Here is a 45,234-nt window from a genome sequence, read left to right on the forward strand (position 1 = left end):
GTCGGGCACGCTGAGCGTGGCGTCGTCGTGCGCATTGACGACCAGGTCGTCGCACAGCAGCGGGCAGAACGGACAGGTCCAGTCGCGCGTGGTCGACAAGGCGGGCACGTTGGCCGCGCCCGAGGGGCTCGTATTCGACGGATCGGTCGGTGGAAGGTGCATGGCTTCGTTTTAGCAAGCTCCATGCCGATGGCCGCGATAGTGCAACGACGCTCGCGCGGACCGAATCGCGCACCGCTAATGTGGCCGTGTGCTTAAAAGGATCGGACGGTCGTGGCACTCGCATTGCATGCGGCTTGCGTGCGTTGGCCGCTGTGGCATCGACAGCGCCGAAACCTCGGTGCGCCGCACAGGTTGTGTGCCGATCTGGAGCAGAGTGTCACACGCGGCCGCATTGCTTTCTGTTTCTTTCTGTTTGTTTACCGCCGTGCGTTGTCCCGCGATTGGCATGGATTTTGTATAGCCTGCTACGTGGATTCGAAGAGCGGGAGGCCGATCTGGCGATCATGCAGTGCGGACGCCACCAGCCATGCGGTGGCGCCAGTCCGCGCCGCCGCGCTCAGATCGGCTCGATCGCGAATGCCGCCCGCGCCGATCACGGCGGTGCCCGCGGGCGCATTCGAGCGGATGCGCTCGACGCTGCGCAAGTCGGGACCGTCGTAGCTGCCGACCTGGTCGAGCGTCATGGCGATCACCCGGCCGGGCCACCATGACGATGTGGGTTCGAACGCAGGGTCGGCAAGCAACTGGCCGGCGCGATGATCGAGCGAAAGAATGGGCGAGAGGCCGGCAGCCTCGGCCGCTTGCAGCGCGTGAAGGTCGCGCAGCGACTCGGTGCCGAACACGGGCACGAGGGGCGCGAGATCGTGAGTCGTGCGGTCGTTGGGGGCGTTGCGCTCGCCGGTGTGCGAGTGGGCCGGGCCGCTCTGCTCGATGTGCTGAATGTGATTGAGGCGCTCGATGCTGTCGAATAGCGCGCGCATCGACGCAAAGTCGGCATAGCCCGCATCGAGCCAGATGTCGATGCCGGGGAGGGCGGCACGCAGCATGGCGAGCGTCGCGACGTGGGCGCCGCGTTGAAGGATGGCGCCGAGGTCGGCGATATAGAGCGTGCGCGCGCCGCTTGCGGCAATGAGCGCACGGGCGATGTGAAGCGGCTCGCTGGTGGCGGCAAGCGGCGACTGGATCGGCAGATAAGCGGTCCGCTCGCCGCGCACCGCGCGCACCACGTGGCCGTCGAGCAGATCGAGAACCGGTATCACCTGCATTGGGGGCGTGCTCCTTTGACCAAGATCTTTGTCTATGAGTATCTCACTGGCGGCGGCATCGACCCGGCGCTGGCCGGCGCGGGCAGTCTCGCCGATCTGAGCGCGTTGATCGTCGAGGGGCGGGTGATGCGCGACGCGCTGGTCGCGGATCTGCGCGAACTCGACGGCGTGCAGGTGACGTTCGCCAGTTCGCGCTTCGAAACCGTCGACCCGGCGCTGGCCCATTGTAGGGCCGCGCCGGGTGAATCGATGACGGCCTTCGTCGCAAGGGTGGCGCGCGAACACGATTACGCGTGGATCATCGCGCCCGAATGCGACGGCTTGCTGCTGCATCTTTACGATGCGGTCGGCACGGCGCGCTGGCTCGGTTGCGCGAAGGAAGCGATTCGCGCGGCATCGAGCAAGAGCGTGACCGCCGCGTGTCTCGCGGCGCATGGCATCGCGACGACGCCCGCGCTCGAACCGGGGCAGGCCGATGCGCGTTCGGAGCGTCATCCGTCCGCCGGCCGCTGGGTCGTGAAACCGGACGACGGCGCGGGCGGTCTCGACACGTTCGTGTTCTACCGTTTCGCCGATGCCTGCGCGGAATACGATGCGCGTGCCGCCGCCGGACGCAATCCGGTGCTTCAGGAATGGGTCGACGGCGAGCCGCTCAGTCTCTCGCTGATCTGTCACGAGGACCGTGCCGAGCTCATCAGCATCAACCGGCAGCAGATCGGTTTGAGCGGAGGCGATGCAAGCGGACCGCAACCGCGGATCGTCGAATTCGACGGCGTGATGGTGAACCAGATCGATCGTCTCGGCGACCAGGGCCGTGTGCTCGGCGACCTAGCGCAGCGCGTGTATGCGGCGCTGCCCGGCTTGCGCGGCTTTGCCGGCATCGACGTGGTGTGGCATCCCGAGCGCGGCCCGGTGGTGATCGAGGTCAATCCGCGGTTGACCGTCGCGTATGCGGGGCTGTCCGCGTCGCTCGGCGGCAATCTCGCGCGCGCGTTGCTGGCGGCGCATGGGGCGCGCATCGACAGAAGCGCGGCGGCGCGCCCGCACGGCTCCGAGACGGCCTGTGGAGCGCGGCCGTGAGCGCGGCGCAGGCAGCGCATGCGAGCCACGCGGGCGTCGATGGCGCGATTTTCGGCTGGGATGTGGGCGGCGCGCACGTGAAGGTGTCGATGGCCGATGCCGGCGGCGCGGTGCTCGACGTCGCGCAATGGGCGTGTCCGCTGTGGCAGGGACTCGAACATCTGGAGCGGACGATCGACCTCGTGTTCGAGCGCTGGCCGGCCGCGAACACGGCCGCCGCGCGGCACGCCGTGACGATGACGGGCGAAATGGTCGACCTGTTCCCCGATCGCGCCGCAGGCGTGCGGGCGATTGCCGGCACGCTCGCGCAGCGGCTCGCGACGCGCTCGCATGCGCCGTTGCAGTCGCAAACGCACGCGCGGTTGGGCTCGCGATCAGATGCACGAGCAGGCGCACAGGCAGGCGCACAGGCAGGCCCACAAGCAGGCTCACAAGCGGGCGCACAGTTGCGTTTTTATGCAGGCGAAACCGGCTGGCTCGCGCCGCAAGACTGCGCCGCCAACTGGCGTGACGTTGCCTCCGCGAACTGGCTCGCCACCGCGCACTGGGTCGCCACGCGCGCAGCCGACGCGGTGCTCATCGACATCGGCAGCACGACCACCGACATCATTCCGATCGCTGGCGGGCGCGTCGTCGCGCGCGCCGCGACCGATGCCGGGCGGCTCGCGACCGGCGAACTGGTCTACCAGGGTGTCGTGCGCACGCCGTTGTGCGGGATCGCGCACCGCATCGAATTCGCGGGCGCGGCCGTCAACGTGATGAACGAATGGTTCGCGACGAGCGCGGATGTCTATCGGCTGACCGGCGAACTGGAGCCGCACTACGACCTCTATCCGAGCGCCGACCAGGGACCGAAGACGGAAGCCGCGAGCCGTGCGCGGATCGCGCGGATGATCGGCCGCGACGCCTACGAAACGGAGCCCGCCGAATGGCGCCGGTTCGCGCTGCGCTGGCGCGAACTGCAATTGCGCGAGATCGGCGTGAACCTCGCGCGCGTGACGGCGGCGCATCCCGAGCTGGCCGCCGCGCCGCTGGTGGGCGCGGGCTGCGGACGCTTCCTCGTGGCGGCGCTGGCGCGTGAGGAGGCGCGCGGCTATGTCGATTTCGGCGCGCTGGCGGGCGTGCCCGACGCATGCTCGGAGTGGGCCGCGACTTGCGCGCCGAGCGTGGCGGTGGCGCTGCTCGCGGCCGCGCACGACCGGCATGCGGGCCGCGACGGCGAGGGCGCGGTATCGCGGGCGGCATGAGCCGAAGCGTAATGAGCCGCGCGATGGACGGCACGCGGAACGGCGCGGCGTGAGCTTTTGGGGTGTGACAGGTAGGGCGCGGTATCGCGGGCGGCATGAGCCGAAGCGCGATGAGCCGCGCGTCGGACGGCACACGGAACGGCACGACGCGAGCTTTGGTCAGACAGTGCTCGAACGCGCGAGCCAATCAGCAGGTGAATGCACCCGCAACGAACATGCAGCGAACACACCAACGCAGTTAATCGGAAACGAGGACAACGGTCATGTGGGTGGTCAAGATCGGGGGCAGCCTGAGTCACGAGCCGACGCTGCGCAACTGGCTCGACGAGCTATGCGAGGTGGGGGGCGGGCGCGTCGTGATCGTGCCGGGCGGCGGCGATTTCGCCGACAAGGTGCGGCAATATCAGAGCGAGTGGCGTTTCGACGATCTCGTCGCGCACAACATGTGTCTGCTCGCGATGACGCAGTACGCGATCATGATGCAAGGCGTGCGGCCCGAACTCGTGCTTGCGTCGAGCGAGGCCAAGATTCGCCGCGCGTTGCGCGACGGCCATGTCGCCGTATGGGTGCCGACCGCTCTGATGCGCGACACGCCCGACGCGATGAGCAACTGGGACACGACCTCCGACAGCCTCGCCGCCTGGCTCTCGACGATGCTCAACGCCGAGCGGCTGATCGTGGTGAAGTCATGTCCGATCTTCGAGGACGAACGGCTTGAAACGCTGGCGGCAACGGGCGTGGTGGACCGCCGTTTCGTCGATTATGTGAACGACGCGAATTACGTGGTGGAATTGCTCAACAAGGACAACGTGGCGTTGATGCGCGACCGGCTGCTGAATATGCCGGTAACGTAGTCGGCAAGCTGACATCCGTGGATGAGCAGCATGGGCGGCACGAGCGCCGCACCATGCGCCGGGAGAAGAATCCTACAAACGGGCCGCGTCCGAAGAAACGCCCGAGCCCGAAGTCGCGCCCGCAAGACCCCTATCACCGCTTGCACTGTGCAGCGCGCCGGCCAGGTCGGCGACCCGTTGCGGATCGAGCCGCGAGCGGCGCCCATCCACGCACAAGGCCGTGCGAAAGCCCGCGAAATCCGGCGCCAGCGCCCTGATCTGCGCGAGCTGCGCCCAGCCGAGCGAACCGGCGATGCCGCTCATCGCGCCTTGCTCGCGGATCAGCCGCAGCCATTGCCCCAGCGATTCGCTGTCCACGTGATCGAACAGCGTGTTGCCGTCCTTGCCCTCGGTGTCGAACATCACGCCCACGAATCCGAGCGTGGCCGCGTAGGCGACCAGTTCGCCGTCCATGCCGCCGTCGCACAGCAGCACCGGCACGACGGTCGCCGGCAGATTCGCGAGGTGTTCGAGGCAACGCCGCGCGGCCGGTCCTCGCGCCACGCCCACTTTCACATAATCGACGCCCGCCTCGCTGACCTCGATGACGCGCGCGGCGATCTCGTCGAGCGCTTCGGCCGGCACGTCGCCGATCGTCGCGCTGATCGGCTTGACCGGGTAACGGGCGCGTAGATGACGCGCGATATTCGTGATGTCGCCGATCGACAGGCCGCCGAGCGCGCCCGCGTTCGGCTCCTTCAGGTCGATCAGCTCGGCGCCGGCCTGGGCAGCGTCGAACGCCTCCTCGTGCGAGCGGACGCTCGCGAGCAATGCGGTCATCGGGTTCTCCGAAAGACTAGTGGGACACGAGTTCGGCGGACGAACCGCCGGCGGAATCGAGGCTCGCGCGGTGTCGCGCGATCGCGGAGGTGAGCCAGCCCCAGGCGGTGCGCTCGGCATCGCCCGCGGTTTTGTCGATGGCGATCTGCAGGTAGGCCATTTCGCGGTCGACCTTGTCGGCCGGCAGCATGAAGAGCCGGCTCACCAGCACCGCGCCTTCGATCACCGCCGCCTGAGCGCGGTTGAAACCGGCGAACGGCGCGTGATTCTCGCGGTGCACGCACTTCATGCGCAGCACCGGGCGCTGGTTGTCGTCGCGCAGTTCATCGAGTTCGAGTTCGGCATGCGCGAGCGACTCCGCCAGCCGGATGCTCGCGACGCGAGTGGCGGCGACAGTGGGCCAATCGGTCGCGCAGTGCGTGACGCAGCCGGCGAAAACGCGGACGTCGGTGGTGAAATTCAGAACCGCCGCGCGCGACGCGACGATGTTGTCGAGTGTGGCCGACGGGCGAAACGGGGAAAGAATGACGAACTCGCCCTCGTAACGCGCCCCCATCGGCGCTATGTGAGGACGGCCATCGCACGCTGCCGTGGTGACGATCGTTTCGTGGATCATGATGGAACGTGAGTCGTGACAGCGCCGAAAGGCCGGCCGATTCAGCTAAAGAGAAAAGTGATCCGCGAAAGGGCCGCGCATGCGGCCCGTGCGGGCTTAACGCGTCGCGATATACATCGTGATTTCAAAACCAAAGCGCATATCGGTGTAGCTAGGTGTCGTCCATTGCATATGTGTTCCTCCATGTGGTTGACACATCGTTGCGCCGTGAACCGAGCGTGATGCCGGGCTGCATCGGCGTTGCTGACTACGCAAACTCCATGCCGGGCGCTGTACTGCAACGCGCGGGCGGCAGGCGGTTCGCGCGAAATACAGCATACGCCGAATTGCATCGGCATGCCGCTCGTGCGGGTTCGCAAATCGCCGGCCGCGCAGTGTCCCGATCCCGAAGCAAAGTGTTCCATTACGATTCGAAGGTTTCTGTCCTCCTGTCACGCCATTTGAAATCGTCGCGTGGAATATCGGCGTGGGTTGAAAACGCATTTCATGAAAACGTGTTTCGTGATGCGCAGTTGATAATGGATCGGTTAACTCTGCCAAATTAAATCGTGAATTCCCAATGATGACGCCCTTGTCTACAGTGCAACTCAAGCGCTTCGTTCTCCCGGCAGCGCGCTTGCCACAATCGAGGATACGTCATGAACGATTTCAGTCAACCGGTGATCGAGACAGCACTTGATTCGCAAAAACCGGGCAATCCTGGCAGTTCGGGCAAGCCGCGCGAACGCTACGCCGCGGGTGTCATGAAATACCGCGAAATGGGTTACTGGCAGCCGGATTACATACCGAAAGACACCGACGTGATCGCGCTCTTTCGCATTACGCCGCAACCCGGCGTCGAGCCGGAGGAAGCGGCGGCCGCCGTGGCCGGCGAATCGTCCACGGCAACGTGGACCGTGGTGTGGACCGACCGCCTCACCGCTTGCGACATGTATCGCGCCAAGGCTTACCGCGTCGATCCGGTGCCGTCGTCGTCCTCCGGCGAACCGCAGTACTTCGCGTACATCGCCTATGAACTCGATCTGTTCGAGGAGGGCTCGGTCGCCAACCTCACGGCGTCGATCATCGGCAACGTGTTCGGTTTCAAGCCGCTCAAGGCGCTGCGTCTCGAGGACATGCGCATACCGGTGGCGTATCTGAAGACCTTTCAGGGGCCGCCGACCGGCATCGTCGTCGAACGCGAACGGCTCGACAAATACGGTCGGCCGCTGCTCGGCGCGACGGTCAAGCCGAAGCTCGGCTTGTCGGGCAAGAACTATGGCCGCGTGGTGTACGAGGGGCTCAGAGGCGGACTCGATTTCCTGAAAGACGACGAGAACATCAACTCGCAGGCCTTCATGCACTGGCGCGACCGCTTTCTGTTTTCGATGGAAGCGGTGAACCGCGCGCAAGCGGAAACGGGGGAGGTGAAGGGCCATTATCTGAACGTCACGGCCGGCACGATGGAGGACATGTACGAGCGCGCCGAATTCGCGAAGGAGCTCGGCTCGTGCATCGTGATGATCGACCTCGTGATCGGTTGGACCGCGATTCAATCGATGTCGCGTTGGGCGCGCAAGAACGACATGATCCTGCATCTGCATCGCGCCGGGCACAGCACGTACACACGGCAACGCAATCACGGCATTTCATTCCGCGTGATCGCCAAATGGCTGCGCATGGCGGGCGTCGATCATGCGCATGCGGGCACGGCGGTCGGCAAGCTCGAAGGTGATCCATTGTCGGTACAGGGGTATTACAACGTGTGCCGCGACGCGCACAACGAAGTGGACCTGTCGCGCGGTATTTTCTTCGATCAGCCGTGGGCCGGCTTGCGCAAGATCATGCCGGTCGCCTCGGGCGGGATTCACGCGGGACAGATGCATCAACTGCTCGATCTGTTCGGCGACGACGCGATCCTGCAATTCGGCGGCGGCACGATCGGGCATCCGGCCGGCATTCAGGCGGGCGCCGTGGCGAACCGCGTCGCGCTCGAATCAATGGTGAAGGCGCGCAACGAGGGCCGCGACATCGTGAACGAGGGGCCCGAGATTCTCGAAGCCGCCGCGCGCTGGTGCACGCCGCTCAAGCAGGCGCTCGATACATGGCGGGACGTGAGCTTCAACTACGCATCGACCGACACGCCCGACTTCGCCGCCACGCCGAGCGTCGCGTAAAACGCCGCATTCACGGCAATCGTTATCGCGGGAACGACAGCAGTGCCGCCGCACTGCGTTGGAAAACTGTTGACCCGATTCAGGCCGTCACATCAATCAACGAGGTTCGCCATGCGCATTACACAAGGCACATTTTCCTTCTTGCCGGAATTGACCGACGAGGAGATCGGCTTGCAGATCGACTATGCGTTGAGCCAGGGCTGGGCCTGCTCGGTGGAATACACCGACGACCCGCATCCGCGCAATACGTACTGGGAAATGTGGGGCTTGCCCATGTTCGATCTGCGCGATGCGGCCGGCGTGTTGCAGGAGGTGAGGGCATGCCGCGCGGCGTGGCCGCAGCACTACATCAAGGTCAATGCGTTCGATTCGGAGCGCACCTTCGAGACGATGCGCCTGTCGTTCATCGTCAACCGGCCGGACGACGAGCCGGGTTTCCGTCTCACGCGGCAGGATGGCGCGGGGCGCGTGCAGCGCTATGGACTGTCGAGCTATGCGGGCGACCGGCCCGCGGGTGAGCGCTACGGCCCGGCACGGTAATTGGATGCGGTGCGGTGCATGAGTCGCTGTATCGATCACCGCATCGCTTACCGCGTCGATCACCGCGCGAATGGTATGAACAAGGAGATGCAATGACCGAAGCTGCCGTAGTGGACACGCATGCGCCGTCCGTTGCACGAGCCGGCGCGCAGGATTCGCGTCAGGAGCCGCCGCATATCGATCTCGCGGCGCTGTATCGCGACTCCGGCATCGGCGACGTGCTCGCCGAACTCGACCGCGACCTGGTCGGACTCGTGCCGGTCAAGACCCGCATCCGCGAGGTCGCCGCTCATCTGCTGGTGGAGCGCGCCCGCGATTCGCTCGGCCTCGCGAGCGGCGCGCCGACCCTGCACATGTGTTTCTCCGGCAATCCCGGCACGGGCAAGACCACGGTCGCGCTGCGCATGGCCGAAGTGCTGCACCGGCTCGGCTACATTCGCCGCAATCATCTGGTTTCGGTGACGCGCGACGACCTCGTCGGTCAATACATCGGCCATACCGCGCCGAAAACGCGCGATGTGCTAAAGCGCGCGATGGGCGGCGTGCTGTTCATCGACGAAGCGTATTACCTGTATCGCCCCGAGAACGAGCGCGACTACGGCCAGGAAGCGATCGAAATCCTGCTGCAGACAATGGAAAACCAGCGCGACGATCTGGTGGTGATTCTCGCGGGCTACGCGTCGCGTATGGAGATCTTCTTCGAAAGCAATCCGGGTTTCCGTTCCCGGATCGCGCATCACATCACGTTCCCCGATTACGAGGAAGCGGAACTGCTCGACATCGCCGAGCGCATGCTCGCGACGATGCACTACCGCTTCGACGCCGACTCGCGGCGCGCTTTCGCCGAGTACCTCGCGCTGCGCATCCGTCAGCCGAATTTCGCCAACGCCCGTTCGGTGCGCAATGCGCTCGACCGCGCGCGGCTGCGCCAGGCGAACCGCCTGTTCGCCAACGCGATGAAGGGCGGCGCGCCGATCGACGCCGCCGCGCTCACGTTGATCGGCGCCGCCGACGTGCGCGCGAGCCGCGTATTCGACGAGCCGTCCGCCGAGGCCGGGAGCGACGCCGCTTGTGCGTCCGCGTCCGCATCCCCGCCAGCGCCGCGCGCCTTTCAGGCGCCGCCAGGCTGAACGACAACAATCCTTCAGGAGATCGCCATGCAAGACGGACGTACGACCCTTTCGAAGTTCCTGATCGACACGCTCGACCGCCAGCCCTCTCCTGCGGGGACGACGGAGACGGCGGGGCTCTCGGCGCTGCTCATCGACGTGGCCGCGGCGATCAAGTCGATCTCGGCGATGCTCACCAAGGGCGCGCTCGGCGGCAATTACGGTTCGGCGCAAAGCATCAACACGCATGGCGAGGAGCAGAAGAAGCTCGACGTCGCGACCAACGAGATTTTCGTGCAGCAATGCGAGTGGGACGGTTTGCTCGCCGCGATGGCGTCGGAGGAAATGGAGACCGTCTACGCGATTCCGCCGGGCTATCCGCGCGGCGACTATCTGCTCGCCTTCGATCCGCTCGACGGCTCCTCGAACATCGACATCAACGGCGTGGTGGGCTCGATTTTCTCGGTGCTGCGCAATCACGGCGACAAGGACGCGCCGGTCGGCGAGGCCGCGTTCCTGCGGCCCGGTTGCGAGCAGGTCGCGGCGGGCTACGCCGTCTATGGTCCGTCGACCATGCTCGTGCTGTCGGTCGGCAACGGCACGCATGGCTTCACGCTGGAGCGCGACATCGGCAATTTCGTGCTCACGCATTCGAACATCCGCATTCCCGAGGACACCGTGGAGTTCGCGATCAACGCGTCGAACGAGCGCTTCTGGGAGCCGCCCGTGCGCCGCTACGTGCAGGAGTGCAAGGACGGCCGCAGCGGCTGCCGCGCGAGCGACTTCAACATGCGCTGGATCGCGTCGATGGTCGCGGAAGTGCATCGGATCCTGATGCGCGGCGGCGTGTTCATGTACCCGCGCGACTCCAAGACGCCGGCGATGGAAGGACGCCTGCGCCTGCTCTACGAAGCGAACCCGATGAGTTTTCTGATCGAGCAGGCGGGCGGCCTGTCGATCACCGGACGCGAACGGATACTCGATGTCGTGCCGGCCACGCTGCATGGGCGCGTGCCCGTGATCCTCGGTTCGAAGAACGAGGTGGAGCGCATCGGCCGGTATCACGGCGAATACGACCGTGGCGAGGACAAGCCGTTCTCGTCGCCGCTCTTCAACCGGCGCTCGCTGTTTTTGCCCGACTTCACGGCGTGACACGCGTGACTCGCATGACCCCGGCAACCCGCGTGCGCGCGTAATCCGCGCGGCAGCGGCGCAGCCAGCAGCCGAAAAGAACATCACCTTCCGGAGACAAGCGTATGTCACTCAAACACCCGATCATCGCGGTAACCGGTTCGAGCGGCGCCGGCACCACGACCGTCATGAAAAGCTTCACCCACATCTTTCGGCGCGAGAAGATCAACGCGCAGATCGTCGAGGGCGACGCCTTTCACCGTTACGACCGCAACGGCATGCGCGAGGCGATGAAGGAGCACGAGCGCGACGGCGCGCCGAACTTCAGCCATTTCGGACCCGAGGCGAATCTGCTCGAAGAACTGGAGACGCTGTTCGCCAGTTACGGCGAAAGCGGCTCGGGCAAGTTGCGCCACTACGTGCACGACGAAGGCGAATCGCGGCTCTACAAGCAGGACGCCGGCACCTTCACGCCGTGGGAGGACGTGACGCCCGGCACCGATCTGATGTTCTACGAGGGGCTGCACGGCGCGGCGGTGACCGACAAAATCGACGTCGCGCGGCATGCGGATCTGCTGATCGGCGTGGTGCCGATCATCAACCTCGAATGGATTCAGAAGCTGCACCGCGATCAGAACATGCGCGGTTACTCGCACGAAGCGGTGGTCGATACGATCCTGCGGCGCATGCCCGATTACGTGAACTACATCTGTCCGCAATTCTCCCGCACGCATGTCAACTTTCAGCGCGTGCCGACCGTGGATACCTCGAATCCCTTCACCGCCCGCGAAATTCCGGCGCCGGACGAGAGCTTCGTCGTGATCCGTTTCGCGCGGCCGAAGGGCATCGACTTCCAGTACCTGCTGACGATGCTGCACGACTCGTTCATGTCGCGCCCCAATGTGATCGTCGTTCCGGGCGGCAAGATGGGCCTCGCGATGCAACTGATTTTCACGCCGATGATTCTGCAACTGATCGACCGGCAGGCGCGCGCCTGAGCGCGGGGCGATCGGCAAGCCACGGCGGGACCCGTTTTTCTATTTCGTGCAAGGAGACACTTTCATGAGTGCCGTTGCAGAATCTGTTGGTGCGCCCGCGACCCGGCTCATGGCCGACGCGCTGCGCATGCTCGCGATCGATGCGGTGGAAGCGGCGAAGTCCGGCCATCCGGGCATGCCGCTCGGCATGGCGGAGATTGCCGTCGCGTTGTGGGACCGGCATCTGAAGCACAATCCGCGCGATCCGGCGTGGCCCGACCGCGATCGCTTCGTGTTGTCGAACGGACACGGCTCGATGCTGTTGTACGGCTTGCTGCATCTGAGCGGCTATGACTTGCCGATCGACGAGTTGAAGCGCTTTCGTCAGTTGCACAGCAAGACGCCGGGGCATCCCGAAGTGGGCGTGACGCCCGGCGTCGAAACCACCACGGGTCCGCTCGGGCAAGGTCTCGCGAACGCGGTCGGCATGGCGCTCGCCGAGGCGCTGCTCGCGCGCGAGTTCAACCGGCCCGGCCATGCGATCGTCGATCACCGCACCTACGTGTTCACCGGCGACGGCTGTCTGATGGAAGGCATCTCGCACGAGGCCGCGTCGCTCGCGGGCACGCTGAAGCTCGACAAGCTCACGGTGCTGTACGACGACAACGGCATTTCGATCGACGGCCACGTTCAGCAGTGGTTCGCCGACGACACGCCGGCGCGCTTCGCCGCGTATGGCTGGCACGTGGTGCGCGCGGTGGACGGCCATGACGTCGACGCGGTCGATCGCGCCTTGCAGGACGCGCGCGCGGCGGGCAAGCCGACGCTGATCTGCTGCAAGACGGTGATCGGCAAGGGTTCGCCGTCGAAAGCTGGCACCCACGACGTGCACGGCGCGCCGCTCGGCGCGGACGAGATCGGCGCGACCCGGCGCGCGCTCGGCTGGCCGCATCCGCCCTTCGTGATGCCGGGCGAGGTCCGCACGCTATGGGACGCAAGCGAGCGCGGCGCCGCCGCGCAAGCGGAGTGGACGCAGCGCTTCGACGCCTATCGCAGGCATTACCCCGCCGAGGCGGCCGAATTCGAACGCCGGACCCAGGGCACGCTGCCCGCGCAATGGCGCGACGCGGTCCGCGCGATGGTGCGCGACGTCGACTGCGCGGCGGAATCGATTGCGACGCGCAAGGCCTCGCAGCAGACCATCGCCGTGCTCGCGCGCGTCCTCCCCGAGTTTCTGGGCGGCTCGGCCGACCTGACCGGCTCCAATCTCACCAACTGGAAAAGCGCCGTCGACGTGCATGCCGACGACGGCGGCCTGCAAGGCGGCAACTATCTGCACTACGGCGTGCGCGAATTCGGCATGAGCGCGCTGATGAACGGCATTGCGCTGCATCGCGGGCATGTTCCGTTCGGCGGCACGTTCCTCACGTTTTCCGACTACTCGCGCAACGCTTTGCGCATGGCCTCGCTGATGAAAACGCGCGCGATCTTCGTGTTCACGCACGATTCGATCGGTCTCGGCGAGGACGGGCCGACACACCAGGCGGTGGAACATGCGGCGAGCCTCAGACTGATTCCGGGGCTCGACATCTGGCGTCCGTGCGACACGGTCGAAACGGCGCAGGCCTGGGCGCAAGCGGTCGAACGCGACGGGCCGTCGTGCCTGCTGCTGAGCCGGCAGAACCTGCCGTTCGCGGCGCGTAGCGGCGAACAGATCGACGCCGTCGAGCAAGGCGGTTATGTGCTGCGCGACTGGCCGGACGAGTCCGCGTCGCAGCCGCGCGTCGTGCTGATCGCGACCGGTTCGGAAGTCGCGCTCGCGCTCGACGCCGTCGCGCCGCTTGCCGAAGCCGGCATCGCCGCGCGGGTCGTCTCGATGCCGTCCACCAGCGTGTTCGACCGGCAGCCGCGCGCATGGCGCGATGCGGTGTTGCCGCCGGGTGTGCCGCGGGTCGCGGTGGAAGCGGGCGTGACCGCGTTCTGGCGGCAATACGTCGGGCTGGAGGGCGGCGTGGTCGGCATCGATTCGTTCGGCGAATCGGCGCCCGCCGCCGCGCTGTTCACGCACTTCAATCTGACGGCGCAGGCGGTGGTGGACGAAGCCCGCCGCGTCGCGCATGGCGCGCCATGATCCGTTTCATTCGATAAGAGCTCAAGGAGTTTGCGATGGCCTTCATAGCACTGCGGCAACTACTGGACCACGCGGCCGAGCACGGCTACGGCGTGCCGGCGTTCAACGTCAACAACATGGAGCAGATTCACGCGATCATGCAGGCCGCCGAGGCCACCGCGAGCCCGGTGATCCTGCAGGCGTCGGCGGGGGCGCGCAAATATGCGGGCGAACCGTATTTGCGGCATCTCGTCCTGGCTGCGCTGGAGGCGCACCCCGATATTCCGCTCGTGCTGCATCAGGATCATGGCGCGAGCCCGGCGTTGTGCCAGCAGGCGATCCGTTCGGGCTTCACGTCGGTGATGATGGACGGCTCGCTGCTGCCCGACCAGAAAACGCCGGCCGGCTACGACTACAACGTCGACGTGAGCCGCCGCGTGGTGGAGTCCGCGCATGCGGTGGGCGTTTCCGTGGAGGGCGAGCTGGGTTGTCTCGGTTCGCTCGAAACCGGCGAGGCGGGCGAGGAGGACGGCGTCGGCGCGCAAGGCAAACTCTCGCGCGACGATCTGCTCACCGATCCGCACGAGGCGCAGATTTTCGTCGAAGCCACCGGCGTCGATGCGTTGGCGATTGCGATTGGCACCTCGCACGGCGCGTACAAGTTCAGCCGCCAGCCGACCGGCGACATTCTGGCGATCGACCGCATCGTCGAGATTCATGAGCGGATTCCGAACACGCATCTGGTGATGCACGGCTCGTCGTCGGTGCCGCAGGAATGGCTCGCGATCATCCGCGAATACGGCGGCGAGATTCCGGTGACTTACGGCGTGCCGGTCGAGGAGATCCGGCGCGGCATCGCGCATGGCGTGCGCAAGGTGAACATCGACACGGACATCCGCCTCGCAATGAGCGGCGCGATGCGCAAGTCGATGGCGAATGCGCGTTCCGAGTTCGATCCGCGCGCCGCGTTGAAGGCCGCGACCGCGGCGGCGAGCGCCGTGTGCGTCGAGCGCTTCGAGGCGTTCGGCTGCGCGGGGCAGGCGCCGCGCATCAAGCCGCTGCCGCTCGAGGCGATGGCGCGCCGCTACCACTGAACCCACATCGAGAGGAAACGGCCATGCGCGACTTCCTGATTGCCCCGTCGCTGCTGTCGGCGGATTTCGCCCGTCTCGCCGACGAGATCCGCGACGTGAGCGCGGCCGGCGCGGACTGGATCCATCTGGACGTGATGGACAACCACTACGTGCCGAACCTCACGGTCGGGCCGCTCGTGTGCGCGGCGATCCGCCCGCATACGCCGGTGCCGATCGACGTGCATCTGATGACGATGCCCGTCGATCCGCTCGTGCTCGCGTTCGCGGAGGCGGGCGCGAACACGATCAGCTTTCATCCCGAAGCGTCGCTACACGTGCACCGCACCATCGAACTGATCAAGGCCAACGGCGCGCGCGCGGGACTGGCGCTCAATCCGGCCACGCCGCTCGCGGTGCTCGATCATGTGATGGAAATGCTTGACGTGGTGGTGGTGATGTCGGTGAATCCGGGGTTCGGCGGGCAGGCCTTCATTCCCGAAACGCTGGAGAAGCTGCGCAGCCTGCGCAAGTCGGTCGACGCGACGATGCAGCGCACCGGACGGCCGTTGCTGATCGAAGTGGATGGCGGCGTGAAGGCGTCGAACATCGCGGCGATCGCGGCCGCGGGCGCGGATGTGTTCGTTGCGGGTTCGGCTGTGTTCGGCGCGGATAACTATGCGCAGGCGATCGGCGGGATGCGCGCCGAACTGGCGCTTGGCAATGTCAACCTGGGTGTTGATCTGAACGATGCGGCGGGCCTCGCCGTGACGCACTGAAGCGGGTAGTCGAGGCTGGCACTTGGAGCGGCCACTTCACGCGGCCACTTCAAGCGAGTGCCCGAAGCGAGTACCTGCAACTCGCAGGCGCTAGCGTTTCTTCATCGTCTCTCCGGGTGCGCACCATGCGGCGAGATCCTGTTCGGGCCGGTCGACCGCGCAGCCCCAGTCGAGCGGCTGGTCCTGGTCGAAGCGCTTGCCGAGGCGCCAGGCGATTTCCGCGCGGGCGAGTTGCACGCCCATGTAGAACGCGTGGCCGCCGTCGCTCTCCAGATTCAGTTGCGGATAGAGCGCGAAGGGGTCGTCCGCCACGCGATGGCCGTCGCGGTTGTAGACGTGGATGCCGTCGTCGCTCACCTGTACGCGGAAATTCGGATCGCGCACCTCGCGGGCGAAGTCGTCGATTTCCGCGGCGCTGTAGGGAAACGGGCGTTTCGCGTGAACCGTGGCGAGATCGCCGTTGATGCCTTTCGGCAGCACTTGCGCTTCGCGTGCGGCATGCATCACGCGGCGCGCGACGTCGGCCTCGCGCACGGCGCGCCGCGCATGCAGGCTCACGGCGGTCGTGAGCACCGCGCTCACGCGAAGCTCCGCGGCCATGCCGAGCAGCACCGCGTTGATGCCGCTCGTATCGGCTTCGGTCAACTCGGTTACGTTGCCGATGCCCATCATGATCGCGATGTCGGGATAGCGCTCGCGCAGCCCGACATAACGCGCTATCGACGCGGCGAGCCCGAACGGGATCGGATCGAGAATCGGGTCGGCGAGAAACGCGCGTCCGCGCGCGGACAGCAGGTCGATCGCGGCGTCGAGCGAGGCCGGCTCGCGCTGATCGCGCGCGACCAGAATCGGCGTCGACGGGACTTCGTCGGCGATCCACAGCGTGTCGAGGTTCAGGCTCATCAGATAGTCGGCGCCCGCGCGGCCGCCGCGCAGCAGTTCCTCGCTGCGCATCGAATCGACGCTCACGCGATAGCCTTCGGCCTTCAGCAGACGAACCGCGTCTTCGAGATGAGGAAACGGTGTTTCGGGCAGGCAGCCGATGTCGATCACGTCGGCGCCCTGGGCGGCATAATCGCGTGCGCGCTTCGCGATGCCTTCCAGATCGAGGCGCGGCGCATCGACGATCTCCGCGAAAATCTCGGTCTCGTAGTGCGTCAGATCCATCGGCTTGGCCTCGCGGCCGAAGAACTGCGGCAGATCCTTGACCTCTTCGGGACCGCGCTCCACCGGCACGCCGTAGTGCGCGCTCAACGCGTCGAGATCGCCGCGGCAGCGTCCCGGCACGATCACCCGCTGCGCCGCGAGCGGCGCGGCCACGCGGCGGCGAATCATGTCCGCCGTCATCAACGCGGCCACCTGTAGCCCGATTTCGCGGATCTCCCAACTGAACGGCGTCGGCGCCATGCTGTCGAGCACGCGTGCGAGGCTCTTCTCGGCGAGCCGGCCAGTCAGGAAGACGATGTGGTCCATGTCGGTCAGGTCAGTACGCGCCGGGCCGCCCCAAGCGTGCTGACGCCCCTTCGGGGGGCAGCGACCGCAGGGAGCATGGGGGTCGTTTCAAGTACGCGCCGGGCAGCGACCGCAGGGAGCGTGGGGTTCGTCTCATACCAGATCGAGCGTCGACAAGCGTTCACCGAGCGCCGCTTTCAGCTCATCCAGCGAGCGAACGAGGGTCGTATATTCGAAGCGCGACAGGCGCTCGACGTTGTCGAGTTCGATCGCCCGCGGACGCAGTTCCACCCATTCGTTCGGGCTTTGCGTGATCACGGTCGGTTCGGTGTCGCATGCAAACACAATGCCCGGAATGCATTGCTTGCCCGCCTGCGCGAACATGTTGGTGGGCAGCGTATCGGAGATGCCGAACGCGCATTTGGCGACGGTGTTGCTGGTGGCGGGCGCGATCACCACCGTGTGATAGACGCCGTGATACAGCATGCCGACCGGCACGCCGCTCGCGCTGTTGTCGCGCAGCACGCGGAAATGCTTGCGCAGCTTCGGCAGCGGCCAACCGTAAAGCGGTAGCACTTCCTCGCCGGCCGCGGACAGAAAGAGGTCCACGCGCGGCAGTTCGAGCGCGAGCGCGATGGACTCCTCGATCATATGGCCGGAGCCGGTCACGCACCACGCAAAACGCGCATCGGGCTTGAACTCGTTGAGGTGACGCGCGGGTGCCTGGGTCATGCGGCAGCGGCGGGCGACGATCCGTTGTACGGCATGCCATCGGACGGATCGTCGGGCGACCCGTCGGGCGGCGCGCCATCGAGCGGCGTGCCGTCGTGCGACAGCCGGATATGCAGCCGGCGCATCTTCCGGTACAGGGTGTTGCGGCTGATGCCGAGCGCCTTCGCGACGTTGCTGACGTTCCAGCGGTGCTCGTCGAGCAGCGACAGCACGGTTTCGCGCTCGTTCAACTGGATCGCGTTGAGCGCGGAGAGGTCCGCGTCGTCGGTCAGGTGCGCTTCGAACTCCGCGGCGGCAACGTTCGGCGCCGACGGCATGCCGACGCTCGGCGCGCGCTGCGTGATTTCGACGGGCAGGTCCTCGCAGCGGATCGGTTGTCCGTCACTGAGCGCGATCGCCATTTGCAACACGTGCCGCAACTGGCGAATGTTGCCGGGCCACGCATAGGTCAGGAGCGCGTGTTCGGCCTCGGCGGTCAACTCGGGCGGTTCGTCGTCGCCGGATTCGTTTTCGAGCAGATGGTGGATCAGCGCAAGTTTGTCGAGCCGCTCGCAAAGCGGCGGCAGGTTCAGTTCGACGCCCTTGAGCCGGTAATACAGATCCTCGCGGAACTGCCCGCCATGCACGAGTTCGAGCAGATTGCGGTGACTCGCGCTGATGAGCTGAAAATTGACCTTGACGGTCGTTTCCGCGCCGAGCGGCGTCACCTCGTGTTCCTCGATCACGCGCAAGAGCCGCGCTTGCAACGCGAGCGGCATGTCGCCGATTTCATCGAGAAACAGCGTGCCGGTATTCGCCTGCACGATCTTGCCGCGACGCCCTTCGCGTTGCGCGCCGGTAAACGCGCCGGCGCGATAGCCGAACAACTCGCTTTCGATCAGATTCTCCGGCAACGATGCGCAATTCACCGGCACGAACGGGCCGGCCGAGTGCGGGCTGATGCTGTGCAATGCCTGGGCGAACACTTCCTTGCCGGTGCCCGTTTGGCCTCTGATCACGATCGGGATCTTGCGCTGAATGACGCGCGCGGCCAGCTGGATTTGCGAGGCCATGCGCGGGTCGCCGAATTCCAGATGCGCGATTTCGTCGAGCCGGGCGGGCGGCGGGCGCTTTTCGGGCGGCGCGGCGCGCGGCACGGGACTGGCGAGCGCCACGCGGGTGGCGCGCCCGGCGCGGTTCTGCGGCGTCTGCGCGACGAGAAAGAAACGGTTGGTCGCGTTCGCGCTGTAGACGGTGACCGGATGGAACGAGCCGCGAATGCTGCGCGCGATCATGTCTTCGAGCGAGGCGTTGAAGGCTTCCTCGATGCGCCGTCCGCGCAATTCGCTCAAGCTGCGAAAGCCGAGCTGGAACAGCGCGCTGCGGTTCGCGGCGAGCACGGTGCTGTCGTCCGCGACGGCGAGCTTGCCGCCGTGCAGCGTGCCGACGAATTCCGGGCGGCTATGGAAGTGAATCATGTTGGCATGCCGGTAACGCGAGTCCAGCAAGCGGTTTTCGATCATTTGCCGCGACATGCCCACCAGCACCAGCGAGTGCTGCTGCAACAGCTTGGAGCGGCTCGTCACGTCGAGCACGCCGGCAATCTCGCCGCTATCGTCGAAGATCGGCGCGGCCGAGCAGGTGAGCGACGTATAGCGCGGATAGAAATGCTCGTGCTGGCAGACGGCGATGCAGTCGCGTTCGGCGAGACAGGTGCCCATGCCGTTGGTGCCCGCCTCGCGCTCGCTCCACAGGGCGCCCACGCGAAAGCCGTCGGGCGCGACCGCTTCGGCGAACGGCACCGACGAAACCTGATGGACGATCACGCCGCCGGCGTCGACGAGGACCACCGCGAGTTCGGGATCGGCCAGTTGCTGATAGAGCGTGGTCATCTCGAGCTTCGAGCACGCGATCAGATCGCCGAGCGCCTCGCGGCGTTCACTCAGTTCGTACTCGGTGAGAATGGGGGGCGTGACAAAGCGTGAAGGGTCGAGCTGAAACTCGTTCATGCAGCGCGCCCACGATTGAGCGACGGGTTCGCTCGTTGGACGCGTCGCCAATTGATGATTGACTACGTTCAGAACTTCTCGGACGTGCAGACTGCTATCAGCAAGCAACGACATGGGGTTTGTCTCCGTTGCGTCAATTCGGGCACTTTGCTAAGCGTGCCGCGAGCGCCGCTTTTATCGATACTGTCATCCCCTGCGCCGCGAATTCTGACGTCCGCATGCGCACTGAAAACCGGTCCTGATGTCAGGCTGTCTTAAAACTCTACGCTCGATGACGTTTGCGATCAATACGGAGTCGCATTACTTGTGCACGGCGCGCCCGATTTTTGCTTTTATCGGGGGAGGGCTTCGGTGCGGCTGCTTGTGGCGTGCCTGTGCGTTCGCTTATGCGTTCGAATGTGCGTTCGCTTATGCGTTCGTTCATGCGCTTTTCATGCGCCGCGTCCGGAGCCGAACGCGGGAGCGTGTTGCAGGCGCGGCGCAGATTGCTTCGCGCCGTGGCTGAACTGTCCCGCATTCCGTTCCATTACACCTGACTTCACCTGTTCCACCACTTGCCGCGCCGCGGCGGAGCACATCATGGATCGTATCGACACCGTTCGTCTCGCCCGTTTCTCCGGCGCCCGCGCCGACGCCGACGCGTCAAGCCCGGCCGCGCGGCGCGACGCGCCCTCGGCGGGCGCGTCGTCCGGGCGCATGGACATCGTGTTCATCGAAAATTTCGTGGGACAGACGATCATCGGTATCGACAGCAGCGAGCAGCATGTGTTGCAGCCGATCCGCATGGATCTCGCGATCGGGGTGCCGTCCATTCGCGCCTGCACGACCGATCGCATCGAAGATACGATCAATTACGCGGCGGTGCGCGAGGCGCTGCATGCGCTGCTCGCGGCGCACGGCGTGCGCTTGCTGGAGGCGCTTGCCGAAGCGGTCGCGCGATTGCTGATTACCGACTTCGGCGCGCACTGGGTGCGCGTGTCGCTCGCCAAGCCGGCGAAGTTCGACGACGTGGCGGCGGTCGGCGTGCGGATCGAACGGCAACGCAGCGATCTGGCGACGACGGGTTCCGGGCTCGACAGCTACGCGTCGCTGGGGAAAGGGCTGATTCCGAATTGAACGGCTGGCGCGGCGGCACGGCGCGCGGCGCGGATCGCGTGGCCGCCGTCTAGGGGGCGGGTAGGTGCGCCGCTGGTCAGGGCGTTGGCGGACAGGGCGTCATTCGCTCGCGTCGGGCGTTGGCGTTATGCACGTCACGTCACGCGTTGAGGTTGCGCATCGACCTCGCGCGTTGACCTCGCGCATCGACATCACGCGTTGATCTCGCCCATCGACGTCACGCATCGACGTCATGCATCGACCTTGCCCATCGACCTCACGCCTTCACGTCACTTCGACGCCGCCGTCTTGTCGGACGCCAACCCGCAGCTTCGATACGCCTCTGCTTGCAGCGCGCGGAATTTCTTCGTTTGCGCCTTGGCGTGGTCGACGCGAAACTCCGAACCGCCTTCGCCGCCCAGCGTCGCGTACTTCGAGAACGTGGACTGATCGACAAAATCGTCGTAAGGCAGCGCCGCGGCCATCTTGTCGATCACGCACGAGCATTTGTAGACGTTCGCGAAGTCGTGTCCGTTGTCGTCCATGCAACTCAGCACGTATTCGACGCGGCCCTGCGTCGGGTAATTGAAGCCGCCTGCCGGAGCCGCCGCGCCCGGCGCATCGCCGGCGCCCCAGGCGAGCGGTCCCGCGAGTGCGAGACAGGCGCCGGCCACCAGCGCACGACATCGTTTGCTCATCTCATGCCTCGGGTAGAACCTTCCAACGTGACGAAGACCCGCGGGGCGGGCCTTCGCTCTCTCCACACAAAACCTGCCGCGCATTCTCAGTTAGGTGCGAACGGGTGCGCGACGGTGCTCTTCTTCGCCACCACCTCGGCGGCGTTGGGTTCGCCGTTGACGGCGCGCTTGATCGCCTCGCGCGTCGCCTCGTAGTTGAACTGCTGGATCTTCTTGTCGTCGTCCGCCTCCCAGTGAATGAAGACGCCGACGCACAGGAACAGGTCGTCGGCCTCGTCCTGCGGGATCGTGCCGTCCTCGACGCTGTCCGCGACCGCGAGCGCGACGCCGTGCTGGGCGGGGCCGAACATCTGCACCGCCTGCTTGGCGCCCTTGATCGTCACCTTGTTGAACAGGATCGTGTTCGGTTTGGTGAGCAGGTTAGGCGCGACGACGGCCAGAAGCGAAGTGAAGCCATCCTTATTGTTGGTGAGCGCGTTGCAGAACGCGGTTTCTGCAGCCGAACCTCGCGGTCCGATCAGCAAGTCTATGTGCGCGACCTCGTTGCCGTCGCCGACGAGCGACTCGCCTATCAGGACGCGGTTGATCTTGGCCATTCTATTCCTCCGATGAGTGGGGTAGGGGCTTGCTGAAGTCCGCCGCCGCAACGATCCTGGTCCGCGATCGCAGAGCGGCGTATTGATGCACGGTGGCACTAACTAACATGTTCCGTGCCAGTGCGAGGTCCGCGCGGCTCGATAGGCGCGTCACGGTGAGCTTCGAGGCAGCCGGCGACGAAGAGCGTGGCCACCGTCAGGTCCGCGCTGGTGCCGGGGTTGATTCCTCGGGCCTTCAGTTCGGTATCCCACGTATCGAGCGATGCGGTGGGCGGTTTTTGCGGTGATAGGGCGAGCGTTCGCCGCCATTCGGTGTGTCGTTCGCGGGCGGCGCGCGTGACACTCTGCGCCAGTGCGACACCGTGCTTGCGCACAATGTGTGAGTCGGGCCAGCCGCCGAGGAAGGCGAGGAATACGTTGAGGGTGGCGGTTTGCGCGGGGGTTCGGGTGGTGGTCTCGCTGGCGATATGCGCGTCGCGCCACGCCGCAAGGCCGGTCTCGAAGATGTCGCAAAAGCCGTTCGCGTACTGACGCGCGATGCTGTCGCGCCCGGCGGCGAGCGCCATCGCGTCGCGCAGGCCGACCGTGGGCGCGGCATGAACCGATTGCTCGGGCGCGTCACCCAGGCCCCCAGGATTGGCGAGCGAGATCGCGCGGTACGCGAGGCGTGTGTCGTCGAGATCGAGCCGCGCGAGCACGCGCTCGGTGGCGGCGCGCCAGGCATCCGCGGACAACGGCAGCGGGGTTTCTTCTAGCGCTGTGGCAAGCGGCGCCACAAGCAGCAGAATGCCGAGATTCGTATTACAGCCGACCGCCTCGCGCGTGCGCGTCACCGCATCGAGAATGCGCGAGCCGACTCGCGCGCCCGGCGCGAGCAGCGCGTCGGCGGCCACCTCGGCGCTGGTGAGAAACTGCGCCGCGCTCATCCCGTGTCCTTCGCTTTGCACGCTGACATTGCCGGGCTTGGGCGTCTCCACGTCGAGCCGGCATGCCGCGAGAAAAGCCGCGCGAACGCGTGCGGGCGGAATCGCGGAAAGCGGCTCAGGCATGGCGTCCGGGCAGCGTCGCGACGGCGGGCTCGCCGCCTTGCGCCAGCTCGCGGCGCGCGTCGGCGAGTTTGCGATCGAGCAGATCGTCGACGAGCGCCGCCGCGATGTCGACCGGCGTGACCGACTGCAAGCCGCGCCACGCCGCCACGCCATTGACTTCGAGCACGAGCGGCCGGGCCGGATCGCGCGGATCGGGAATCAGGTCGACGCCGGCGTAGTCGAGCCCCAGCGCATGCGTCGCGCGGATCGCCGTTTGCGCAAGCGGCAAATCGAGTTCGGCGGGTTGGCACTCGGCCCCTTGCGCGAAGTTATGAATCCAGCCCTTGCCGCCGATACGGCGCATCGCCGCCACCGCGCGCCCGCCGATCACCAGCACGCGCCAATCGAAACCGCTGCGGCCGCCGTCGACGTAGCGTTGCAGGTAAGCCACCTGCTGATACGGCTTGAGCGAGGGCAGCGGCGCCAACGCGCCGCCGCGCGCGCGGCTTGCGCCCAGGCGCTTCAGTCCGTGGCCCTGCGAGCCGAACAGCGGCTTCAACACGACCTGGCGGCCCGCGGCCGCTTCGCGCATCAACACGCGCTGCGCGAACGCAGCCGATTCGCCGGCCCATGTCGCGGGTGTCGGCACGCCGTTGCGATGCAGCAGAAAACTGGTCATCGACTTGTCGACGCTGCGCTCGATCGCGCGCGCGTCGTTGTAGACGGGCACGCCCGATTCGCGCAGCGCGTGCAGGATGCCGAGACGCAGCGTCACCTGCTCGAACGTGCCGCCGGCGATGCCGCGCACGAACACCGCATCCGGCAGCGTGCGGCCGAAGCCCGGCAGCACCAGCCCATGCGGCTCCCACGTCGTGTCGATCCGGCAATCCGCGAGGTCGATGCAGCGCGCTTCGGCGCCGCGCCCGCGGAAAGCCTTCTTCAGACGCCCGGTGTGCCAGCCGGTTTCGTCGCACATGATCGCGATGCGCAGGTTCGCGTGCGCGTTGACCGGATTCGGATCGGACAGCGCCAGCGTCATGGTTGGCCGTCCCATTGTTCGTGCAGCAACGCGCTGTTGAGCGCGCCGCCGTGATACGTCGCGCCGCTTTCGAGGCTGCTCACCCACACTTCGGCCGGCGCGAACAGCGCGGGATCGATCTGATAGAAGTCGTAGTTGAACGACGTGAAGATGTCCGCGAAGGGCCGTCCGTAATCGCGCGAGTTCGAAGCCGGCAATTCGGCGGCGAGCTGCTGCGCCGCCGCATCGTGCTTGACGGTCAGATGGACGCGGCCGCCGTAGAGAATCGCGTCGTTGGTGCGGCCCATCGCCTGAATGCCGTCCGGTGCGGGCGGCGGCAAGGGCGCCGAGCCGCCGGCTTCGACCACCTCATCCAGCGGCACGCCGAGCACGTGCGTTTTGTGCAATGCAACTTCCACCACGCGCGCCACCACCTGTACCGTTCCGGCGACAGAGTGGGTCGGCGTCATGACGAGCGTCAGCCGGTCGGGAGCGAGGCCGCAGTCGCGCAGCACCTTGTCGATCACGACTTGCGGCGGCAAGCGATCGACTTCGAGCACCAGCACGCCGCGCTCGTGGGCGTCCTTGTAGCCGAGTTCGGCGAACAGCGGCTCCTTGACGGCGAGCGCGCGCGCCGGGCCCGAACCGAGCGAGAAGAACTTCTTGCCGCCGGTCTGCTCCTTGGTCGCGGAAAGGCTCCAGCCGGCGTACTGGCTGCCGAGGCACGCGAGCACCGGCGACGAGGTGCGCACGTCGATCATGCTGGGCCAGAGCGGATGCGCGTCGAAATTCGTGCGCACCGCGACGTGCCCCAGACCGCCCATGCAGATGCGCGCGATCAGCACGCCCGCGGCGACGCTGCCCGGCGCGTCGATGCCCGCGTCCGCGAGCACGGTGCCGTCGTCGGTACGCGTGAGCGCCACGCCGAGGCGCGCCGCGTCGCCGACCAGCCGTGCGACGAGCCGCTCGCTCAGCGCGTTGACGCTCAATGGCGCGGCCGTCGCGCCGGAGGGCTGCGACGATGCATCAGGAATGGCACTGGATGAAGGCATAGTCGGGTTCATGGCAGGTTTCGATTCGTTCGAGGACCAACGCGCGCTGCCGCTCCAGCGCTTGCCGCACCCCACTCACGGATGCCGCGCGCACGAGCAGCGTGCAGACCGGCTGGCCCGCTTCCATCCAGGTGCCGGGCATCGGCACGTCGCGGCAGGCGGGATCGTGCAGGCACGCATCGCTGAACGCCTGCGAGACGGTGAACGGATGCGGCGCGAACAGCACCTGCTGACCGGCGCGCCACGAGGCCGGCGCGAGCGGTTCGGGCGGCAGGCGGCCGTAGCGGCACGCGTCGATATGACAGGCAAGCAGCCCGCGCGGCCACGCGTGAGGCGACGCGGTTTCGTACAGCGTCATCGTGGACGAGGGGCGGGCGTTGATTTCCAGCACTTCGAAGGTGTCGCCGTCGAGCAGAAAATCGCAGCTATTGATGCCGGTGAGGCCGGTGCGCTCGCACAGCGCCTCGATGGCTTCGCGCACGCGCGCCGCGACGCGCGGCGGCAGATCGATCGGGCCGATCGAGCCCGCATGCACGAACGGCAGATCGCCCATCGTGCAGGTCAATTGTTCGGCGAAGCCGAGCAGGCGTGCGCCGCCGCGAGCGCCGATGAACAGCGCCGACAGCGAGCGGCCGTTGCGCCGCCGCTGGAAGTAGGCTTGCGCGGGCAGCGGCGCATCGCGCGAGGCCGTGGCCGGTTCGATGTGCGTGCCGCCGCAGCCGTCGGCGCGCTTGAGCAGCCAGCCTTGCGCGACGGCCGGTCGCGTGGACGAGACCTCGGGATGCGGAATATGCAGCGCGTCGAGCAGCGGGAAGAACCGTTGCGGCTCGCGCACCGCGACGCTGGCCTCCAGCGGGTTGCCGATGAAGCGGGGCAAGCCGGGCGCGCGGCTCAGTTGCGCGACGAACGGTTCGAGTCCGCTGCCGTCGATCCAGCCGAGCATGTGCGGCAGGCGCGCGACGCGCCCGAGCGCGTCGACGAGCTTGGCGCCGTCGATCGTGAGCGGGCCGCCGCCGATGTCGAACCACAACTCGGACGCCTCGCGCGTGTCGCGGTCGCCGAATACGTCGAGCGCGACGACGCGCAGCCCGGCGCGCGCGGCGGACTGCGCGAGCATTCGCGCGGACAGCCCGGCTACCGCGACGAAGGGCGCATGCGCAAGCGTCGGGCGCGCGTTCATGATGGCGCAGAGCGGCGTGCCGGGCGTGACATCGCGCGCGCTCATTCGAGGCCGGCCGCGACGGCGCGGGCCTCGTCGAACGCTTGCGGGAAACCCAGGTAGACCGGCTTGCCGCCCGCGCGCATCCGCATGAAGAGCCGGTGCTCGACCTGATACTTGACGTTGCCGATCGCGAGCGCGCCGATGCCGATCGCATCCGCGTTCGGCACGCCCTCGATCGGCTTGCCGTCGTTCATCACGTTGACGCCCGCGATGCCTTCCGGCGGCACGGCGTTCACGTCGGCGGCGATCAGCAGATGTTTCGCATGGGCCAGGTCGGCGGCGCTCACCACCTGAACGCCCGCGATGGCGGTGGCGAGCACGATCTCGGCCTCGCCCAGCGCCGCGTGCAACTGGTCCGGCGTGGCCGTGCTGATGCCCTTGGTGACGATGCCGAAGCGCTGGTTGATTTCGTCGCTGACCCGCACGGCGCGCGCCTGCTCGGCATGGCTCGCGATCGACACGTCGGCGCCGAGCGAGGCGGCCATCGCCGCCGCCACGCGCCCGACCGCGCCGGTGCCGCCGAGAATCAGCACGCGCTTGCCGCCCAGCTCCATCCCATAGGCCTTGCTCAAATGCCGCTCGACGAGCGCGACGAGCGCGGCCGCGGTCGTGTACGAACCGCTCGGGTCGGCGAACACCGAGACCTCGAACGGCGGGACCATCGCGCGGCGCGCGGTGTCGAGCATGTCGGCGGCGAGCATCACGTCGCGCCCGCCGATGAAGATGCCGGTGCGCGACACGCCCTTCGGGCCGCGCGAAAAGATCGCGTCTTGCGTGAGGTTCGCGATCATCCCCTGATCGACGCTGCAATACGGGACGATGACCTGGTAGCCGGCGTCGGCGGCCATGTTCACGTCGAACGGACTCATCTGCGGCGTGGCCGTGAACATGTGCAGGATATAGGGCCTTTCTGCGGGCTTTTCGGTGGTGTCGGACATGGCGGAAGGCTCGTTTTAGTGGCGATCTCGTGGACGGCGCAAGGCACCCGTGCGGGCACTTGCGCGGACGTCGATAAGTGAGTGGCGCTGCGGCGGGGGGAGCGCGGCGGGGCAAATGCGGCCTGGCAATCGAGCGTCACCTGGCGTCGCTTGCGCGATGACGATGAACGCCGCGGGCTTCGCGGCCGGCCACGCCGCCGTGAGCCGCGTTGCAGTGAGCCGCGTTGCAGTGAGCCGCGCCGCGGCTAGCCGGATCGGGCCGCGCGGCGTCATGCGGCGTCGCTGCGCGGCTGGCGCGCTTCGGCGGAGCGGATCGTCGCGCCGCGATTGCGTCCCGCGACGACCGTGCATTCGATGTGCGGCATGCCGCGCGTCGCCTCGCGCGCGGTGGCGAGCGCGCGTTCGGCGTCGTCCGTGCTCGCGACGATGGCGAACCCCGTCGGTCCCCAGGATGTCTGGCCGATACCCGCGGTCCGCTGCGCGGCCACCGCGCGCAACGCGCGCTCGACCTCGGGACTCGCGAACACGCCGCCTTGCACCGGCGCGAAATATTCGCCGATGGTCTGCTGCATCTCGGTCAGCCCATGCGCGAACGGCACGATATTGCGCTCGGCGGCGCCGGGCAGAATCTTCATCAGAAGGAGGTGGCAAAGATGCGCGGCGAGTTTTTGCGGAAACGGCGCGAGCGCGGCGAGGCCGCGGCGTTCTTCCGCGCCGTGCAAACCTTCGCGCGAGTTGTCGCTCACGAGCAGCACGCGCCAGTTCTCGGGAAACGGCTGGCGCGCGAGCAGCGGCGGCACACCCGAGCGCAGTTCGCCGGCGGGGCCGCCGTCCACCAGCAGGCCGCCCGAATCGAATCCGAGAATGCCGATGCCGGAGCGCGCGCCGCGCCCGAGCAGGCTCGCGAGCTCGGTGCTGGTCGCGCTGTGGCCGAGCAGACGAACGAAGGCCGTGCCGACCGCCATCGCGAGTTGGGTGCCCGAGCCGAGGCCGGTGTGCGCGCGCGGAATATGCGCGACGTCGATGGCGACGGGGGTGGGATCGTAGGCCGCGTGCAGCCGCGCGAGACAGGTCGCGATGCGCTCGCGCTCGGCTTCGGTCACCGCGCCGTCGATGCGGTCGCGGTCCGCGACGCGCGCTTCGAGCCGCGTGCCATGTCCGTCGATGACGAGGCCGACGCTGCCGAACGCGCGCCCGAGCGACGCGTTCGGATCGAGAAAGCCCAGATGCAGGCGCGCGGGAGCATCGACCGTCACGACGGCCTGCGGCGGAAGGCGGCGAAACTGAAGCTGCATCGCGGATGTCCTCGTGTGTGCTTGAGCGGATCTCGTTGCGTGGCCGTCTTGCGGACGGCCGCGCAACCAGGCGAATAGGGCGAACGGGGCGTGCCGGGTGACGTCAAGCAGAAGCCGTACCAGGCGAACGCGGTGGCCGGCGGCAAGGCGGCGCACGAGGTTCACCGCGGGTCTTGCGCCGCAAGCATGGAGAGAACGGCGCGGCCTTTCCCGGGCGGGAGGTGCCGCGCTTTGCGCCGCCACAGGGGCACAGTGTCACCGTGGCGGCGCACGACGCGTGGCATCGCTGCCGGGTGCCGCGCTCAACCGCCTTGCGCGGGTTTCGGCGCGTCGTACTTGATATAGCGGAAGCGCTGGTCGTCGGTGGGCGTGCCTTCCAGCGCACCGCCCTCCAGACGCGGCTGCCACTGAATGAACGATTCCATTTTTTCGGCGAGCGTGAAGTCCTTGTCCGTGATGCCCTTCGCGGAGTGGGTCTTGAGCTTCACGATGACGAACGCATAGGAAACCGTCAGATCCGGGTGATGCCAGGCGGCTTCCGCGAGGTGGCCGACCGCGTTCACCACCATCAACGTTCCCTTCCAGCCTTCCGTCCGATACTTGCGCCGCAGCCAGCCGTCCTCCAGATACCAGTGCTGTAGCGGACCGACGAGGCGCTGCTGGATCTCGTCGTCGGAATAGACCTTTTCGGTGTTTGCCATGACCGTTGCTCCGCGCGTGATGGAACCAGTCAGCGCCGCAAGCTGCGCGCCAGCTTCGCCTTGCCGTCCGCGTCGCTATCGCAAGACGGCACAGGCGCGGCAATGCAAGGCGTGCAAGGCAAATGCGCGCGGCCGATTCACCGCGCATTCGCGCGCCAGGCAGGTGACGCATGCGACGGCTATCCCGGAAGTGACACAGTATGTTCCGCGTCGTTCGGCACAGGCGGTCACGCCGTGACACCGCGGCCTCGCGACGCGTGTGACCGCGAGCGCGCCGAAGGAGCCCCGCGCGCCGCGCGGCGTATGCCAACGAGCTTGTGGCCGCGAATACCGTGAAGCGCGCTTTCTTCCGGCATGGAATATGCGTTGGGGCTTCATGCGCCGCAAAGCCCGACGTCGAATCGGGAAAGGGCGCTTGATCGTTACCCGCATTGAGGAAGGCGCGCGCAGTGCGACGAGGTAGCGTGGGTCATTCGTGAGTTGAACAGCAAGACAATTCTGGAGGAGACATGAACTTACGCACCATGGTTCTTGGGCTCTCGATCCTCGCATCGGCAGCCTTCAGCTCTATCGTTGCACACGCCGATCCGCAACTGGACGGGCTCATCAAAAATCCATCTAACTGGGCTGCCCAGGCGGGCGATTATTCGAATCACCGCTACAGTCCGCTCAAGCAGATCAACGAAAGCAACGTCGGCAAGCTACAGGTCGCATGGACCATGTCCACCGGCGTGCTGCGCGGCCATGAAGGCGCGCCGCTCGTCATCGGCGACACGATGTATATCCATTCGCCGTTTCCCAACAAGGTCATCGCAATCAACCTGAAGGATCAGACATTCATTTGGCAATACCAGCCGAAGCAGGACGAATCGGTGGTGTCCGTGATGTGTTGCGACACGGTCAACCGCGGGCTGGCGTATGGCGACGGCAAGATCTTCCTGCAACAGGCCGACACCAAGCTCGTCGCGCTGAACGCCAAGACCGGCGACGTGGTCTGGACCGCGCAGAACGGCAATCCGAAGGCGGGTGAAACCAACACCAACGCGCCGCACGTATTCGGCGACAAGGTGCTGACCGGCATTTCGGGCGGCGAGTTCGGCGTGCGCGGGCGTTTGATCGCCTACGACATCAAGAGCGGCAAGATGGTCTGGACCGCATACAGCACGGGTCCCGACAAGGAAATGCTGCTGAACCCCGACAAGACGATGACCTATGCCGACGGCAAGATGGTGCCGGTGGGCGCGGACTCGTCGCTGAAATCGTGGAAGGGGGATCAGTGGAAGCTGGGCGGCGGCACCACGTGGGGCTGGTATGCGTGGGACCCGAAGCTCAATCTTGTCTACTACGGCACCGGCAATCCGGGCACGTGGAATCCGACGCAACGACCGGGCGACAACAAATGGTCGCTGTCGATCTTCGCGCGCGATCTGAATACCGGCGAAGCCAAATGGGTCTATCAGATGACGCCCCACGACGAGTGGGACTATGACGGCGTCAACGAAATGATCCTGTCCGATCTGACGATCGGCGGCAAGAAGGTGCCCGCCATCGTTCACTTCGACCGCAACGGCTTCGGCTACACGTTGAACCGTGAGACCGGACAACTGCTCGTGGCCGAGAAGTTCGACCCGGCGGTGAACTGGGCGGAACGCGTCGACATCAAGAGCGGCCTGCCGATCCGCGCAGCGGCGTATTCGACGCAGGCGGCGGGTTCCGATCATAACGTGAAGGGCATCTGCCCGGCGGCGCTCGGCTCGAAGGACCAGCAACCCGCGGCGTTCGATCCGGCGACCAGCCTGTTCCTCGTGCCGACCAATCACGTCTGCATGGACTACGAGCCGTTCGATGTCGACTACGTGTCCGGTCAGCCGTATGTGGGCGCCACGCTCTCGATGTACCCCGGCACGAAGGGCAGCAACACGATGGGCAACTTCATCGCATGGGACGCGGCGAAGGGCAAGATCGTCTGGTCCAAGCCGGAGCGCTTCTCGGTGTGGTCCGGCGCGCTCGCCACGGCCGGCGGGATTGCCTTCTACGGCACGCTCGAAGGCTACATCAAGGCGGTTCGCATCAAGGACGGCAAGGAACTGTGGCGCTTCAAGACCCCGTCGGGGATCATCGGCAACGTGTTCACCTACGAGTATCAAGGCAAGCAGTTCGTCGGCGTCTACTCGGGCATTGGCGGCTGGGCCGGCATCGGCATGGCGGCGGGCCTCGAGAAGTCCACCGAAGGGCTGGGCGCGGTCGGCGGCTATCGCGACCTCGCGAAGTACACGGCGCTGGGCGGCACGCTGTTCGTGTTCGCCATTCCGGGCGGCAACGGCTGACGCGCCGCATCAAACCGAAGCGCGCGGCCGGCGCGCCCTCGCAACGAGGGCGCGGACCGCGGCGGCTTCGGTCTTACGAGTGACCTGAGCCGCGCCCATTCGCGGATGCGTCGATGAAACGCATCGGGGCGCGGCCATTATTCAAGGAGACATGTGCATGAAAGGCCGATCAATCTTGTTGCGGGCGGCAGTGCCCGCCTTATTCGTCGTGCTGCCTGTGACGTACGCCCAGACCAATCCCGCGATTGCCCAGGTGGCGTACAAGGTGGTCGACGGCAGCAAGGTCGACAGCAACACGCTGCAAGGATGGAAGACGTGGCGTGCGCTCGCCTGTGAACGCTGTCACGGCGCGAAGCAGGAGGGGATGGTGGGTCCGTCGCTGATCGAGGGGCTCAAGACCATCGACAAGAACGAATTTCATCGCACTGTATTTGGCGGCCGGGTGGACAAGGGTATGCCCGACTTCAGTACCAGCCAGATGATGCAAAAGAATTGGGAGAATCTCTACGCCTATCTGAAAGGGCGCTCCGACGGCCAGATCAAGCCGGGCGATCTGCAGGCCATCGACGCGAAGTAATGCCCGTGCCGCAATTCCTTCGGAGGTTTTCGATGCGTCATGGCAAACGACTGCCCGCTCACGTCGTGCTCGCCGCGGCCACGCTCTGCACCGCCGCGCTGGCGAGCGCCGCGGTGCAGGCGCAGGGTGGCGCGCTACCCAATAACGACGGCGCCGACGGCGTGCTGAGGGTCTGCGCGGACCCCAACAACATGCCGCTGTCCAACAGCAAGGGCGAGGGCTACGAGAACCGGATCGCGAGCCAGATGGCGAGCGACTTCGGCTACAAGCTGGAGTACACGTATTTTCCGCAGCGCATGGGCTTCGTGCGCCACACGCTGCGCGACAAGGTGCCGAACACCGAGCAATACAAATGCGACCTGATCATCGGCGTGCCGAAAGGCTACGACATGACCTCGACGACGCAGCCTTATCTGCGCTCCACGTATGCGATGGTGTTCACCAAGCGGCCCGAGCTGGCCGGCATCAATACGCCGGACGATCTGCTCAAGCTGCCGCCCGAGCAACTGCACAAGCTGCGCTTCGGCATTTTCTCGCAGACGCCCGCGGTGGACTGGCTGCTCGCGCACAACCTGATCGATCAGGCGGTCTCCTACAAGGTGCAAAGCGGCGACCCGCAGGAGTATCCCGGCCAGATGATCGAACATGATCTGAAGGCGGGCAATGTCGACGTCGTGTTCCTGTGGGGGCCGATCGCGGGCTACTTCGCGACGCGCTCCGGCGACACGGTGAAACTCGTGCCGTTCCCGGCCTCGCCCGGCATCCGCTTCGACTATGCGATCTCGATGGGCGTGCGCTATGGCGAGAAGGCGTGGAAGGACAAGGTCGATCAATGGATCGGCGCGAACCACGACAAGATCGACAAGATCCTCACCAGCTACCAGGTGCCGCTTCTGAAGCCCATCGACGCGCCCGCGGGCAAGCCCGCGGATGCGTCGCCATGAGGGGCGCGCCGCGGCCGTTGCGCCGCGCACGGCCCTGGGCGATCGCGGCACGCGTCATGGTCGCCGCGTGCGTTGTCTGCATGCTGCCGGCCGGCGCTCGCGCGGCCGGCACCGACGACATCACGCCCGCCGAAAAGCTCATCTTCACGACGGATCATCTGCGCGGCATCGAGGCGCAGACCGAGCTCGACTATACGGTGCTGACTTCGGACCAGCCGGCGCAGAGCGCGAACGTCGTGAAGGTGCTGGTGGTCAGCAAGGACAACGCGAAAGGGGACGCGCAGGTCTCGGACAAAAGCGGCGGCGTGCCGCTGCCGAACGCCGGCTTGCAGTGCAACCCGGTGATCATCTATTTCCTGGAGCGCGACATCACCGAGATGCAGCATCTGACGGGCGGCCAGCGGCGCTACTTCCAGCAGCGTTTGCGGCTCGCGCTCGCGGCGGGCCCGCGCATCGAGACGGTGACGAGCCAGATCGGCGGCAAGCCCGTGAAGGCGCAGCAGATCGTCGTGCAGCCGTATCTCGGCGACCCCAATGCGGAACGCTTCGCTCAGTACGTCGGCAAGCGCTACACGTTCCTGATCGCCGATTCGCTGCCGGGGCAGGTGGCGTTGATTCGCACCGACATTCCCGGCGCGAACAACGATTTCACGCACCCGTTGCGGACGGAGACGCTGAGCTTTCAGGCGGTGTTGCGCAAACTGTCACCGCCGCCCAATGCGCCTCATGCGCCCGGTGCGCCGGCCGCGCCGGTGAATCCGTCCAACGCGCCGCGGGCGAGCCGCTAGCGCGTTGTTCTCGGGTTGTTCTCGGGTTTAGTCCTTGCCATCGGCGCATTGCGCACGGCGTTCAACGCATTTCACAGCGAGTCCCGCCAACGTGAATTTCATCCGCTCGCTCACCTTGCGTCAGTTGCAGATCTTCGTCGTCGCGAGCCGTTATACGAGCTTTGCGCGCGCGGCGGAGGAACTGCATCTGACGCAGCCGGCGGTGTCGATGCAGATTCACCAGTTGGAGGAAGCGGTCGGCATGCGCCTGTTCGAGCGCATCGCGCGCAAACTCACGCTGACCGAGGCGGGCGAAAAACTGTCGCATCACGCGAGCCGGATTCTCGGCGAGATCAAGGATGCCGAGGATGCGATGACCTCGTTGAAGCAGGCCGACACCGGCTCGATCGCGGTCGGCATCGTCAGTTCGGCGACGTACTTCGCGCCGAAGCTGCTGGCGCTGTATTCGCACCTGTATCCGAAGGTCGACGTGCATTTTTCGGTCGGCAACCGCGACGCGCTGCTGCGCATGTTGCAGGACAACGCGATCGACCTCGCCATCATGGGGCGCCCGCCCCCGGAACTCGACACCACCACCGAACCGCTCGCCTACCATCCGCAAGTGGTGATCGCGCCGTTGACGCATCCGCTGTGCGGCGCGCGGCGCTTCGATCTGCAGGAACTGCGCGGCGACACGTTCCTGTTGCGCGAGCCCGGCTCGGGCACGCGCATGGCCGCGGAGGAAATGTTCAGGCAGCATCTGTTCACGCCCGCCAAGGTCGTCACGCTCGGCAGCAACGAAACCATCAAGCAGGCGGTCATGGCGGGGATGGGCGTGAGCCTGATTTCGCTGCACACGCTGCTGCTGGAATTGCGCACCGGAGAAATCGCGTTGCTGGATGTGAACGGCACGCCGATCGAACGCACCTGGCAGATCGTGCATCTGCGGGCCAAGCAGTTGTCGCCGACTTGCAAGGTGTTCCGGCAATTCCTGCTCGAACAGGCAGCCGCGTATCTGGATCGCGAGTATTCGGCGTTCGCGACGTTTCCCACGCGGGCGGCGGCCAGTGAGCGGCTCGGGGCCAAGGCCAGCTCCGCTTCCGACGCGGGGCTTTAGCGCGCCCGGCGACATGGCGGTGCGGGAACGTGCCATGCTTCGATCGTCGACGGCGACGCATGCCGTCATGCGTTGTCGTGTGAACGATCAACCGAGGATGAGCGATGAATGCCGATACCGAACCCGTGGAACAAACCGGCGGCTGCGCGTGCGGCGCCGTGCGTTTTCGTGTGAGCGCCGCGCCGACGCGCGTTTCCCTCTGTCATTGCATGACCTGCCGGCGCGTGCACGGCAGCGCGTTCGGCGCTTACGCGATCTTTGCGCGCGACGCCGTGCGGTTCACCGGACAGACCCAGGGCTGGCAAAGCTCCGAGCTGGGGCGGCGATATTTTTGCCCGGTCTGCGGCTCGGTGGCCTTCATGGAATATGTGGGCCACGATGAACTCGATCTTCCGCTGGGCGCATTCGACAATGTGGGTATCTACGAACCTACGTATGAATTGTGGTGTTGCCACAAGGAACCGTGGTTGCCCAAAGGCGTGCGCACCGAGTATGACGAGGACCGGCCGGGGTAGGTTGATGCTGTTTTTTTGGTTGGCGCCGTAAGCTGCCTCACGGCGCATGACTCGTTGCCGGAATCCAGTGCGGCCGCGCGGCGGCGACGCGCTCCAGCAGATAGTCGTTGAACGGGGCGAGCTTCGTTGCTCGCGGCTCACGCTGGCTGTAACGGCTAGCCTGCTTGTTCCTCAGATAGTGAGTGTTGCGCGATAAGCCTGTTTGACTCGCTATTTCACGCACCGCTGTCCCGCGCCTGGCCAATACCTTGATTTCACTGCCTGCTCCTGAGTCAGCATTGCGGGCAAAAGCCGCCATCGTCTCCCGGGTAGGTCAGGTTTACGTCGGCGCCAGCACACGCCTACCCCAAACCGCCAACAAACCCATGCCCAAACAGCATTAAACAAATGACACCCATGCTCTCGTGAAACCAGTTCAAAACAACGAGAATGCCTTCCACCACGGCATCGAGCCGTATTCAAGGAGAGCGAGCATGTTCGCAATTACCGGTGTAACAGGGCAAGTCGGCGGCGCGGCGGCGCGCGCTTTATTAGACGCGGGGCATCCGGTGCGCGCCGTTCTGCGCGACAAAAACAAAGCGGCGCAGTGGACGAAGCGAGGCGCTGAAGTGGCGATCGCCTCATTCGAGGACGCCGACGCGCTCGCCGATGCATTCAGCGGTACGGCGGGCGTCTTCGCCATGATGGCGCCCAACTTCGCGCCGCAGCCGGGCTACCCGAGCGCCCATGCGGCCGCAGCCGTGCTGATCGAAGCGCTGACGAAGGCACGGCCACAGCGTATCGCGGCGCTGTCGTCGGTTGGCGGGCAGCGCGAGTCGGGCCTTGGCCTCATCACGCAAGTCCATATTCTCGAACAAGCGCTCGCGGATCTGCCGATTCCGACCGCGATCTTGCGACCGGCATGGTTCATGGAAAACTCGCTGTGGGACATCGCGCCGGCGCGCGAAACGGGCGTGATGCCGAGCTTTTTGCAACCGCTCGATCGCCCGTATCCGATGGTCGCCACCGCCGATATCGGCCGCGTGATCGCCGATACGCTCGCGCAGCCGTGGCAGGGCCGTCGCGTGATCGAGATCGAAGGGCCGCAGCGCTACACGCAGCTTGAGATCGCCGCGCTGCTGGGCGGCGTGCTCGGGCGCTCGGTCAAGTCGCAGGCGGTGCCGCGCGATCAGTGGGAAGCGCGCTTCCAGGCGCAGGGCACGGCGTGGCCCGCGCCGCGCATCGAAATGCTCGACGGCTTCAATTCAGGGTGGATCGATTTCGAGGACGGCGTGAACGAGCGGGTGATCGGCACCACCGCGTATCAGACCGTGCTGGCGGAACTGGTCAAGCGCGCGCAGTGAGTGAGGGATGAGCCGACTTTCTGCGGCGCGGTGGAAAGGCGCTCGCCTTGCGGCATCGCCAAGGGTTCGCGGCTGCGAGCGCCAACGCATCCGCGCCCCGCGCGCGGTTCGCCGTCAAAAAATCGACTGCCCCGTATAAGTCGTCAGCCATTCCAGCGCCAACACCCCCGCCAGCGAATTGCCGTTGCTATCCAACCCCGGCGACCACACGCACACCGCCATCTCGCCGGGCAGCACGGCGACGATCCCGCCGCCCACGCCGCTTTTCGCGGGCAAGCCCACGCGGTAGACGAAATCGCCTGCCGCGTCATACGTGCCGCAGGTCAACATCAGCGCGGACAGGCGCTTGGCGGAACTGGTGTCGAGAATCCGCTCGCCGCTCGCGGGCACCACGCCGTGATTGGTGAGAAACAGCGCCGCCTTTGCCAGTTCGACGCAACTCATCGAGATCGCGCACTGGCGGCAATAGGCATCGACGACCACTTCCGGCGGCATTTCCATGTTGCCGAAGCTCGCCATGAAGTGCGCCATCGCGCGGTTGCGGTGCGCGTGCTGCAACTCCGACTGCGCGACGCGCGAGTCGTAGTCGATGCCGGTTTCGCCCGTCAGCCGCCGCATGAATTCAACCAGCGCCGTCTCGGCTTGCACGAAGCGGCGGCACAGCACGTCGGTGACGACGAGCGCGCCCGCGTTGATGAACGGATTGCGCGGCTTGCCCTGTTCGGCTTCGAGCTGGACCAGCGAATTGAAGGCGTTGCCGGACGGCTCGCGCCCCACGCGCTGCCATAGCGCGTCGCCGAGCAGCCGGAACGCCATCGTGCAGGCGAACAGCTTCGAAATGCTCTGAATCGAAAAGCGCGTGTCGGCCTGGCCGGTGCGAAATACTTCGCCCGACGCGGTGACGATCGCCATGCCGAAACTGTCGGCGGGCACGTTGGCCAGTTCGGGAATGTAGTCGGCGACCTTGCCGGTGCCGAGATAAGGCTGCAGATCGCCGTGGATCTGTTCGAGGATGGATGCGTAGTTCATGGGGCTCGGCTCGTTGAAGCCGCGATTCTACTGGCAAGCCGCGGCGTAGGGTTCGCCTTGCGTCGCCCTGGCGGGATCGGGCAGCGGTTCCCCCGGCTATGCTAATCTTGCTGCCTTTCCTGCAACAACACGGCAAAACAGACACCATGATGGAAGCTTTTGATCCGGACGGCGTCGAGCATCCGGTATTCGTGATCGACCAGAATCACGACACGCTGGACGAGCCGTGGCGCGCCTATCGCCGCGCGCGGCTGATCCATGTGAACGCGGGCGTGCTGACCGCGCACACCGAAACCGGGCGATGGGTGGTGCCGCCGGGGCACGCGGTCTGGGTGGCGGCGAATGTGCTGCACCGCCTGTCCGCCGTCGGACCCGTGCGGCTCTATTCGCTGTACGCGGACGCCGAGGCGGCGCCGCTGCCCGCGCAAAGCGATGCGGTCGTACCCGACCGGCTGGTGGAAGCCTTGCTGATCGCCGCCGCCGATCTGCCGCACGATCAACCCTTCGACGAAGCGGCCGCGCGTCTCGTGCAAGTGTTGCTGGACCGCCTGCCGCGTTTGCGCGCCGCGCCGCTGAGATTGAACTGGCCGAGCGATCCGCGCACCCAGCGGATTGCCGATGCGCTGAGCGCCAACCCGGCCGAGCCCGCGATTCTCGAGGACCTGGCCGCGGCGGCGGGCGTGACGGCTCGCACGGCGGCGCGTCTGTTCGTCAAGGAGACGGGGCAGACCTTCGGCCAATGGCGTCAGCAATTGCGGCTGCTGGTTGCGCTGGAGCACCTCGGCGCGGGCGCGAGCGTCACGCGGGTCGCGCTCGACGTCGGCTACAACGACGTGTCGTCGTTTATCGCGGTGTTCCGCGATGCGTTCGGCGACACACCCGCGCGCTATTTCCGCTGACGCTGACGCTGACGCAGCGCGACCACGCCCTTAACGCCGCACGCGAGCGGTGACGCGACGCAAATGAGCCCGAGCGGACACTTCGACATCAATGCGCGCCCGCCGCATCCGGTCCGCCGCCGCCCTTGGCCGGCCGCGTGATCCAGATCAGCGGAATGATCAGAATGAAGATGATCGCCGACACATAGAAAATGTCGTTCAGCCCCATCATCGCGGCTTGCGTATTCACGGTGAAATCGAACAACGCATGCGCCGATTGCGGGTTCAGATGCAGCAGCGACTGCGTCGAGTCGATCTGCTGGTTGAACAGCGGGTTGTCGATCGTGGCGCGCTCCGTGAGTCGCGCGTGATGCAGCACCGTGCGGTTGTTCCATTCGTTGCCGGCGATCGAGGTGCCCACCGCGCCGCAAAACACACGCACGAAATTCGACAGACCCGCCGCCGCCGGAATCTTGTGCGGCGGCTGGCCGGACAGAATGATCGCGGTCAGCGGCACGAAGAACAGCGCCATCGGAATGCCTTGCAGCAGCGTGGGAATCACGAGGTGCCATGTGTCGATCTCGATCACGTACTTCGAGCGCATGTAAAACACGATCGCGAAACCGACGAACGCGAGCGTCGCGATCACGCGCGCGTCCGAGCGCGGCAGCACGCGGCCCAGCACCGGCGCGAGCAGCACCGCGAAGATGCCGAGCGGCGCGGTGACGAGACCCGCATCCACCGACCGGTAGTTCAGATACTCCTGCATCCATTGCGGCAGCAGCACCAGGTTGCCGAAGAACACGCCGTAAGCCACCGAAATCGCAATCGTGCCGCCGAGGAAATTGCGCTGCTGAAAGAGCCGCAAATCGACGATCGGATGGTCCTCGGTCAGCTCCCACACGAGGAAGAACGAGAAGCTGATCAGCGCGGTGATGCCGAGAATCACGATTACCGGCGACGAGAACCAGTCGAGATCCTTGCCCTTGTCGAGCATGATCTGCAGCGACGCCACCCAGGTAATCAACAGGCCGAGCCCGACCACGTCGATGGGCGGCTTGCGGGTGGGCGACTCGCGGGTGCGATAGATCATCCACGTGACGCCCGCCGCGAACAGTCCGACCGGGATGTTGATGTAGAAGATCCACGACCAGCTATAACTATCCGTGATCCAGCCGCCGAGCGCCGGGCCCGCGATCGGGCCGACGGTCGCCGTCATCGCCCACAGCGAGAGCGCGGTCGACGCTTTCTCCTTCGGATACGAGCCGAGCAGAATCGCTTGCGACAGCGGAATCAGCGGACCGGCCACCGCGCCCTGGAATACCCGCGCGACCAGCAGGATCGGCAGCGTGGGCGCGATGCCGCACAGCCACGAAGCCAGCACGAACATCAGGATCGCGCCGACGAACAGCTTCACCTGGCCGACGCGCTGCGTGAGCCAGCCGGTCAGCGGAATCGACACGGCGTTGGCGGCGGCGAACACGGTGATGACCCAAGTGCCTTCGTCGACCGAGACGCCGAGATTGCCCGAAATGGTCGGGATCGCGACGTTCGCGATCGACGTGTCGAGCACGTTCATGAAGGTGGCGAGCGCCACGGCGATGGTCGCCAGAACCAGTTGCCCGCCCTTGAGCGGCGGCGGTGGCGCGGGTGGCGCAGGGGGTGGGGAGGCGGGCACGGAAGTCGGCTGGCTCAAACGGTTTCTCCGATCGGGACGCTGCGAATGTTCTGCGTGACTGGGCCGTTCACCGCTCACGGCATGCTGCATGCGCGGTCGGCGGGTCCGTCGAATGCTCGCAAAAGCATACCTGTATTCAGGTTTTGGCGTCGTCGGCGCGGGCAGGCCGGAGGGCGGAACCTGGCGCGGCAGCGTATGCTCGCGGGTTGGGCCGCATGAAGCGGGCACGCGCGGCTGCATGCCGCGACACGAAGAACCATCACGAACCACGAATCGACACGAACAGGGAGCGGATATGAGCTGGGAGCAATTCGAACACGGCTGGCGGCGCGCGCCGGCGGCTGCGCCTGCCAAGGCGTTGGTGGTGCTGATGCACGGCGTCGGCAGCAATGCGCGCGATCTGATGCCGCTCGCGGACATCTGGAGCGAGAGCCTGCCCGATGTCGCATTCACGTCGCTCGACGGCACCGACGCGTTCGACGGCGGCTTCGGCGGACGCCAGTGGTTCAGTCTGCGCGACATCAACGAGGGCAATCGCGAGACGCGCGTCGCGGCCGCCTATCCGGCATTGCGCCGCATGCTCGAAGCCGAACTCGCGCACTGGCAGTTGCCTTTCGGACGGCTTGCGCTCGTCGGCTTTTCGCAAGGTTCGATCATGGCGATGCATCACGTGGCGACCAGCGCCGAGGGCGCGGCCGGCGTCGTCGCGTATTCGGGGCGGCTCGCCTCGGTGATCGTCGCGCAGAACGGCACGCCGCTCACGCTGATCCACGGCGAGGAAGACGAAGTGATTCCGGTGCAGGAACTGGAATCCGCCGCCGACGCATTCCACGGCGCCGGCTACACGGTCGACGCCTACGCGTTGCCCGGCATCGGCCACACGATCAACGCGGACGGTGTCGCGCTCGGCCAGGCGGCGCTGGCGCATACGGTGGGCGCTTTGTCGCGGGACTGACACGGCCCTGAATGAAAGAAGGCCTCAAGATATTTATCTGCTTGTCGTTAACTGCTCATTAGCATGAAAATCACCCCCGCCGCGCGGACCGCGCAACGCCCACGAGGCGCCACGCGGCTCGGGTGACCGGGGGCGCATTTTTCCAGACTGCCCGGCAAGGGCGGATAACGACACAACAGAGCCTTCCTATGGCCAGACCGACGCCGCATTACCCGCTTTTCGATCGACTGTTCCGTCATTCCGTGGCGGTGGACCTCGGTACGGCCAACACCCTCATCTATACCGACGACGGGGGCATCGTGCTGAATCAGCCGTCCGTCGTGTGTTTTCAGAAAGAGGCCGCTGCCGGGCAAAAGCGCGTGGCGGCCGTGGGCGTCGAGGCGCGCCAGCTACTCGGCCGCGCGCCGCGCAATCTCGAAGCCGTGCGGCCGATGCGCCACGGCGTGATCGCCAACTTTTCCGCCGCCGAGCACATGATCCGGCAATTCGTCGACATGGCGCGCCCGCGGCCGCTCTTCAGCCGCCGCGCCGCGTTCACGTTGTGCGTGCCGGCGGGCGCGACCCAGGTCGAGCGGCGCGCGATCAAGGAAGCGGCCGTCGCGGCCGGCGCGTGGAAGGTGAGCCTGATCGGCGAGTCGCTCGCGTCGGCGCTCGGCGCGGGCTTGCCGGTGTCGGAGGCGACCGGGTCGATGGTGGTCGACATCGGCGGCGGCACCACCGAGGTCGGCGTGATTGCGCTCGGCGGCATGGCCTATAGCGGATCGATTCGCGTGGGAGGCGACAGCTTCGACATGGCGATCGTCAGTTACGTGCGCAATCTGTACGGCGTGCTGCTCGGCGAGCAGACGGCGGAGCACGTGAAGAAGAGCATCGGTTCGGCCGTGCGCGACGTGCGGCTCGAGCACATGAATGCGACGGGCCGCAGCGTCGACGACGGCCTGCCGCGCACGGTCCAGTTGAGCAACCACGATATCGCCGATGCAATCGAAGGGCCGCTGCGCCAGGTGATCGGCGCGGTGAAGCGCGGGCTGGAAATGACGCCGGCCGAACTGGTGACCGACATCGCGCACAACGGCATCGTGTTGACCGGCGGCGGCGCGCTGCTCGGCAACCTGAGCCGTCGCCTGAGCAATGAAATCGGACTGGAGGTGCGCGTGGCCGATGAACCGCTGACCTGCGCGGTGCGCGGCGCCGGCACGGCGGTGGCCGCGGGTTTGCTCGACGAGCTTGCTTACGAATGATTCGGCGCGGCGCATTTCACGTCACGGGCGCCAGGAGCCATGAACGCGGGAATCCGCGCGCGATATGAGCCGCCACCGGGATTAATGGCCGTGTGACAATACGCGTCGCGTCCATCTTCAGGAATGCGCGCGCGCTTTCTTTCCAGATCATGTCCAGTCGGCGCGGCTGTAATCAGGCGCTGCCGCGCCGTCCGCGAACCATCCGTGAATCCATCTGTTCCCGCTTCGTCCCCGGCGTCATCGTCGTCTTTCGTCGAACTGCGAAGCGGCTTGCGCATGCCTTACGTGGAAGCCGGCGAGGGCGAACCGCTGCTGTTCGTGCACGGCTCGCTGTGCGACTACCGCTACTGGCAGCCGCAACTCGCGGGACTGTCGAAGCATTACCGCTGCATCGCGGTGAGTCTCACGCATTACTGGCCGGTGACCGACACCGGGCCCGATCTGCCGTTCAGTTGGAGCGAGCATGCCGACGAAGTGGCCGAGTTCATCGACCGTTTCGGCGCGGGACCGGCGCACGTCGTCGGACATTCGCGCGGCGGCTGCGTCGCGTTTCATTTCGCGCGGCGGCATGCTCGGCACGTGCGCACGCTGACGCTCGCCGATCCTGGTGGGCCGCTGCAGATCGCGGGACGGCCGCCCGCGCGCTTGCCGGAAACGGTCAACGCATTGCGTGCGAAAGCGGCGCAACTGATCGACGCGGGCGAGGTGGACGCGGGCTTGCAACTGTTTGTCGACTCGGTGAGCCGGCCGGGTTTCTGGGCCATGAGCACGCCGGGCTTTCGCCGCATGGCGACCGACAACGCGCACACGCTGGCACGGCAATTCCGCGATCCGTTGCCTGCCTACGTGCCCGAGGAAGCGGCCGAAGTGCGCTGCCCGGTTCTGCTGATCGACGGCGAAAAGAGTCCCGACATGTTCCGCCGTACCGCGACCGCGCTGCAATCCTGGCTGCCCGATGCCCGTCGCGAAACAGTGCGCGGGGCGTCGCACGGCATGAACCTCGCGCATCCGTCGGCGTTCAATCGCTACGTCGACGAGTTCATTCGCGCGATGAGCGGGAGGTGACAGAGAGGTATGTCGCCGGGGGAGCCCGGGGTTCGCGCTGGCGCGGCGGAAACCTTCCCATGAGTCTCAGCACATTCGGCGCTTTCCTGACGAACCTCAAGCCTTGCGATGCGCGTCCTTGTCGAGCGCCACTTCCGCTGCTTCGCCGACGAGCCCGTGGTAATACAGGTGCACGCCGATCGCGAGCGAGTCGTTGCGAATTTCGTGGAAGGCTTTCCATGCCTTCACCGGATCCTTGAACAGCAGATAGTGCGCTTCCTGCGAGATGAGATCCGCCACTTCATGCAGACCGTGGCCGTGCAACACGTTCACGAGCGCATCGAGACTGCGGTGGGTGCGCGCGTCCGTGCGCGGATAAAGCATGTGCAACACCGCCACGTCTTGCGTCTTCAGCGCCGCCGACAACGCGACGACGATGTCCTGATGATTCAGCGCGGTGACGATGCTGTCGTCGCTATGGACGTGATCGGGAAACAGCGTTTCGAGAGAGGCGTTCATGTGGTTTTCCTGTTCTTCTGGCTGATTAAAAAAGCCCGCCGCAGGACGGCGGGCCAAAGACAGCGATGTGTTTGCAGGGGAAGCAAAACACGGATTCAGTATCGCAGAAGCGGGGCTGTTGACGCAGGCTGGCTGGAGCAAAACATTGTTGCAGTTCGTGGGCTGGCTTTCATTTGGCTGGCGGGTTGGGGTGGTTTTTTTGCCTGCGCGGCGCTTTTAGTCGTGGCGTTGCTGGGTTGGCCTTTCCTTGGTTTGTTAGTGGTCTATTGGCGTTGCCCCTGTGCGGGGCGGCACTGTAGTGGTCAAGCAAACCTGGACACCCCAAAGGCGAATTTTTAAAAAAGCGAAGCTTCGCACCGTGCCGGTGGCAGACCGCCTGCCGCCGAATGGATGCGCCTGTAGTTATAAAAGTTGTCGATGTAGGCCCCGATGTCGCGCTCGGCCTGCGCGTGATCCGGGTACCCTTTCTCATCGATCCACTCGTTCTTCAGGCTTCTGAAGAACCGTTCAACCGGCGCGTTGACGCTCCTATGTCAAGAAGCCGGCGTCGAATCGGCCAGATCAGCCAGGATGAGCGGGTACAGCTCACGGACGATATAGCGCTTGAGGCAGCGGTGGATCTCCTTGTTCGACATGCCTTCTTTCGTCCGACGATCCACGTACACCCGGGTACGGGGATCACTGCGCATTCGAACCATCGCAATGGTCCATAGAGCATTGTTCGCAGCC

The 45,234-nt window shown here is 66.0% G+C and carries 43 protein-coding genes and 3 pseudogenes (1 of these 46 cut by a window edge); 23 read left to right on the forward strand and 23 right to left on the reverse strand.

The genetic code is table 11. The features are described from left to right. On the reverse strand, positions 1-162 hold the start of the coding sequence (locus tag BUE39_RS04380) for a molybdopterin-binding domain-containing protein (protein WP_073427423.1). It extends 1,233 nt beyond the left edge of the window; 162 of the gene's 1,395 nt are visible here — the first part of the coding sequence; its start codon is at positions 160-162; the stop codon falls past the left edge of the window. Positions 163-467: 305 nt separating this feature from the next. Beyond that, a complete protein-coding gene (locus BUE39_RS04385; RefSeq protein ID WP_073427424.1) occupies positions 468-1,268 on the reverse strand; it encodes a HisA/HisF-related TIM barrel protein in 801 nt (266 codons plus the stop codon). Between the two features lie 15 nt (positions 1,269-1,283). Here BUE39_RS04385 and BUE39_RS04390 point away from each other — a divergent pair, with 15 nt between their 5' ends. The 3 genes from BUE39_RS04390 to BUE39_RS04400 all read left to right on the forward strand — a co-directional run bounded on the left by BUE39_RS04390 (position 1,284) and on the right by BUE39_RS04400 (position 4,449). Beyond that, a complete protein-coding gene (locus tag BUE39_RS04390) occupies positions 1,284-2,348 on the forward strand; it encodes an ATP-grasp domain-containing protein (RefSeq protein WP_073427425.1) in 1,065 nt (354 codons plus the stop codon). Then, the gene (locus tag BUE39_RS04395) at positions 2,345-3,595 is read left to right on the forward strand and encodes a hydantoinase/oxoprolinase family protein (RefSeq protein ID WP_090518688.1); all 1,251 of its coding nucleotides are present in this window, start codon (positions 2,345-2,347) and stop codon (positions 3,593-3,595) included. Before BUE39_RS04390 ends, BUE39_RS04395 begins: the two co-directional genes overlap by 4 nt. A gap of 263 nt (positions 3,596-3,858) precedes the next feature. Continuing rightward, complete coding sequence (locus BUE39_RS04400) at positions 3,859-4,449, forward strand: amino acid kinase family protein (protein ID WP_073427426.1); 591 nt, start codon at positions 3,859-3,861, stop codon at positions 4,447-4,449. A gap of 72 nt (positions 4,450-4,521) precedes the next feature. Here BUE39_RS04400 and BUE39_RS04405 read toward each other — a convergent pair whose 3' ends face one another. The 3 genes from BUE39_RS04405 to pqqA form a co-directional block, all read right to left on the reverse strand. Next, complete coding sequence (locus BUE39_RS04405; RefSeq protein ID WP_073427427.1) at positions 4,522-5,268, reverse strand: (5-formylfuran-3-yl)methyl phosphate synthase; 747 nt, start codon at positions 5,266-5,268, stop codon at positions 4,522-4,524. Positions 5,269-5,284: 16 nt separating this feature from the next. After that, positions 5,285-5,884 carry a DUF447 domain-containing protein gene (locus tag BUE39_RS04410; RefSeq protein ID WP_073427428.1) on the reverse strand — a complete coding sequence of 200 codons (600 nt, stop codon included), beginning with the start codon at positions 5,882-5,884 and terminating at the stop codon, positions 5,285-5,287. 96 nt (positions 5,885-5,980) lie between these two features. Continuing rightward, positions 5,981-6,055, reverse strand: coding sequence for a pyrroloquinoline quinone precursor peptide PqqA (gene pqqA, locus BUE39_RS35865; protein ID WP_013342881.1), 75 nt, complete (start codon positions 6,053-6,055; stop codon positions 5,981-5,983). 467 nt (positions 6,056-6,522) lie between these two features. On the opposite strand from pqqA, the gene BUE39_RS04420 reads away from it, so the two are divergent. From BUE39_RS04420 to rpe, 8 genes are all read left to right on the forward strand, one after another. Beyond that, positions 6,523-8,040, forward strand: a complete 1,518-nt coding sequence (locus BUE39_RS04420; RefSeq protein ID WP_073427429.1) for a ribulose-bisphosphate carboxylase large subunit — start codon at positions 6,523-6,525, stop codon at positions 8,038-8,040. Between the two features lie 111 nt (positions 8,041-8,151). Then, positions 8,152-8,580: a ribulose bisphosphate carboxylase small subunit gene (locus BUE39_RS04425; RefSeq protein ID WP_073427430.1), complete on the forward strand. Its 429-nt coding sequence runs from the start codon at positions 8,152-8,154 to the stop codon at positions 8,578-8,580. A gap of 92 nt (positions 8,581-8,672) precedes the next feature. Continuing rightward, the gene (gene cbbX / locus BUE39_RS04430; RefSeq protein WP_073427431.1) at positions 8,673-9,710 is read left to right on the forward strand and encodes a CbbX protein; all 1,038 of its coding nucleotides are present in this window, start codon (positions 8,673-8,675) and stop codon (positions 9,708-9,710) included. Positions 9,711-9,737: 27 nt separating this feature from the next. Continuing rightward, the gene (locus BUE39_RS04435) at positions 9,738-10,841 is read left to right on the forward strand and encodes a class 1 fructose-bisphosphatase (protein ID WP_073427432.1); all 1,104 of its coding nucleotides are present in this window, start codon (positions 9,738-9,740) and stop codon (positions 10,839-10,841) included. A 104-nt stretch (positions 10,842-10,945) separates the two neighbouring features. Next, complete coding sequence (locus BUE39_RS04440) at positions 10,946-11,818, forward strand: phosphoribulokinase (protein WP_073427433.1); 873 nt, start codon at positions 10,946-10,948, stop codon at positions 11,816-11,818. A 64-nt stretch (positions 11,819-11,882) separates the two neighbouring features. After that, entirely contained in the window at positions 11,883-13,928 is a 2,046-nt protein-coding gene (gene tkt, locus BUE39_RS04445; RefSeq protein WP_073427434.1) for a transketolase, read from the forward strand. A 35-nt stretch (positions 13,929-13,963) separates the two neighbouring features. Beyond that, the gene (gene fba, locus BUE39_RS04450) at positions 13,964-15,001 is read left to right on the forward strand and encodes a class II fructose-bisphosphate aldolase (protein WP_073427435.1); all 1,038 of its coding nucleotides are present in this window, start codon (positions 13,964-13,966) and stop codon (positions 14,999-15,001) included. A 23-nt stretch (positions 15,002-15,024) separates the two neighbouring features. Further along, a complete protein-coding gene (rpe, locus tag BUE39_RS04455; RefSeq protein ID WP_073427436.1) occupies positions 15,025-15,756 on the forward strand; it encodes a ribulose-phosphate 3-epimerase in 732 nt (243 codons plus the stop codon). A gap of 90 nt (positions 15,757-15,846) precedes the next feature. Here the strand turns inward: rpe and BUE39_RS04460 are convergent, their stop codons facing one another. The 3 genes from BUE39_RS04460 to BUE39_RS04470 all read right to left on the reverse strand — a co-directional run bounded on the left by BUE39_RS04460 (position 15,847) and on the right by BUE39_RS04470 (position 20,042). After that, a complete protein-coding gene (locus BUE39_RS04460) occupies positions 15,847-17,229 on the reverse strand; it encodes a DUF6513 domain-containing protein (protein ID WP_073427437.1) in 1,383 nt (460 codons plus the stop codon). Positions 17,230-17,361: 132 nt separating this feature from the next. Continuing rightward, complete coding sequence (locus BUE39_RS04465) at positions 17,362-17,940, reverse strand: flavoprotein (protein ID WP_073427438.1); 579 nt, start codon at positions 17,938-17,940, stop codon at positions 17,362-17,364. Then, positions 17,937-20,042: a sigma-54-dependent Fis family transcriptional regulator gene (locus BUE39_RS04470; RefSeq protein ID WP_073427439.1), complete on the reverse strand. Its 2,106-nt coding sequence runs from the start codon at positions 20,040-20,042 to the stop codon at positions 17,937-17,939. The genes BUE39_RS04465 and BUE39_RS04470 overlap by 4 nt, the downstream gene beginning before the upstream one ends. Before the next feature lie 465 nt (positions 20,043-20,507). Here BUE39_RS04470 and BUE39_RS04475 point away from each other — a divergent pair, with 465 nt between their 5' ends. Further along, positions 20,508-21,044: a dihydroneopterin aldolase gene (locus tag BUE39_RS04475; RefSeq protein WP_073427440.1), complete on the forward strand. Its 537-nt coding sequence runs from the start codon at positions 20,508-20,510 to the stop codon at positions 21,042-21,044. Positions 21,045-21,313: 269 nt separating this feature from the next. On the opposite strand, the gene BUE39_RS04480 is transcribed toward BUE39_RS04475, so the two are convergent. The 9 genes from BUE39_RS04480 to BUE39_RS04520 form a co-directional block, all read right to left on the reverse strand. Continuing rightward, positions 21,314-21,721 (reverse strand): hypothetical protein, encoded by a 408-nt coding sequence (locus BUE39_RS04480; RefSeq protein ID WP_073427441.1) that lies wholly within the window; start codon positions 21,719-21,721, stop codon positions 21,314-21,316. A gap of 86 nt (positions 21,722-21,807) precedes the next feature. Continuing rightward, positions 21,808-22,317 (reverse strand): formaldehyde-activating enzyme, encoded by a 510-nt coding sequence (gene fae / locus BUE39_RS04485; RefSeq protein WP_073427442.1) that lies wholly within the window; start codon positions 22,315-22,317, stop codon positions 21,808-21,810. A 98-nt stretch (positions 22,318-22,415) separates the two neighbouring features. Then, positions 22,416-23,366 (reverse strand): triphosphoribosyl-dephospho-CoA synthase, encoded by a 951-nt coding sequence (locus BUE39_RS04490; protein WP_073427443.1) that lies wholly within the window; start codon positions 23,364-23,366, stop codon positions 22,416-22,418. After that, the gene (locus BUE39_RS04495; RefSeq protein WP_073427444.1) at positions 23,359-24,384 is read right to left on the reverse strand and encodes an ATP-grasp domain-containing protein; all 1,026 of its coding nucleotides are present in this window, start codon (positions 24,382-24,384) and stop codon (positions 23,359-23,361) included. Before BUE39_RS04495 ends, BUE39_RS04490 begins: the two co-directional genes overlap by 8 nt. Then, positions 24,381-25,427, reverse strand: coding sequence for a methenyltetrahydromethanopterin cyclohydrolase (gene mch, locus BUE39_RS04500; RefSeq protein WP_374710896.1), 1,047 nt, complete (start codon positions 25,425-25,427; stop codon positions 24,381-24,383). The genes BUE39_RS04495 and mch overlap by 4 nt, the downstream gene beginning before the upstream one ends. Further along, positions 25,390-26,595 (reverse strand): ATP-grasp domain-containing protein, encoded by a 1,206-nt coding sequence (locus BUE39_RS04505; protein ID WP_073427484.1) that lies wholly within the window; start codon positions 26,593-26,595, stop codon positions 25,390-25,392. The genes mch and BUE39_RS04505 overlap by 38 nt, the downstream gene beginning before the upstream one ends. Positions 26,596-26,636: 41 nt before the next feature. Beyond that, positions 26,637-27,575: an NAD(P)-dependent methylenetetrahydromethanopterin dehydrogenase gene (locus tag BUE39_RS04510; RefSeq protein WP_073427446.1), complete on the reverse strand. Its 939-nt coding sequence runs from the start codon at positions 27,573-27,575 to the stop codon at positions 26,637-26,639. 269 nt (positions 27,576-27,844) lie between these two features. Then, entirely contained in the window at positions 27,845-28,870 is a 1,026-nt protein-coding gene (locus BUE39_RS04515; RefSeq protein ID WP_073427447.1) for a beta-ribofuranosylaminobenzene 5'-phosphate synthase family protein, read from the reverse strand. Positions 28,871-29,172: 302 nt separating this feature from the next. Beyond that, the gene (locus BUE39_RS04520) at positions 29,173-29,571 is read right to left on the reverse strand and encodes a 4a-hydroxytetrahydrobiopterin dehydratase (protein ID WP_073427448.1); all 399 of its coding nucleotides are present in this window, start codon (positions 29,569-29,571) and stop codon (positions 29,173-29,175) included. Between the two features lie 524 nt (positions 29,572-30,095). Here BUE39_RS04520 and BUE39_RS04530 point away from each other — a divergent pair. The 6 genes from BUE39_RS04530 to BUE39_RS04555 all read left to right on the forward strand — a co-directional run bounded on the left by BUE39_RS04530 (position 30,096) and on the right by BUE39_RS04555 (position 35,818). Then, positions 30,096-31,898, forward strand: a complete 1,803-nt coding sequence (locus tag BUE39_RS04530) for a methanol/ethanol family PQQ-dependent dehydrogenase (RefSeq protein ID WP_227470583.1) — start codon at positions 30,096-30,098, stop codon at positions 31,896-31,898. Between the two features lie 157 nt (positions 31,899-32,055). Beyond that, positions 32,056-32,475: a c-type cytochrome gene (locus BUE39_RS04535; protein WP_073427451.1), complete on the forward strand. Its 420-nt coding sequence runs from the start codon at positions 32,056-32,058 to the stop codon at positions 32,473-32,475. 32 nt (positions 32,476-32,507) lie between these two features. Continuing rightward, entirely contained in the window at positions 32,508-33,419 is a 912-nt protein-coding gene (locus BUE39_RS04540; protein ID WP_073427485.1) for a substrate-binding domain-containing protein, read from the forward strand. Beyond that, the gene (locus BUE39_RS04545; RefSeq protein ID WP_374709831.1) at positions 33,416-34,207 is read left to right on the forward strand and encodes a hypothetical protein; all 792 of its coding nucleotides are present in this window, start codon (positions 33,416-33,418) and stop codon (positions 34,205-34,207) included. Before BUE39_RS04540 ends, BUE39_RS04545 begins: the two co-directional genes overlap by 4 nt. A gap of 91 nt (positions 34,208-34,298) precedes the next feature. Continuing rightward, positions 34,299-35,303, forward strand: coding sequence for a LysR family transcriptional regulator (locus tag BUE39_RS04550; protein ID WP_073427452.1), 1,005 nt, complete (start codon positions 34,299-34,301; stop codon positions 35,301-35,303). A gap of 104 nt (positions 35,304-35,407) precedes the next feature. Continuing rightward, complete coding sequence (locus BUE39_RS04555) at positions 35,408-35,818, forward strand: GFA family protein (RefSeq protein ID WP_073427453.1); 411 nt, start codon at positions 35,408-35,410, stop codon at positions 35,816-35,818. A gap of 52 nt (positions 35,819-35,870) precedes the next feature. Here the strand turns inward: BUE39_RS04555 and BUE39_RS04560 are convergent. Then, positions 35,871-36,097, reverse strand: a pseudogene (locus BUE39_RS04560) (IS21 family transposase); the annotation flags it as partial. A 194-nt stretch (positions 36,098-36,291) separates the two neighbouring features. Here BUE39_RS04560 and BUE39_RS04565 point away from each other — a divergent pair. Beyond that, entirely contained in the window at positions 36,292-37,161 is an 870-nt protein-coding gene (locus tag BUE39_RS04565) for an NmrA family NAD(P)-binding protein (RefSeq protein WP_073427454.1), read from the forward strand. Positions 37,162-37,275: 114 nt separating this feature from the next. Here BUE39_RS04565 and BUE39_RS04570 read toward each other — a convergent pair whose 3' ends face one another. After that, the gene (locus BUE39_RS04570; protein WP_073427455.1) at positions 37,276-38,190 is read right to left on the reverse strand and encodes a glutaminase; all 915 of its coding nucleotides are present in this window, start codon (positions 38,188-38,190) and stop codon (positions 37,276-37,278) included. 146 nt (positions 38,191-38,336) lie between these two features. On the opposite strand from BUE39_RS04570, the gene BUE39_RS04575 reads away from it, so the two are divergent. Then, positions 38,337-39,089, forward strand: a complete 753-nt coding sequence (locus BUE39_RS04575; RefSeq protein ID WP_073427487.1) for an AraC family transcriptional regulator — start codon at positions 38,337-38,339, stop codon at positions 39,087-39,089. Positions 39,090-39,177: 88 nt separating this feature from the next. Here the strand turns inward: BUE39_RS04575 and BUE39_RS04580 are convergent, their stop codons facing one another. Beyond that, a complete protein-coding gene (locus tag BUE39_RS04580) occupies positions 39,178-40,764 on the reverse strand; it encodes a DHA2 family efflux MFS transporter permease subunit (RefSeq protein ID WP_073427456.1) in 1,587 nt (528 codons plus the stop codon). 277 nt (positions 40,765-41,041) lie between these two features. Between BUE39_RS04580 and BUE39_RS04585 the strand changes: the two genes are divergently transcribed. The 3 genes from BUE39_RS04585 to BUE39_RS04595 all read left to right on the forward strand — a co-directional run bounded on the left by BUE39_RS04585 (position 41,042) and on the right by BUE39_RS04595 (position 44,007). Next, entirely contained in the window at positions 41,042-41,701 is a 660-nt protein-coding gene (locus BUE39_RS04585; protein WP_073427457.1) for an alpha/beta hydrolase, read from the forward strand. Between the two features lie 188 nt (positions 41,702-41,889). Then, positions 41,890-42,942, forward strand: a complete 1,053-nt coding sequence (gene mreB / locus BUE39_RS04590; RefSeq protein WP_073427458.1) for a rod shape-determining protein — start codon at positions 41,890-41,892, stop codon at positions 42,940-42,942. 276 nt (positions 42,943-43,218) lie between these two features. Next, entirely contained in the window at positions 43,219-44,007 is a 789-nt protein-coding gene (locus tag BUE39_RS04595) for an alpha/beta fold hydrolase (protein WP_073427459.1), read from the forward strand. 96 nt (positions 44,008-44,103) lie between these two features. Here the strand turns inward: BUE39_RS04595 and BUE39_RS04600 are convergent, their stop codons facing one another. The 3 genes and pseudogenes from BUE39_RS04600 to BUE39_RS04610 all read right to left on the reverse strand — a co-directional run. Continuing rightward, the gene (locus tag BUE39_RS04600; protein ID WP_073427460.1) at positions 44,104-44,505 is read right to left on the reverse strand and encodes a hypothetical protein; all 402 of its coding nucleotides are present in this window, start codon (positions 44,503-44,505) and stop codon (positions 44,104-44,106) included. Positions 44,506-44,840: 335 nt separating this feature from the next. Then, positions 44,841-45,026 (reverse strand): annotated as a pseudogene (locus tag BUE39_RS04605) (integrase core domain-containing protein); the annotation flags it as partial. A gap of 12 nt (positions 45,027-45,038) precedes the next feature. Continuing rightward, a pseudogene (locus BUE39_RS04610) lies at positions 45,039-45,234 on the reverse strand (IS110 family transposase); the annotation flags it as partial.

The organism is Paraburkholderia terricola, from assembly GCF_900142195.1.
Taxonomy (GTDB): domain Bacteria; phylum Pseudomonadota; class Gammaproteobacteria; order Burkholderiales; family Burkholderiaceae; genus Paraburkholderia; species Paraburkholderia terricola.

Bases quoted from the DNA above. Each gene is read 5' to 3' on its own strand.
- BUE39_RS04460 (WP_073427437.1), bottom strand. From the start codon at position 17,229: ATGGACCACATCGTCTTCCTGACTGGCCGGCTCGCCGAGAAGAGCCTC.
- BUE39_RS04520 (WP_073427448.1), bottom strand. From the start codon at position 29,571: ATGGCAAACACCGAAAAGGTCTATTCCGACGACGAGATCCAGCAGCGC.
- BUE39_RS04575 (WP_073427487.1), top strand. From the start codon at position 38,337: ATGATGGAAGCTTTTGATCCGGACGGCGTCGAGCATCCGGTATTCGTG.
- cbbX (WP_073427431.1), top strand. From the start codon at position 8,673: ATGACCGAAGCTGCCGTAGTGGACACGCATGCGCCGTCCGTTGCACGA.
- BUE39_RS04565 (WP_073427454.1), top strand. From the start codon at position 36,292: ATGTTCGCAATTACCGGTGTAACAGGGCAAGTCGGCGGCGCGGCGGCG.
- BUE39_RS04535 (WP_073427451.1), top strand. From the start codon at position 32,056: ATGAAAGGCCGATCAATCTTGTTGCGGGCGGCAGTGCCCGCCTTATTC.
- BUE39_RS04545 (WP_374709831.1), top strand. From the start codon at position 33,416: ATGAGGGGCGCGCCGCGGCCGTTGCGCCGCGCACGGCCCTGGGCGATC.
- BUE39_RS04510 (WP_073427446.1), bottom strand. From the start codon at position 27,575: ATGTCCGACACCACCGAAAAGCCCGCAGAAAGGCCCTATATCCTGCAC.
- BUE39_RS04475 (WP_073427440.1), top strand. From the start codon at position 20,508: ATGGATCGTATCGACACCGTTCGTCTCGCCCGTTTCTCCGGCGCCCGC.
- BUE39_RS04480 (WP_073427441.1), bottom strand. From the start codon at position 21,721: ATGAGCAAACGATGTCGTGCGCTGGTGGCCGGCGCCTGTCTCGCACTC.
- BUE39_RS04505 (WP_073427484.1), bottom strand. From the start codon at position 26,595: ATGAACGCGCGCCCGACGCTTGCGCATGCGCCCTTCGTCGCGGTAGCC.
- BUE39_RS04385 (WP_073427424.1), bottom strand. From the start codon at position 1,268: ATGCAGGTGATACCGGTTCTCGATCTGCTCGACGGCCACGTGGTGCGC.
- BUE39_RS04585 (WP_073427457.1), top strand. From the start codon at position 41,042: ATGAGCTGGGAGCAATTCGAACACGGCTGGCGGCGCGCGCCGGCGGCT.
- mch (WP_374710896.1), bottom strand. From the start codon at position 25,427: ATGAACCCGACTATGCCTTCATCCAGTGCCATTCCTGATGCATCGTCG.
- BUE39_RS04515 (WP_073427447.1), bottom strand. From the start codon at position 28,870: ATGCAGCTTCAGTTTCGCCGCCTTCCGCCGCAGGCCGTCGTGACGGTC.
- BUE39_RS04495 (WP_073427444.1), bottom strand. From the start codon at position 24,384: ATGACGCTGGCGCTGTCCGATCCGAATCCGGTCAACGCGCACGCGAAC.
- BUE39_RS04410 (WP_073427428.1), bottom strand. From the start codon at position 5,884: ATGATCCACGAAACGATCGTCACCACGGCAGCGTGCGATGGCCGTCCT.
- BUE39_RS04540 (WP_073427485.1), top strand. From the start codon at position 32,508: ATGCGTCATGGCAAACGACTGCCCGCTCACGTCGTGCTCGCCGCGGCC.
- BUE39_RS04470 (WP_073427439.1), bottom strand. From the start codon at position 20,042: ATGTCGTTGCTTGCTGATAGCAGTCTGCACGTCCGAGAAGTTCTGAAC.
- BUE39_RS04465 (WP_073427438.1), bottom strand. From the start codon at position 17,940: ATGACCCAGGCACCCGCGCGTCACCTCAACGAGTTCAAGCCCGATGCG.
- BUE39_RS04600 (WP_073427460.1), bottom strand. From the start codon at position 44,505: ATGAACGCCTCTCTCGAAACGCTGTTTCCCGATCACGTCCATAGCGAC.
- BUE39_RS04440 (WP_073427433.1), top strand. From the start codon at position 10,946: ATGTCACTCAAACACCCGATCATCGCGGTAACCGGTTCGAGCGGCGCC.
- BUE39_RS04435 (WP_073427432.1), top strand. From the start codon at position 9,738: ATGCAAGACGGACGTACGACCCTTTCGAAGTTCCTGATCGACACGCTC.
- BUE39_RS04530 (WP_227470583.1), top strand. From the start codon at position 30,096: ATGGTTCTTGGGCTCTCGATCCTCGCATCGGCAGCCTTCAGCTCTATC.
- BUE39_RS04405 (WP_073427427.1), bottom strand. From the start codon at position 5,268: ATGACCGCATTGCTCGCGAGCGTCCGCTCGCACGAGGAGGCGTTCGAC.
- mreB (WP_073427458.1), top strand. From the start codon at position 41,890: ATGGCCAGACCGACGCCGCATTACCCGCTTTTCGATCGACTGTTCCGT.
- BUE39_RS04570 (WP_073427455.1), bottom strand. From the start codon at position 38,190: ATGAACTACGCATCCATCCTCGAACAGATCCACGGCGATCTGCAGCCT.
- rpe (WP_073427436.1), top strand. From the start codon at position 15,025: ATGCGCGACTTCCTGATTGCCCCGTCGCTGCTGTCGGCGGATTTCGCC.
- BUE39_RS04555 (WP_073427453.1), top strand. From the start codon at position 35,408: ATGAATGCCGATACCGAACCCGTGGAACAAACCGGCGGCTGCGCGTGC.
- BUE39_RS04420 (WP_073427429.1), top strand. From the start codon at position 6,523: ATGAACGATTTCAGTCAACCGGTGATCGAGACAGCACTTGATTCGCAA.
- fba (WP_073427435.1), top strand. From the start codon at position 13,964: ATGGCCTTCATAGCACTGCGGCAACTACTGGACCACGCGGCCGAGCAC.
- tkt (WP_073427434.1), top strand. From the start codon at position 11,883: ATGAGTGCCGTTGCAGAATCTGTTGGTGCGCCCGCGACCCGGCTCATG.
- BUE39_RS04425 (WP_073427430.1), top strand. From the start codon at position 8,152: ATGCGCATTACACAAGGCACATTTTCCTTCTTGCCGGAATTGACCGAC.
- BUE39_RS04490 (WP_073427443.1), bottom strand. From the start codon at position 23,366: ATGCCTGAGCCGCTTTCCGCGATTCCGCCCGCACGCGTTCGCGCGGCT.
- fae (WP_073427442.1), bottom strand. From the start codon at position 22,317: ATGGCCAAGATCAACCGCGTCCTGATAGGCGAGTCGCTCGTCGGCGAC.
- BUE39_RS04595 (WP_073427459.1), top strand. From the start codon at position 43,219: ATGCCTTACGTGGAAGCCGGCGAGGGCGAACCGCTGCTGTTCGTGCAC.
- BUE39_RS04400 (WP_073427426.1), top strand. From the start codon at position 3,859: ATGTGGGTGGTCAAGATCGGGGGCAGCCTGAGTCACGAGCCGACGCTG.